A 45,943-nucleotide genomic window follows, 5' to 3' on the forward strand; every position below is an offset into this window, starting at 1 on the left:
GTACGCACGGTTCTGTGAGAGGGATAAATATGGGATAGACGTAGACTTATTCCATATTTACCCTACTTGATTATACCCTCTTCTTAAGAAGCTTTTCCATTATTTTGAATCGGATTATTTAAGAGCAAACAAATGTAAAATATAGACTATTCTCAAAAGCACTTTTCCTTCAAAATAAAAAATAAGATACCTTACTTTACAGCTATCATCATAGAATGAATTATTATCAAAAAGGGAACAATCCCTTAGAACTTTGCGATTACTTCTGCCAATTATCAAGTATGAATAAAATGAAATTGTAATGAAGAAATTATACTTATTATTATTGTCAATTTTTCGAATTGCTATACCTTTCTTTTCCAATCAAAAGGCTCAGAAAGTAAAGTCTTTAATGCTGACCAAGAAGGACAGTTATAGTAATAGAATTTATACTAACAGTCGCTTACTTATTGTATATTTTATCAGTAAAATGATACATAGCCTCTTGTTGAAATCATTAGTTGGTCACAGACAGAAAAGATGCGTTTTTTCTGACTTTATTTTGAATAAAAATAGTCACCTCACATTGTATACAAGGAGTAATGGTTTATTTTTTATATCTTGGAGATCAACAAATAATATACGCTTTTTTAAGCTAGAGTTATGATCTTATAAATAAGATATTTTTTAATCATAGTGAGAATGGCATCATAGCATTCTTACACCAATTTGATACTTAATACTGTGACAAAAGAAATGGAACAATAATTACGTGCACCATGACTGAAGTCATGGGCTAGTGATATTGACTCCAACAACACTAAAGTGTTGTCTTCGTTGCCAACCTTCAAGACTTTAGTCTTGATTAGGTAGCCCTATCACCTGCCCATAGTTTTAACTATGGTGCAAGAAACACTCGTTTACTTTTGTCCTAGTACTTACAAATTTTTTATAACTGTACCGTAAATCAATTTTCAACTACTTCTTGATTTACACGATTACAACATCACTTAATCATTTTTAGAAATCTGATGAAGCAATTTTACTACTTTAAAAACGTTCATGTTTTTATTACCCTTTTTACCCTTCTCATCAACATAACTACTGTAAAAGGGCAGGATATTTCTACGCAAACGCTCCCTGAAAACTTGGAAGAAGTAAGTCAGGCTATCGTTTTTAACTCCGGCAGATTCAATCTTCTGATAGATACTGAGGGAGACATAAAATCTATACAGTTGAAAGATGGAAAAGAGATACTTAGAACGGGTTTTACGAATCAATTTGTACTGAATCTTCCTGGTCAAGATCCTGTAAGCATGTCTAAGTTTTATACTTCAGAAGATTACTTTGTTTTTGCTACAGCAGATAATCGCTTTTATGCCACTTTTGATATAAAAGCACACCCTGCTTACACGGCCTTCAATCTTGTAGATTTTTATGGTGATTTACCCGTGGGAGGTACTATGGAAATTAAGCTGCCAAAATCAGATGCTAAAGCAAAAGCACTAGCCTATGATTATATGACTGCTGACCAAGGAGAAGACAGCTATATCAAAATAAAATTCGAACATTTATGGGAAAGATATAAAGGGAATACCTTGGGTGGATTTGCAATTTACACTTACTCTACTGAAGCAGAGGAGGATGAAAGTATTTTGCAAGCTTGGGGCAATGAACCTATGCCTCATCCGGTTGTGGCAGGAGAATGGAATTATGAACGTGCTCTACAATGGATAGAGGATTGGAAAGTGATGTTTGAAGATCAAAGTGTAATGTATATTGCTCCTGAAAATATAGAAGAATTGCCCGCATTTGAGAAGTACTTGGATATGGCAGATGTAACAACGGTGAATTTTTTTACAAATATGTGGCATGGTGGATTTTGGCCAAAGGATAAACTGAACTGGCAGGTAGATGGGATTTTTGGAAGTCAACAAGCTTTGAAAGAGTATTCTCAATTACAGAGAAGTAACGACAGAAGTATCAATATTCATTATGTAAGTGGTGGCATAGGAAAGGCAGACCCAATGTATGCAGGTGAACATTTGTCTGATGAATTTGCCTCATGGGTAGATGGAACACTAGTACAGGATATTACAGATACTGAGAAAGAGTTTTACTTTAAACCCGCTGAAGATTGGTATACAGTTCCGGAAGTGATGGATGGAGCGACCACTACTTTTGGTAAATTAAGTGAACCTCTTCCTGCATTTTTCAAATACTTTTATTTGCAAGTGGGGAAAGAACTGATGAAAATTAAGAATATTGAAAGTATAGAAGATGGTACATGGAAGTTTGAAATTGAAAGCAGAGGTATAATATCTACGACGATGAGTAGTCATCAAGCCGGAACAAATGTGAAAGGCATTCTTTTAGCCTACAATCAAGTGTATGTTCCAGATAATAACTCAGCATTGTTTATGACTGTGACTGACAACTTTGCAGCTCTATTAAATGACTGTCAGGTTTCAAATGCCCTTTTTGATGGAGCTGAAATTCATGTGTTTGATGGACATTGGGGTTTTAGAAAGTTTGCAGAGCAGGTGTATCGCAAAATAGATCACCCTGTAGTGGTAAGAACTTCAAACGGTAGAGAACCAGATACAGGATATATGGAATACAAAATTAATTCCACCAAAAAATATCTGACATCACCGGTAGGAGACCACAACAAAGGCAGGGCTTCTCTAAAGCTTGAAAGAAACAGCACTACGCACAAAACGGTACATACACCAGCCACAAACCTTTTGGCAGCCCATTTTATGTTGGGAGTTCAAGCGGCGGCCAATGGAAGAAACTATTCTATACTTCGTCCAGACCCAATGTTTGGTATTACAATGGATGAATTATTGACGTATGGTAAAACGGAGGAGCTACTTTCATTACTACCAAAATGGAAAGCAGTTGGCAAGCTGTTGTCCGAAGAACAAAGACAGCAATTAAAAGAGACTCAATTTTACTATCAGGGAAAACTAGATGCTTCTTACACCACTTTTGAATTGAGAGAACTCGAAAAGGATTTTTTACTAGCTCCAATTCAAATGATGACACAAGATCCTAGTGTTATTTCAGATGCATTAGAGGAAGATCCAAATTTGCAGTATTTCCATATGAAGCAGGAGGATGGTATGTATGCTCCAAAAGAAAAAGTGACATTTGGACAAACCATAGCATTAGAAAATAAATACCATAAACAATCTCCACAGTTTATTGTAAGGGTAATGCAAGGAGATGAAGATATCGTTCAGCCTCGTTTCAGAATAGGAGATTCTTTTTTAAGTGTCAATACCATGATCAGAGCTAATGCAGAACATACTCAATACATAGAATACCGAGGAGGAAAGCAGGCCAAAGTATATGATCAGAACTGGAATTTAAAAGAAGAAGTAGATGTGATTATTTCTGGAAAGTTTGAAGTAGAAGAAGGTTATAATACTGTGGTATTGGAAAGTAATAATAACGCCACAGCGGCCGTGGAATTAATGCTCTTTACGGAAGGAAATGCTATAGTAGTTCAAAAGAAAAATAGAGATGCGTCCCTTTCTGATCTTACAGTTGATGGTGTGACTATCCCCAATTTTGCAGATTCTGTTTATGAGTATACCGTTGAGCTAGCTGTGGGCACAACGCAGGTGCCTGAAATCAACGGACAAGCCAAAGATGAAAAAGCGTCATTAGAAATTACAACAGCTCCATCAGTTCCAGGTACATCCATAATCACAGTTACTGCAGAGGACACAGATAGTAAGGCAGAATACAAAGTACATTTTGAGATTGAAGGAGGAGGCATTAATAACGCTAATTTATCCGAACTGTATTTAAATGGCTTGGTTTACAAAGACTTTGATCCTTCTACAATTTCTTATGTAATTGTTTACAATGAAGAGGATTTCCCGAAAATCACAGCCTATACACAAGACCAAAGGTCTACCTATATTGTGGAAGGTGAGATGCAATTCGGTAGTACCATTACCATTACAGTGACGTCAGAAAGTGGCTTGGAAAAAGTCTATACGCTTGTCATCAAAAGGGAAGGGGCTTTGAGTTTAGAAGATTCAAAATCCACCATAAAAGTATTCAAAAATACAAATCGGACCTTGAGCATTCAGTCTGAAAGCAAATTGGATGGAAAGGAAATGGCGGTTTACAGTATTAGTGGTCAAAAGGTTTTTGATAAAGAGTTAAGGGGATTGCAGGATACAATTGATGTGAAATTAAAAGGGCTTTATTTGGTACATATCTATGATAGAAATAGTAGGAGTGTGCATAAGGTGATTTTTTAAGGGAACATTGCGAAATGCACAATTTCTAAAAATGGGGTATTGTAGAATGAAATAAAAAATGAAGGTGGTTTGTGTGGAATTATGATCGCGGAAGTACTAGAACAGTAGCAAAAAAATGTTTCATAGACCCATAATTGAAATTATGGGCTTTTGGGAAGACATCTCATTTGTCAAATTTTAATTATATTATTATAACTTTTAGAGTTTGATATTCAGTGAGATATATTTAATTTTTGATGAAATTCAAGAATAGCAGTAGCTTCCCATAAGCCCATGACTTCTAGTCGTGGGGCATGGTATTTTGACCAATTTTCTTCACCCTAGCACAATGCCACCTTCATTTTTAATGATAAGCCTGCTCAAATTGCAACACCAATTCCTCAATTTCACTCTCACTGTATTTTCTAGAAAAATGAACAGGAATTGCCTTCTTTACCTTACACTCCTTCATGATTTTTCCAGACATAGAGGCATAGCTATGAAAATTTTTTATCGCAAACTCTTTGTCTTCATCTTTGTAAAAGGATTCAATATAAATCTCATCACAACCGGAAAACTTGTTGATGATTTTTTCATGGTTTTCAGGAGTTGCTGCATGATCCAAAATGATGCCCGTACGTTTTCCTTTCTCTATTTTTACCATGTAGAAAAGTTCTTCCGCTTTATAGTTTTCCCCCTCTATTTCTATGTTTGCTGAACTGTTATTTTCCTCAAAAGCCCTCTTCAAATCTGCCACCCATTTTCCACCTTTAAAACCTTTTTCCAATTCTATTTTGGTCTTATCATTGGCTTTAAATAGATAAGAGATAGAGTCTGTTTTATGATCCAAAATTTCAAATTCTACGCCAAAATCTTTCTTATTGAAAATTTGGTCTTTAGTATAGTTTCCTTCTATCTCTTGATCCCATAATGGAGGGTTAAGATGGGTAACTTTGAAACTTTGATGATCTATAATTTCACGAATTTCATAAGAGATTGCCCCCTCTTCAATGAGGTTCCAGCAGTAACTTTTTATGCGGTTTTGTACCTGATCAGTGATACCTTTCGGCCCGCAGATCATTACTTTACGGCCTGTACCTATCTGATGTCTTAATAGCGTATCGAAATTCACAAAATGATCAATATGCGTATGGCTAATAAACATTGCCTCAGTATTCTGACACTCTTTTACTCCTAACGATTTTGCTTCTCCGCAGTCACAGAGGTAATGATGAGAATGATTCTCCACTTTGATCAATAAGCAGATATCCTCATCCCTTTTGCTTTTCACTTCTACTTTGAACATTTGTTTGTTTTTTTGCTTGAGAAAATAAAAAAGCCTCCTGACTTTACTTCAAAAACAGTGGTGTTTAGGTGTAAAATCGGGAGACTGTTCTAGTAAGTACAAAGTCAAAAATAGATCATAGTTAATTTTGAATTTGTACTTACTATCTTTTATTTAAATTGATGTTACATGCTGGTTTTTAACTTTCATAAGAAGTTCACTTACTTTTTGAGCATCATCAATAAACTCTAACTGAAAAAATGGTGAACTATTATAAGGCATCACATTCATCCAACTTCCAAATGCAAAATTTTGCTCAGTTCCTGGAGATTTATGACCCTCTATAACTGAGATAGTACCTGATCCATCTTTGTGTTCTTTAAGCTTTACATTTTTAATTTTGTCGGCATAAAGTGAACTTAGACCTTGGTTAAGTATGTCGGTTTTTATCATCAATCTTTTGTTGGTGATAGCATAAACTGACTTGGCTCTGTATTTAGCATCAAATATCATTCTACCAAAAGACAAAAGAAATCCTAAAAGGACAAATGGCGTGGCAACAAGTCCTAAGGCGTAGATTTCTGTCATCATAGCGGCGAATATTCCCACTCCAATGGTACCACAGGTGTATATTATACTGAAAGGGATTAAACCATAATCAACTTTTCTGAAGACAATACCTTGTTTTGGTTTACCTGTCCAGATTAGTTCTTCATTTGCTTCAAGATACTGTTGAAATTCAGCTGCGTTTTCTTTAACCATTTTTTTATTTATTAATAACACATAGGATATACATCATTATACAATAGTTCGTTTTGTTTTTAGTAAGTATTGATAATGTATACCCTAAAATAGTTTACGGTATTAAAGATGATAAAAAAATATAAGAATGCAATAATTCAAGAGGTATTCTGTATTACTCTTTATTTAGAGATGTTTCAAACACCCTCTTAGAATGAGGTATGATAAAAAAGTGCTCCTTATTGTGATCTGTGGGAGGTTCGCATTGAAACGTTCCCATGAACTACAACAAGAGCCACTTTTTTCAATTAAATAGTTACTCTTATTCAAGAATATTATACCCTTTCAACCCATTGTCTTGTTCCATAAAATCTTCCTCTAACCCTTTTTCATTGATTCTATCATTTTCAAGTTCTTCCCATATTTTATACTCAAACTCGTTTAATATCTTCTTGATTTGTAGTTTGAATTTTTCGTAGTTCTTGTCTCTAATTTTTTTATAAACTTCAGGTTGATCACCATACTGTAATATGGCTTTTCTGTTTGCAATAAAATAGACTTGAGCCATTGTTTTCCATTGCGCTTTGCCTTCATCTGAAAGAAGAAAACGAACACCCATACTTGAAAGCTCTGAATTTAGAATAATGTCGCTCAGTTCTAATGACTTTTTATCATCAATAGAAGAGGTGATATAGACCAGAGGATCGAACTTATATTTATGTCCCGTAAAGGTTTTAGGCGAAGTAAAATCAATCACTTTTTTACCCTCTCTTTTTACTTTGACATTGATTTTCATCTCCCCTTCTTTTTTGATATAGAAAGCATCAATCCCTCCTTTGGCATCTCCCAAATATTTGTTATTTACATATACCTTGGCAGGGTAATTTAATAGTGTTACGATCTCTATCAGCCCTTCTTCATCATATGAATTGACCTTATTACGAACAGTAAATTTTTTCTCATTATTTACCTCTTCACGGTTTAGATTTCTAAAGGCTACATAGGTCATTTCCTCGTCTACTTTATCAAACTTTCCTTCCCATAGCTTTGTATAATAACCTAAAAGAGCTGAAAGTGCATACCCATTGTGGATTTCAGGGTTTAGGTTATTGGATTGATTATATAAATTCCACGAAGATAAATTCAATAATTCTATTTCTGATGTAAAAGAAATATCTAATAACTCTCTGAATTTTTGAGTTCCCGAAGGGGTATAAGCAAGTAGATAGGTATCATCAATAGAATACTTTTTATGCACATATACCTTTCTTCCGCTTTCCTTATGGATAAATGAATTTGGCATATAATTCAAATAGATGTGAGGGAAGAATTTTACATTATTACTGGTGAACTTCTCCTTTAGTTTTTTAAAATCATTGAGGTTCTTTAGGAAGCTAAAAGAATGAGTCACGGCATCAAAATGAAAAATAATTTCGTCTTGTATATCCTCCTTATAAGTTTGAACATGATAAACCGGGACGATATTAAGCTTGCTCTTGTCGTTTAAATCATCAAAGAAAGTTTTTATTGTTTTGATATCTTTCTTATTTAACTTTTGAGCCCCATCAGGTCTAGTGTAATTGATAATGTTTTTTGTATTGCCTGTAAATAATACAATTCGGCCCTGAGTATCTCTAAGCCATTTTTCTGACATTTTTGTAGTGCCGTAAATTTGGCCTAGCTCATTAGATACAATAGAGAAGAGTTGCTCATGTGTATACTTATATTTTTTGTTTTTAGGGAAAAATACATCCACACAGAAACTGAAATCTATGTTTTTCTCTTCCGCAATTTGTATAGTTAAAGCCAAAAGCTTTTTAAAACTATGTTTGTATTTATCACTGCCAAAAATATTGTATTTAACTTTAAAGACGTCAATACCGTACATCTTAGCGGTTCTAAGTTCTACTTCAATAGCATCTTTAAGTTCCAATAGATTTACCTGTAATGAAGCTTCTGACACTGAAGTTTTATATTTATTTTTCAGTGACTTCTCGTCCATTCCCAAAGTGTAATCATACTTAAAAGCCTGCAAGTTGGAGTATTCGTCCCCTAAAATATTATTTAAGTTATAGGTGGCCATCACTCTTTTTTTGTTCAGAAAAGTAGATGTGTCATTTGTGTCTTGTGCAGTAATTTGTGTTACAAAAGATGAAAGTATTAAGAGTAATACAAATAGTTTTTTATTTAAAATCATTTTAAGAAGGATAAGTATAGATAATCCGTTAGATCTAATATTGTGATAAGTTAAAAAGTTTACAATTCTATGTTTTTTTAACAAGATAACCAAACGCATGTAGATGAACTTTGAGTTACGAATTTCTTGAACATACATGTTGTATATTATGTTAATTGTAAGTAGAAAATTGCTATGTATTTACAATCAAAAAGTTAAATAGATTTTCTGTGAAGTAGGGGGAAGTAATGTAAGGGGATAAATTTTTTACTAGAAAACACCTTATTATAATTGGTGTTAGGAGTAGGCAAACACTTTCTATTACGCCTAGGTATTTTGATGAAGAGTTAAGAATGAAGAAAACGAGCTACTTGTTTTGACTCAAGAACCATCATAAAAACACTTTATGGGCCACAATACGATCCATTTCTCTCAATTCTTAACTCTTAACTCTTTACTAAAACAGTCTTTTTATCTTCTGTTTTAGTACTTACAATTATTGGCCGACAACGGCTGTAACACTTACTTCAATCAAAACATTGCCTTCTAAGTCAACACCCAAACAGGCCCTTTGTGGCCAATGATCAGGGTTGTCTCCAATCCAGCTTTTCCATATCTCATCCATTACAGGTTTATCTGTAATATTGGCAAGGTAAACTTGTGCAGAAACAATTTGATGTTTGTTGGATTGAAGCTCCTGTAAATTGTCATCAATAATTTGAAGAGTTTCTTTAATTTGTGCTTCTAATGGGAGTGAAGTGTCTTTTGTAGTGGCAACAGTCCACACCAAGTCTTAGTAAGCCGATGATTTATTACGCCCTACATAAGCACCTCTTTTTCTTGCTATCATTCTTTTAGTGTTAAGTTTGTCGTGTTTAATTTAGTACTTATTGAATTCCACCCATTGCAAAGGTTTTGCCAATTGATGTTGATTAAATTCTAGATGAATAACTCGTCTTCTTTTACCATTGAACGTTCTATTGGAGGCATGCAAAGTTAAAGGTTTCATAAGCATTACACCTCCTTTTTTGATGGAGCAAATAATTTCCTCTTCAACATCCCATTCTTTTAAACCAATTTGAATTATACCTTTCAAATGAGAACCGGGAATGACTTTCAAAGCTCCATTTCCTTCATCTGTATCATCTAAATGAATACGTACAGTAATTGTATCTTCCAAAATCTGAAGAGGAGGTTGCACACCATATTGCCCTTTTTTAAAAGTCCAGTTACTATAACCCTCCAAATCTAATTTCTGATCAACGGTGATACTTAAGTCTTGATGATAGGCTACAAACCAATTGGAATCGCTTGGTTTATCAAAATAAATGCCTTTTGAAAGAAAGTATTCAGCATCAGAAAATGTTTCAATTAATTTCCGAAGGTTTTCAGTAAACAATAACTCCTTTAATTCAGGAATTTGATAGATCAACTGTCTGATAGCAAATACATCTTTTGTTTTAACGCCTCCAACATTGTCCGAGGCCTCCAAACACTGTATGATCTGCTCAATTTCTTGTTCAGAATAAAGGTTAGAAATTAAAGAAAATCCTTTATTTTCAAGTTCGGTCTTGTGGTTACAATAGTTCATCATTTAGTAGAGTTGTAAGCTAAATTTAAATCAATAATCAATGGACTTTCCTTTTATTGAAAGTGAAATTTTGTGGTCTCGTACATACTTAAAATTTGATAGAAGTATAGATAACCATGATTATTAAGTTTGCGATGATAAAGGTCGAAAAAAGTATTTACTTTTCTGCCATACTTTTCAAGTTTTCATTCATCATCTCAAAACCTCTTTGTGTATCTGCTACGTTTAGAAGGCCAATCAGCAGACCGCTGAACATTTCATTTTGTTTGAATGTAGTTGTTCCATCACCATTATCAATCAATTCAAAAGAATGTTCTCCATCAAAAAGGCCTTTGAAAAATAAATGTCCTACCCATCTCAATTCTTTATTAATGTCATAGTTCAGTACTTTAGGTTTAAAGGTCATTGTCTTTCCATTTGGTGGAGCAATTTTTACTTTAATAGTGTTTCCAACTTTTACCTCTCCATCCAGTGATTCAATAAAGGGATTCCATTGAGGATAATTTTTAAAGTTGGTCAACACTGTCCATACTTTTTCAGCTGTTGCATTGATTAAAATTTCCGTTTGAATTTCCATAACAATACCATTTAAGTGAAATATTTGTCTTAGTACTTGCAAAGTTCTAATACTAAGTCGGTATTACTCTTGACATATATCAAGAACTTAGGAAAGTTGTTTTTTTCTGATTCTACTGAAAGTTTCTGCTGACATTCCTAACATGGAAGCAATGTATTGTAATGGTACTTGATTAAAGAGGTCTTTATTGTTCTCAAAAAAACGTTGATACCGTTCTTCAGCAGACATGGATAAATGACTAAATACTCTATCTTCCAACATCGTAAAGCATTTCACGATAAAAAGCTTTTCGAGCTCATTCCACTTAGGAACAATTTCACCGATCTTTTCATACTCTCTTTTTGTCAAAACATAAACTTCGCTATCTACCAAAGCATGGATATTCCATCGGGAAGGCGTTTCAAAAATAAAGCTTGATAAATCCGTTGAAAAATACCCTTTTGTAGAAATCCACTGTGTCACTTCTTTATCTTTGGTTTGTACGAACATTCTTAAAAGACCAGATTGTACAAAACATAGTTGATCACTCTTCTTTCCTGTCTGTAATAGGAAATCACCTTTCTTTAAAGTGGTTAATTTAAAGAGTGAACTGATTTGAAGGAGTTCTTCACTTTGTACAATCCCAAAATAGGAATTAATGTATTGTTCAAGTTCTGTCATTTTTTGTGTCGATTTCATTTATCATTAGTGCAATAGATATTTATATAGTTTAGAATATTGGGGAACAACAATTTACATCTACTTTTTAAAGATAACCTAATATGAAAAGCATTAAAATGATAGGAGGTGAATTGTCTTTATAATAAAAACGCTCTCATTACCATTAGCAGATAACGAAAGCGTTCCTTTTTTTAACTCTTAACTTTAAAATATGTTCTTAGATTAAAGCGTCTTGACAAAATCTTCAATAGAAAGCTGAGGCTTGCCCAATACCTCCCAAGTAGATTCAGAGACTTGTTCCTCTTTCAGTTGTTCCACATAAGTGAGAAGATGTTCCATAAAATCTTCATCCTCTTTACTCGGCAAACCAAGATGCTGAATAACATCCATTGGATATTCTGTCACTTTAATATTGGGGTTATAAGCATTTAAGAAACGTTCAGCTGCTTCTGGGAAGGAAATGCCTTCAGTACCTTGGATAGTGAACGATTGATTATAGGCTTTTTCATTGTCAATTGCATGAAAGATATTTTCAGACAAGTCTATTGTATTAGTGAAGAACACTGGATATTGATGATGTCCGATGATGGCAAATTCTTCTCCTTGAATAAAAGTTGGGAAGGAATCTAAGAAAACAGAACAATGAAAATAAGTATAATTCAATCCTGATTTCTTCAAATGATCCATGGCTGGTTTTCGAATCAGATTGGTTTTATAAATCATACCAGTAGTAGCAAACTCTGGATTAGAAGAGTCAATGCCAACAATTTGCATGATATGCTTTACACCCAATTCTTTACTCACATCCACAACATTGATGATACCTTCTCTCTCTGGGTAGAAAGTGGCATTTTCATTCCAAGAAGTGGTGTTTAAATTGAGATAGATGGTTTCTGTATCCGCTAAAGCCTCTCTAAGACTATCTTTATTAGCAACATCACCATATACAATTTCAACTTTTTCAGATAATAGTGATTGTGCCTTTTCAATATCTCTAGCAACAACTTTAACCTGAACTCCTTTTTTAATTAATTCTTTAGTGATGGATGAACCAAGTGCCCCTGTAGCTCCAATGATTGTGATATTTTTCATAGTAATAATTTTAGTGACTGAGTTTAATACCTATTATTCCGATAACGATAAGTGAGAGAAAGAGAAGTTTACTCCAATTGAAGGGATTATCGAAGAAAAGAAAACCCATTAATATGGTTCCGCTAGCTCCAATTCCAGCCCACACCGCGTAAGCCGTTCCCATCTCAATGCTCTGCATCGATTTCAATAACAAGCCAAAACTTAGTGCTCCAAAAATGAAGAAACCTACAATGCCTTTCCAGTTGGAAAAACCCTCTGACATTTTCATGGAAGTTGTAAATGCAACTTCAAACAAACCGGATAATAATAAATAGATCCAACCCATAGTGTTTTGTATTTTTTGATTACAGAACAAAAGTAGGGGAGGTCGATGAGGATTCTTTTTACATATGTTAAATTGTAGGGGTATTCTTATTTTGTTCAATCAAATTATCGTGCACCATGACTGAAGTCATGGGCAGGTGATACTGTAACCTATCCAAGACTAAAGTCTTGAAGGTTGGCAACGGAGGCAACACTTTAGTGTTGTTGGAGTCGGTATCACTTGCCCATAGTTTTAACTATGGTGCACGAAAGACTTGATTATATCTATGCAAGAACTTATTATTTCTGTGCACGAATACGACTCAATGTCACCTGCGTAATACCCAAATAAGAAGCAATTTGCCCCAGTTTCACCCTCTGAAGAATTTGAGGATGCTTTTCAATCAAAGAAAGGTATCTTGTTTTAGCGTCTGTCACTTGATTCAAGAGTATCTGCTGTTCCATTTCTAGTAAACCGATTTCTGCTAATTGTCTTCCAAAATTGGCTAATTCAACATTGGTATTATAAAGTTCAATTAATTTTGTCCTATCAATTTTCAATAGAACAACATCTTCCAATAACTCTATGGTTTCAAGAGAGGGTTTGGATTCGACAAAGTTGCCTAATGAGGCGATAACGTCCCCTTCAAAACCAAACCAATACGTAATTTCTTTTCCATCAGAACTTATATAGTAACTTCTTACGGCTCCTTTTTTAATAAAATAGACCGAATGATGAATTTCACCTTTACTAATAATCGCCTCACCTTTTGATCTATTTACTTCAGTGATATTCGAATAAAAAAGGTCAAAGTTTTCAGGTGATAAACCGTATTTATTTATAAAGAGTTCTTTAATGTAATTCATCTAAATCTAATTTTCGCTCATAAAAAAGAAGCAGTAAAGTTAGAGAATATCTTACTTTTACTGATTCTATTGGCATAAGATTTTTCAACCTTTGAAGGATTGCTTTTTTAAAATCCTTTTTCAAGAATAATGGAATAGGAATCACTGACATCCACCCTTCGGGAGCAAACATAAAAATATGCTCTTTTCCTTTATGGTCAATGGTATAACTACGTAGCAAGCCAGAACGAACCTCATACACTTTTCCATTCAAGGCTCCTTATTTCTGTAGAATTTGTCCTTTTTGTATTTCGATAGTTTTCATATTAAAGGGAGAGTAATAAAAAATGATATCAATAATTCTACTTATAAAGAAGGTAAGTATATATTAATGATATCATCTATGTTTTCGAAATGTACGGAATGCTAAAGAAGGAACAAATTTCTTTATTTATACTGGATAAGAATGTTTGCAACTTTCTGTAAGTCGGGTTCAACTATTTCAGTTTTTGGCCCAAGTGGAAAAATTTGTTGCCCTTTTCTACTGATAAAGGCAGCACGCCAACCTGCCCACATCGCTCCTGCAACATCCCATCCATGAGCGGCAATTAACATTGCTTCATTTGGTTTGATACCCATTTTTTTAGCACCCCAATCATAGGTTTGAGTAAAAGGCTTAAATTTTTGTATTTCCTCCATGCTAAATTTCTCATCAAAATACTCTGTGAGACCTGAGTTATTTAGTTGATTATGAATACCATCAATAGAGGAATTAGTAAATGCTACTAATTTGTAGTCCTTCTCTTTTAATTGAGTGAGTGCACCTTTAACTTCAGGGTGAGCAGGTAAATTTTGTAAAGAATTTACGATGACTTCTCGAGCTTCTTTTTCTGATATTTCAATACCATTGTTAGCACCAACCATTTGTAATGTAGCCGCACCAATATTATCAAAGTTTTCATACTGTCCACTTGCTGAAGTAACTAAAGTATGGTGCAATAATGTTGTAAACCATAATGATAATAAGTCTGATCTCCCATTTAAAACATCTCCCACTTGTTTTTTCATTCGGGTTAAATCTAAAATTGTTTCATTGATATCAAAAAACAATACTTTAGGTCTTTCCTTAATTTCCATCTCTATTTAAACTATTATAAAGGGTTAATATTGATTGTTTATAATTTACAATGTATTATATGTTTTTGGAAGTATAAAACTAAAACCTTTTAGGTCAGATAAAGGTTCTTTTGAAAATTTATAAACCAACTATAATCAATAGAATAGAAAAAGGGTGGCCTGATCTATTATTAGAATCAGGTCACCCTCATTTATGATTTTATTGTGCTACTTTTTCCCAGCTAAACTTTTTGAAAGCATTGTCGACCGGGGTCTCTGCCACATGATTGGTATAATTACTTAGTATCTTTTGAGAATACCCTAAAATAATCTCTAAAAGTTGCTGTTGAGTATACCCTGCATTATAAAACTCAAGAAGTTCATTTTCATTTAAAATACCTCTATTGCGGACAATTCTCAAAGTGGTTGTTCTTAAAACTTCCAATTTTTGATCCTCAAGTGGAGCTTCATCTCTAAGAGCTTGTATAATATTATTGTCTACTTTCATAGAGTAAGCTATACCGGTATGGGCAGGAACACAATAATGACACTCATTCTCTACATTAATGCTTTGCCATATCACTGTTAACTCTTCAGCATTAAAACTAGTCTCCTGAGAAAATAACCTGTGTAATGTGGTATAAGCTTCTAAAATTGCTGGAGATTCCGCCATTACAGCATGTAAGTTAGGAATCATACCAAATGCTTTTAAAGAATTTTCTAATTGCCCTTTACTTTTTTCAGGAGCTGTTTCGATTGTATGGATTTTAAAATTATTCATTGTTTTAATATTTATAATTTTAGTTATTAAATGCTTCTAATTCGTCTTCATGATTCACATAAAATTCGAAAATGGGTAAGACCGTCGAAAAGGTTAGAATATCATTTGTTTGATACTTTTCAATAGTGTTATGTATGGACGGTATTATATTTCTGAATCGTGATAATAATGTATCAGTTAAATTATCAATGCTGTTAGGATTGCCGAATTCAGATAATTCAATACTGCTTAATCTTTCAATAGATGATAATGAGGACGGTAAATTTCCACCCAATACACCAATTCGTTTTGCTATTTTTTGAGAATGCCCTTCACTAACTTTAATTAAACCTTCAAAACGATCTCCAATTAAAAGTTCAGTTTTACCACCCATATTGTGTAATACATTTTTATAGGCATGTATATTTAATTGTTCTATTGAGTATAACTGAATAAGGTCTTTCACTATTTGTTGAGGTGTCACACCTTGAATAAAAGAATTTCCGACTTGTGCCATGATTATTTGTTTTTAATGAATTATTGATGACACAAATGTCGGCTATATTTTTTTGAAGAATATGGACTTAAAGTTCAAGAATATGGACAGTATTTATTTTTGGTTAAACAGGTGTTAACTAATTGAATTTGTGTGGTTAATTTATTATTGTGGATCATTACTCACCCATCCATTTTACCAATTCAGGCGTCAATTTATTACAATAAGCAATGGCCTCATTATAAATGGCCTCCGTTTTATGCACTTTACGCTCCACTCTATCGACCTTCAATTCTTCCTCTGGATAAATTATATAGGCTTTACCTTGTTGTTCGAGCTCTTTTAGTTTTTTGATGGATTCATTGTATTGTTGTGCTCGGTTGACCAAGCAGGTATGTACTTTAGGGTATTTTCTATAAAACCATTTTGAAAAGGAGGTGAATTTCATGTCAGATTTTACATAGCCTTCAGGTCTTGTGAGTACAACTACAATTTTTTCAGCACCTTCCTCTAATGCAATATCAAAAGGGATAGAATTGGTCAATCCGCCATCCAAATATTCTTCTCCTTTGTATTTTACAATGGGTGAGATAAAGGGCAGGGAACCACTGGCGGTGAGTACAGTGACAATGTCAGGTTTATCTAATTGATTGATGACGAAAAACTCAGCTTTTCCGGTGTTGCAATTACTGACACCAACATGAAAATTAGGGGATGTGAGAAGTGTATCATAGTCATAAGGAAGGAGGCGGTGAGCAATATCCCCCATGATAAAATCCCATGCAATATAGGAGCCATTCAATAGTAAATGTTTGAATCCCCCATAACGTTTGTCCTCCACATATGTATTCAGATGCTTATTTCGCTCAAATTGTTTGGAGGCAAAAGAAGCACCATATAATGCACCCGCAGAGATACCAAATATGGAATCAAAATTTATATTATTGATCAGAAATGATTCGAGAATTCCTGCGGTAAACATTCCTCTCGAACCACCTCCTTCAAGCACTAAAGCGACTTTGTTTTTCATGCTTCGTTTTTAGAGCCCAAAATGATTAATCGGACCATTTCCTTTTCCTAGTACCTTGTCTTTTCCCTCAGCAATGGCATTATTGACATAACTACAGCCTTTTTTCACTGCATTTTCCAGATCATTACCTTTACCTAAAAATGTAGCAATACTAGACGATAAACTACAGCCTGTGCCATGCGTATTCGTTGTATCTACTCTAGGGTTTTTAATAATGGTAGTTCTGCCTGTCGGAAATTCATAAAGCATATCATGCATTTCAGCAGTACCAAAGTGACCACCTTTCAGTAACACTGAAGTTTTGAATTGTGATCCGATTTCTTTAGCAGTCGCTTCAACATTTTCCTGATCAATAGCATGGCCAATTAACAGTTCCGCTTCTTTATGATTTGGAGTAATGATAGCAACCTGAGGAAATAATTTCTTCAAACACTCAATAGCATCTTCTGTTATCAAAACATCGCCTGAAGTGGCTACCATCACAGGATCGAGTACAATGTTTTTGGCATTATATTCCGAAAGCTTTGAGGCAATTGTTTCAATCACCTCACAAGAATGAAGCATACCGATTTTGACGGCACTGAAATCAATATCACTGAATACCGCTTCTAGTTGCTTTTCAAGATGGGCAACCGGAAGAGCGTGAATATCTGTTACTCCTTGTGTATTTTGAGCCGTAGTTGCCGTAATTACGCTTGCAGCATAAGCACCACAAGCCGAAATACTTTTGATATCGGCTTGAATACCTGCACAACCGCCAGAATCACTTCCAGCAATAGTCAATACACTTTTATAAGTTGTTTTTATACTTTCCATGCTTCTTTGTTGTATGCACTATCCCAAAACATCCATTCCAATTTCGATGCTTTTTCGAAGGCTTCATTCATCTTTTCAATTCTTTCAGGAGAAGCGTCACTCGCCAATTTATTGGTAATATCCACTGCTTTTTTTACAGAGTTGGCAAACGCTTCACCACCATACGTATTGATCCAATCTTGATAAGGGTTGTCGCCTTTGTTGCTTTGGTTAGCAAGAATATAATCCCCCACTTCTTTATAAATTGTAAAACAAGGTAATACTGCAGCAAGACCTTCTTCCAATGATTTTGTATGTACAATTCGAGAAAGGTAGCTAATGTACAATTCGCAAGTAGGAGAGGCTTGAGTTGTTCTTTCTTCACCAGTTAAGAAATTCTCATGCAAAGCATCTTCAACATGAATAATACCCGTGGCTGAGCCTAAGAAAAACTGAGTACCTTGATCGTCTTCACATCTTATCCCCACTTCCGCCAAGATCTTTTTGTATTCCGCTAAATAGATAGAATCTTGATTGATATAAAAGTTGAATACTTCCTTCGAAAGCGTACCTTCCATTAAATCTTTGATGAAAGGATGTTTATATATTTCTTGTAAAATGTAATCAGTTTTCTCACTGATTGCTTCATACCAGTTTGTCATAAGATGTTTTAAGTTTTGGTTGCTTGTTAAGCTCTTTTCTGTTTAAGAGCAAAGTAAATCATTTAATACAATATTTCCTTACCTACTGAGAAGTAAGTGAAGTGTTTTAAATGGGGTAAAGATTTTAGAATTTTTAAAGAATTAGTGAAAATAAAAAAACTCTACCCATTTTGAATTCATGAGTAGAGTTGTCCTTGATTAAAATTTTTGCTCAATATAACTTTTGAGCTTTCCCTTTTTATCCTGCTTTACAAGCTTTTCCATATCAGGGTTTTTTCCAAGCTGTGCTTTATTTTTTTTATAAAACTCAATGCTATTCTGAGCACCAGCTACTGCACATTCTACATTGTTTTTGGAGTAGTTGTTTTGCAGACTGTATTTGACCCAACCACTCATAAATGACATCAGACAATCCGGAGAATCAAATGGAACAATCCCCGGAACTAAATTGATAGAAACCGACGGACTTCCACCCATCCATTTCATTAAGAAATCATTGACCTCATTTCGCTTTTTACCTTCTTCTGAAATTGGAGTATTTAAGAGCCAGTTTGTGGCTTCTAGTACCAGTTGTTCCGTTTTTTTGTAATCATCAGCACTTTCGAATTTGACATTGGATGGAATCTCAACATTTTGTGCCCACAAGTTTGTACTTATGAATAGTAAAATAAAGAAAGCTTTAGTAATCTTCATGTTTGTTTGATTTGTAATCAATAGTTGCCAATAGCCCTCACTAACATTAATGAGGCTAATTTCTGCATTGATTTATTTAAAATAGTTTACTGTGCTAAAGATCTGAATTATTCTTTTAAGAAAGAAACTTTAATGGGTATTGCGGAATAAAGAATGCAGTTATAAACTGTTGATATATTGTATAATTTCTTCACTTTTCTTGTATTCAGATTTTGCTAGCAGATCAAGAAACGTATTGAAATAGGCAGATGCTCTTGAATCAGGATGCTTTTGGGTTACTTTTGTCATTTGATGAATAAGTTTTGGGTTGAAACTATGCGTAGCAAAACTAAAAGAAGGACTGTTATCTTGTCCTTCAAAAATAAGGTGTAGATAATGCTTAAATGTATCTTCACTAATTTCTGCATATTTTAATTCTTCCGATTTTTTAGACATTTCACCCCATCGATAGGCCCTTTCTACAAGCTCTTTCTCATCAATAATTATTGATGCATCTTCACAGCAAACCTTATCCAATTCATCACAATAGAGATTGATAAATTCAACTGAGGTAGAGTCAATCTTATCGAGTAACTTCTTTTTTATGAAAGAAGTATTTTTGGAGAGGAAAATCATCCCTTCAGACATTGCCACTGTAAACCCATTGTCTTCTGCTTGTATTTCAAAGTTTATAGCCACTTCATAAATAGTATCATCAGGTGCATAGGCTAAAGTATTCAGAGAATCATAGTTTGACAAAGCAAATAATTGTTCATTGACCTTATTTTCTATGACAGAATATTCTTCAAAAAAATGATAGATATAGGTATCGCATTTTGTCGGATTAGCATAAATCTGTTCTAAGAGTAATGCTTTTACTTTTTTGACACCACCCCAGTCAATAATTACTTCTTTAGTTTCAAAAGGTAATTTTTCATCATTCTTCCCTAAAAGGTTAACCTCGAAGCCAATGAATGATAAATAAAGAAACGTCAAATTCATTAGAATGCTCATAGTATAGATATTAATTATAAACTAGCTTTTCACTTTAAAATTATTCCTTTGGTGATCAACCAAAATTCCCACCGATTCTACCAAAGTAACCATCAGCTTTCCATGCCACTTCATTTTCTATTAGTATCAGTAGTTCTTTTGAAGGTGAGAGTTGAAAACCATTATATTAGTTATGCAATCTTACAAAAAAACACGGCCTTTTTCTTATAACTTGAAGTAGTTTTATTAGAATAGTTTGATGAGGTAAATTTTGTGAAATGCGAAATGCCTTTCAATATCTATAAACATTGAAAGGCATTTTATTCTTGTGGCGAGAAACAGAAATACTAATTCATATTAGCAGATTCGATATACTCTTTAGGACTTAAACCTGTTTTTTTCTTAAATAATCGAGAGAAATACTGCGGATATTCAAACCCTAATTTATAAGCTGTTTCTGAAATGGAAGCATTCGTTGCGAGAAGTAAATTTTTCGCTTCTTCCACTAAATACAAATTTATTTGATCTACAGCTGTTTTTCCCGTTTCAGTTTTAATGGTATCACGCATATAGCGGTGACTGACCCCCAACTGTCCTGCAATCCACTCAGCAGTCGGAATACCATTTTCTTCTAATTGATTGGATTCAAAATAATCATCCAAAATATCTTTGAAACGAGTAAACAACGCTTTATTTATCTCCTTACGGTTCAAGAACTGACGTTTGTAAAAACGATCTGCATACCGAAGTAAAGCTTCCATATGCGTGAGGATAATATCTTTACTAAATTCATCCTGATTGTTTTGGTATTCCGTCTCAATCGTTTTGAAAATGGTCTTGATCGTATTTTCCTCTTTTGGAGAAAGGTGCAAGGCTTCATTCACATTATAATTAAAGAAATTATAATTTTTAATGCGTTTTCGGATTTCGGTACCCGCAATAAAATCCTCATGAAAAGCGATAAACCATGACTCAGAACTCACGATGATATCTTTTAAAATATAATTTTGATCAGGAGAAGAAAAGAACATCGTACCTGTTTCACAATCATATTTTGTTCTACCGTAAATCATTTCACCTGAAACAATATTTTTCAGACTGATAATATAAAACCGGTTAGTATAACTCACTTCTGTTTGAGAAGAAACACAATTTTGAATTTCTTCATCACTCAAAATTTTACAGCCTACCGTAAAAAGCGGATTTTCAGGAGCAGGCAGATTTTGAACCTTATTGAATTCTGTGATATTATTAAAAACGATATTTTTCATTTTACTTTTGATTTGAAGCAAATGCATCCAATTCTACTTTGTAATCTTCCAGTCTAGCCTTGGCATTACTATCAATCACCATAAAGACCATCATTGTAACAACTACTGCCACCCCGGTTGCTTGCCATACTGGCTTTTGCATAAACATGATTAATAATGCACCAATGATTGCAATAGCAGGGAAAACTTTAAAAGCAGCCGTTTGATAAGTGGCAATAGTTTTGTCTACTCTCTCGATTTCTGAGGCCACAAAAGCAGTGGAGTCTTGTTGATAGGCAGACTCAAAACCACCCACTCGGGCTTTATTAGAGAAGAATAAACCAAGTCCTGAGACTAAGAGAAAAATTCCTGCAATAGAGACCGGATAGATAAATGCTCTAGCAAATTCAGTTTTCCCTAATTGCCAAAAGCCTAATCCTGTAACAATAAAAACGATTCCGAAAAGGATGAAAAATGATATTGAAAAAGCTTCAGCTCTTCCCCAATCTGTTGCTGCTTTTAAAATGTCCATATCTTATATATAATTAAAAATTCCATTTGCAATTTGTCTCTTTTTCAGACAAAGTCCATAATTTACTCATCACCTCTTTATCTACTGCATGAGGCTCTAATTTACATTCTCCAACCGGACCAGTCCAGTAGTTCATGCCTGTTGGGCCGTAAAAAGCGTTTTGTTTTAAGCCCTCTTCAGTAGCGCACATCAGCTCAGGGTACGCCCCTTTTTCTGCAGATTGCACCAAAGGAGATGCTGCTAATATTGCCCATGAGATTCTTGTGATCAGTGGAGCATCTTTTTTAATCAAAGATGTTTTTGATGCACCAGGATGGCAAACATACACACTAACATTTTTGTTTGCATTTTTAATATGATCTTGCAATTCATAGGCAAACATCATTTGTGCAAGCTTACTTTGGGAGTAAACCGCATTTGCTTCATAGTTTTTATCCCAGTTCATGTCATCAAATTGAATGGTTTTGATTCCCATTTTGTATCCTTCACTTGCCACTACTACAATTCTACCATTTGATTGCTCAATTTTATCGAACAACAAATTATTTAATAGAAAGTGACCGTAGTGATTGGTGCCCAATTGACTTTCGAACCCATCTACTGTAAATTCTTGCTTGGCTACTTGAGCTACTGCCGCATTGCAGATCAATACATCAATTTTTGGAACCGTTTTATTTACTTCTTCCGCTGCTTTACGAACAGAAGCTAAATTGGCCAAATCCATCTCTATATATGAGATTTTAGCATCAGCACCAAACATCACTTTTAGATCTTCAACTGCTTTCTCAGATTTAGTAGCACTACGGTTTAGCATCACAACTTCAGCTCCCTTACTCAGAAGGATTCTTGTTGCTTCAAAACCTGCCCCTCCATTTCCTCCGGTGATCAAATACGTTTTATCTTCCAAGTTATTGATTCTTTCTGGAGTCCATCCTTTTTTACCAAATTGATTAGCCATGATGATTACTATTTAGGTGATTAGAATTATTACCTTACAAAGGTCGTGGGTATTGGGTCTTTTCGGCTTAAACATTTTGGCATCTGATGTGCACATTTTGGTAAACCGTTAGTTTTTAAGGTATAAGTACTAAGACAAAATTATATAACACTAATTTATATTATTTTTTTCGATTACTTCCTTCAAAAAACGCTAAATAGAACCACTATTGATACGTTTTTTAGCGTCGTACTCACAAAAAAAAATTAAGAATTAGTTATCATTTATTTTTGGCTTAGTACTTTGCAATATAAAAAATGTGGCTAAATACTGAATAATCTGAGGTGTTTTTGTACTGATTTACAGAGAGAAAGTACCCACAAGTACAGTTTAGTCACAAATGAACCTGTAAAGTTGATTTACAAAGGACCTCCCAATACGTAAATGTTACCCATAGCTACAACTAAGAACAGTATATCTAATAATTTGCGATATCAATTAGAATCATCAATCAATTTTTTAAGATTACTTATATAAATAAACCTTGTTATTGAAATGATTTGATGATTAATTTAAGAATGTTCCATTCGTTATGGACAAGAAAATAGAAGTATGAAAAAAGTTATTTTATTACTGTTCGCATTTTTATCTGTATATAGTGTTCATGCACAATATACCGAAACGATGAAGCCTAAAGGTTTAACCAAAAACCTAGTGAAAGATTTTGGTGTAAAGTCAAATAAATCCGATTTAAATCAGAGTCAGTCTGTGCAAGATGCCGTTGATGCATTAGCAAACTTGGGTGGTGGTAATTTGGTTATTCCCAAAGGAGAATACCTTTTCGGAGATGTATACCTTAAGTCCAATATCCATATTTTAGTTGAGGAAGGGACAATATTAAGACCCTATTGGCCTGAAGGAACAAAGGCAAGTTTATTTAATTTTACATCAAAATTCAGTGCTAAAAATCCTTCCGCTTATATAGAAAATGTAAGTATAAGAGGTTTAAAGGGACGATTTGTAGTCGATTATAGCAACCGTATACGTAAAAAAGGAGAAGGCTGTAGAGCGATTATTATTAGTATGGTCAAAAACTTTTTGGTACAGGATATGGATGTGAAAGACAATTTTTCTACTTATTGTGGAATGGTTATCAGTCCAATAAAAGCACATAAAAAGTTTACTGTTGAGGATACGAAGTCGTGGGAGGTTTCACGAGCTACTAGAGGGACGGTGCGTGACTGTAGACACTTTAATGCAAGCCCTGGCTATGGATTAGTACAGATACATGGTGCTGATGGAGTTCATTTCGAAAACCTCTATTCACTAGGTGGTGTTACGTTGCGATTGGAAACTGGGGCGAATAATCCTCATGTAGGCGTTTTTAATATTACAGGAAAAAATATTTACAATGAAAACGGTAGAAGTGCTTTAATGATGGGACCTCACTCAGCTAAAAATGGAAAAGTAGTGGTGGATGGAATAGTGAGTAAAAGTAGTACCTACGCTGTGAATATTGGACAAGCAGGAGTAAAACATGATGCACCAGATCAAACACCGGGTCATTTCTCAAACGATTCTAAGGTGACGAACATTCATGCTATTTTTGGCAAAAATGCTCAGGTAAAAAATCAGTCTATTCATTTTGTGCCAGAGGAATATTATAATGATTTAAAGTTATGGCCTGATAACAAATTCTTGACAGGGCCATCCATTAGTGCTGTAAACAATCATGCAGAGACCTATAGTGTTACTGTCGAAAATGTGACAATGGAAGGGTTTACTTACAATAATGACAAAAAGATATTGACTGCGGAAAACTCACCAGCAGGTGATAGATGGAAAGTATGGGCAAAGTGGAAATCTGATTTTCTTGATGATGCACATCGTACACAAAATGCTGCAGTGGTAGTGGAATATGAGATTCCAACTTCTACTGATCTTCAATTGAAGTAAGAGTGTGATCATGTATATATAAGGCCTGCTATGTTTATTTAGAATATGCTTAGTAGGCCTTACTTTTTATTTATAAAACGAAAGAAAAAATCAAGGTTATTTAGGGGGGGAATTGTACCATGGCATGATTTCCATCAATTGATTCTTTAAAGGAAATGTAGAAGAAGTATTTTCAATAAAAATCAATCTTCAACAACCTTTGATAAACACTTTAGCTTTGGAATTCAATCAAGAACTATTCGAATTTGTATTAGCACCAATCATATCAGCACAGCTCTTTTTTACAATACTTTTATATTTCACTATTGTCCGAAAAAGAATAGCGGCAGATTACAGATTGTACAACCTTTTTCTCATCTCCTTTGTAGTGTTTTTATTGGGGCGGATGTCATGGGTGTATTGTTCCGAAGAAGACGCAATTATCATCTTGTATACCCGTATGTTGCTTCTGTTGGGGATAGGACTTCCTTCATTACTTGTTGCTGCCACAAAACAGTATGGTATACAGCCCTCAAAAGCTTTATATTTTATCCCTTATTCCATTGGCCTCTTTTTGGGAGTGACGTATATGCTTCTTTATGATTACGGGACATTAAAATGGTTCTTTGATTCCAGTAGTTTTTCTTTCCAAATCAATGGTGTGAAATGGGCACATAGGATTCAAATTTTAGGAGCTATTTTACAATTAGTATTGCCTTGTGCTTTTCTGATTATTAGAGAAATGTTGGAGAAACGCCGATTAAAATTATTACTTTTTCTATCCGGGGGCTTTTTATTTGGGTTGACATTGGTGATAGGCGTTGGAGCCGAACCTCAATTTATTGGATTGTATTACCTAGCATCGATTCCCGTAGGATTGATGTGGATTTGGGCTGTAGTACTCGACATAAAAGACATGAAAGGAAAAGTGGGGTTATTGAAAGAAGAGCTTTTTTTTATGATTCAATCTGACCCTGATAAGACCACCCAAAAAATGAGATTCTTACTAGAAGACTTGGAGGAAGTTTCTGATGGAAATCTTGAAGTATATAAAATGCGAATCAGAGAAATCTTGAATAGTATCACGGACAAAACTATTGAAGCAGGTGGAGATACAGAAGCTTTAGTACAAAGGAATTTAGAACGTACTAATGCAATTCAGAAAAGTAAAGATACTGGTCAGGTCAATGCCATCATTTTTAATGAAGCTTTAGAATTGTCTGAGATTATTTCAGAGAACCCCTCTCAAAAAAATGCATTAGCAGTGAAAAGCGTAATGGATTACCTTCAAGATAATTTTATGGAAGATGTGAGCATGGATGAAATTGCAAAGATGGCAGGGGTAAGCAAGGCACATCTGATGAGAGAGTTTAAAAAGGAAATGGGAGTTACTATTTTACAATATCAAACCAAGTTGAGAATTGAAGCTTCCCAACAGCTATTAAAAAATAATACGGTCAGTGAAACAGCTTATCATGTAGGGTATAATAACCCGAATTATTTTAGTACTGTCTTCCGAAAAGTGACAGGTTTAAGCCCTTTGGAATACCAATCAAATTATAAAGAGGTCAATAATTAATAGCATGTTTTGTGATTTAATATGCTGATAATGAGTAAGAGCATTTATTTATAGATACAAAAGCACGTTTTTGAAGCATAAAGAAAAGTGGTGTAGCGATTTTTAGAATATCATTTTAAAAAAAATATAATGAAGCTAAGAAACACACTATTAATCTTAATTGCAATTTACAGTGGCACTACTGTTTTTGCTCAGCATGATACCCAAAAAGGGTTTGATTTTATTATTGCCAATGACGGAGCATGGACTTGGTACAATGATGAACGTGCCACTTACAAAGACGGTAAATTATATACTTCCTACGTGAAAAGTAATGGTAAAACAGCTTTGTCTGTAAATGCTATTTCAACAGGAAAAACTATTGGAAGTGAAGTTGAACTGAGTACATGGCATCAAAAAGATGACCACAATAATGCATCTATTCTGATGCGAGCTGATGGTAAGGTCATGGTTTTTTATAGTAAACACATTGGTCCAAAAGAAAACTATTTTAGAACTTCACTTGTCAATGAACCAAGCGAAGCAACTGACTGGGGAGAGGAAATAACGCAAATTACAACCAACAATTCTGATCATAAAGGAGCTACCTACAACAATGCTTACCAATTAAGTGAAGAGGATGGTAGGATTTATAACTTTATGCGTACGAATAATTTTAATCCCAACGTAAAGACTTATGATAAAGAGGGCGTTCCACTGCGAGAAGGCAAAGATTTTATACTTTTTAAAAATGGAGATGGAAGTGTACGTCCTTATGTAAAATACACTTCTAACAATAAAGACAGAATTGATTTTTTCTTTACTGATGGGCATCCAAGAAAAGCCAACAATAGTTTATATCACTGTTATTATAAAACGAATGCTGATGGCTCTCAAGGTAGCATTTTCCAAACGGATGGAACATTCATTTGCAGTCTTAAGGATGTATTTGAGGGGAAACCTATTGATGTTGCAACAGTCCATAAAATCTATCAATATGGAGCTGACGGAACCACTGCAAGAGCATGGACGCACAATATCAATTATGATGGGAAAGGGCATCCGGTAGTAAGTTACTCTAAGCAATTGGATATCAATACTATTACTTATCACTACGCAAAATGGAATGGTAAGCAATGGACGAATCATCTTGTTGCTGATGCTGGAAAAGGATTGTATAAAGGTGAAGATGACTACACTGGTATTATCACAATTAACCCTTATAATACAAATCAAATCTTTATGGCTTCCAATAAGAATCCCATTACAGGTGAGGAAGGTGTTCGTTATGAGATATATACGGCAACAACCAAAGATCATGGAGCTTCATGGAAATGGAGAGCAATTACAGAAAATTCAAAGCAGGATAATCTCAGACCATATGTTCCTAAGGGTATAAAGAAGAAAAAAGATAGGGTGGTACTGTGGTTTTATGGGAGATATACAACCTACATGAATTATAAAGCTCGAGTTGTTGGTGAATTTTATAATAAGGAGTTTAAAGGAGACACTCCTGTATATAATGAAAATGTGAACTAAACTGTCTATGACATGTTGCAAACATGCTCTATAAGAAATTAATAAATAATAAGATGAAGCACTCTATTTTTCAATGTGTATTAGGAATTGTAATGCTTGTAGGTTTTGTACAATGTTCGACAAAACAAAAAATTGCAGAGCCAAGTGAGGTGAAAAACATTATCCTCAAAGTAAATGATTATTGGCAAGAAAATCATAAACCACAGAAGAGATCCTTTTGGGATCATGCCGCCTATCATACAGGAAATATGGCGGCTTATGCAGTCACCCAAAAAGAAGCTTACCGTGATTACTCATTGGCTTGGGCTGAGTATAATAAATGGCAGGGAGCCCAATCTAATAATCCATCTGAGTGGAAATACAAATATGGAGAAACGGATGATTTCGTACTTTTTGGAGACTGGCAAATTTGCTTTCAAACTTATATTGATTTATACAATTTATCTGAACAGAAATCACCCGAAATGGTAGCGAGAGCCAAAGAGGTAATGCAGTATGAAATGTCTACCAATAGAAATGATTATTGGTGGTGGGCAGATGGTTTGTATATGGTAATGCCTGTGATGACAAAGCTATACCAATTGACAGGAGATCGACTCTATCTCGATAAGCTTTTTGTATATTTTTCTTATTCTAAAAACATAATGTATGATAATGAAACAGGACTTTTCTTTAGAGATGCTAGGTATGTTTTCCCAAAACATAAATCTGTCAATGGGGAAAAAGACTTTTGGGCTAGAGGTGACGGTTGGGTTTTTGCCGGTTTAGCAAAAGTGCTTCAAGATGTACCTGCAGATTGGGAACACAAGGCTTATTTTGAAATGATTTATCAGAAAATGGCCGTTACTTTAAAGATGGCACAACAAGAGGACGGTTACTGGACACGAAGTATTTTAGACCCTAATCATGCCCCAGGCCCTGAAACAAGTGGCACCGCATTTTTTACTTACGGTTTTTTATGGGGAATTAATAATGGTCTGCTCGATGAGAAAGAATATACACCCGTAATCTCTAAGTCATGGCAATATTTGACAACTGTTGCACTCAACGAAAACGGGAAAGTGGGATATATCCAACCCATCGGAGAGCGTGCTATACCAGGACAGCAAGTGGATGAAAATTCAACAGCTGATTTTGGTGTTGGGGCTTATTTATTGGCGGCAAGTGAAATGTATACACTGGTGAAGGAGTAGGTTAGTTGATGATGTTTATCCTATTGCTTCTTGAAAAGAATAGGATAAACATAATTTGGAGGAATGGCCTTTCCTCTTTGATAGATCACATCCCACTCAGGAATCGATTTAAGTACTCTTATGGCTTCAAGGTTGATGAGTGAATCAGCCCCTCGAAGAATTTCCACTTCTTTGACCTTTCCCTCCTCTGAAACATCAGTGACCCTTACATAAATCTTTATTTTGGAAACTGAATCAAATACAGCCAAATTAATATTGTTGTAATCTATATTTTCATCAAAGAATTGATACAATAATTTAAGCTGAGTAGTGTATTTACTTCTTTTTGATTTCGAATTATCATAGTCTTTTACCTCCAACACTACCCCTTCTTTAAAGAAAAATTCCTTTTCGTACTCACAGACCGTTGAATAACTGTTGTAATCATAATTCAATTTTTTACCATAAGGAGCCAATATGGAATAGCTTACCCAATCTGCATGAATTATATCATTATAACTCCAATCAGGAAAAAAAGATAAGTCTAATTGATCACCAAGTTCATTTTCCAGTTTGATAAGATACAATTTGTCATCAATTATCTCCCAAAAAGCAATATAACCTCTCCAGCATGCTGTGGATAAAAACTCAAATTCAGGTCTTTCTTTTCCTTCAAAATAACTTTCTAATGGATTGCAATGTATAGCAAATGTATCTTCTTGATAGATTAAATAATCTGGAAATTGAGGGGTTCCATAGCTTGTGCTTTGAAGAAATGATAGAAGGATGAGTGAGTATAGGAAGATAAGTTTATTCATGATTTAAATAGTTTCCTTCTGTTCTAATAGTTACTGCATTGACTAAAGTACCGTCAACTTTCAATCTATATTTCTACAAGCTTTTGAGGATCTACTTTCAAGCATCTTTCTTCTTCATTTTTCCATTGATGAAAAACGAAGCAAAAAATCTAGGCTTAGAAGTCAAAAGCTAAATTCCATTCCTCTCACCTAAATGATTTTAAACTCGCTCTGCTCAAACAAGAAAATCATTTTTAACGGCTCAATACATGAAATTCTTAACGTTTTTCCCTTCAAGGCCGGGGAAGCACTACCAAACGAATTGAGTAGAAAGTCCACTGGCGCGAATGTTAAGCGTAAGTGTCATTTGTATCTTATAGATCATCAGAAATCTCCTGATTTCTAAACAATATAATTATCCGTAAATTTAGTTTACAATGTCTTACAATAAATATCACAAAAAAACAGCTAAGTAAACGCTTATACAGTATTAAAAAATCTCAAAACAGAAAACAAGATATCAATTTATCAAAACACCTGAAACAATTGTAATCGAACGCTATAAAGCTATAAGAGAAGATAAGAACAACACTTTGAAAGCTAAAGAACATCTTCTCTTTTTTAAGATAGGCATCTTAGTGTGACTAAAATGATAATTGCCTTCTACGATAAAGGAAAATTATCAATCAATTTTTTAAAGAGAGAATAGTAGTATGAAATGTATTAAACGAGAAATTATATTTCTGTTATTGATCTGTATTGTGTCTAGTGTGCAGGCGCAGACTTGGGAGCAGATGAACAGCACCAAGAAAGAAGCAATAAAGCATTTTAATGAAGATAAGTTTGGACTATTTATACATTGGGGGATTTACTCCTTATGGGGAGGAATGTATAAAGGACAAAAGATAGACGATATCGTTAGCCCTGAACCCAATGATGCTTGCTGGGTTCAGGCAAGAGCGAGAATACCTAGAGTAGAATACCAACAATTAATGAAGCAGTTTGATCCCGTAAAGTTTAACGCAAATGAATACGTTGCTTTAATTAAAGAGGCAGGGATGAAATATGTGGTAATTACCTCTAAACATCATGATGGCTTTGCACTTTGGGACTCAAAAGTCAGTGATTTTGATATGGGATCTACACCAAGTAAAAGGAACTTAGTAAAGGAATTGTATGAGGCTTGCCAGCGTCAAGGTGTTGATTTTGGGGTGTACTATTCTCATAATATTGATTGGAATGATGCACATGATTGTAATATCAAAACCTACTGTGATGTGACCGGTGAAGTTTGGCCTGAACCTGCTGATTTTAAAGGAAAGAAAAGAAGACCAATGGGAGCCAACCTTTGGGATCCTAGCCCCAATACTTTTGATGAATATCTAGTCAATAAGGCTTATCCTCAAGTGAAAGAGCTGTTGGAGATGTTCCCAAATATGAAATTTATGTGGTACGATTTTGCTCACTTTTTGTCAAAAGACCAGAGTTTCAAGTTTTATCAATTGGTGTATAAGTTAAATCCAAATGTGATTGTGACGGATAGAGTAGGGCATGATTTAGGCGACTTCAATATACCCGGAGATAATAAGATTCCAAACCCTGAAGACATGGGTGGAAAGCACTGGGAAACAGTAGGGACTTTCAATAACTCATGGGGTTATAAAGAATACGACAAAGATTTTAAATCTCCTTATGAATTGATTTACTGGATCACAGCAATTGCAAGCAGAGGAGGAAATTATATGTTGAACATTGGTCCAAAAGGAGATGGTTCTATTCCTGAGGAAAGTGTCAAAAACCTAAAAGAAATTGGAAAGTGGATGAGTGTAAATGGCAAAGCGATTTATGGTACAAAACAATGGAAAGTGAGTAGAGAAGGAGAAGATACTCAGAAAATGTTGGGGACAGGACATAGAGCCACTCACGGTTTTACTTCTAATTTCACGACATCTGACTTCTGGTTCACAACCAAAGGAAATAAAGTCTATGCAATTGCCCTCGAAAGAGGAAAAGAGGCTTTGATTAAAAGTTTTGCAGGAGAAGAAATCAAAGAGGTGAAATTATTAGGGCATTCCAAAAAGCTAAAATGGAAACAAACAGCAGAAGGTTTATCCATTGTATTGCCTAAAAATAAAGACAGTCAAATCGGTTACGCAATAGAAGTAACATTGGTATCATCCCTGTAGGGGCAGTCCTATGTGACTGCCCGCTGATCATAAAATCATTGCAGTCCAAAATTTCTGCTACTGATTGTAGAATCACGGTTAATAGCAGTCCTATGTGACTGCCCACCGAACCACTATAAAAACCATTTTCAAAATATTGATACATAATGAAAAAGAAATTATTTACACTACTAGCATTTTTAGCAGTATTCCAAACGCAAGCCCAAACCTGGGAGCAGATGAATCAATCTAAAAAGGAGGCTATAGCACATTTCAATGAAGACAAATTTGGAATGTTTATCCATTGGGGATTGTATTCTATCCTTGGCGGAATGTACAAGGGACAGAAAATTGATGATATCAAAAGTCCTGATCCAGGAGTGGCAGAATGGATTCAAGCGAGAGCAAGAATCTCAAGAGAAGAATATTCTCAATTAGTCGATCAATTTAATCCCGTAAAATTTGATGCAGATGAGTATGTATTATTGTTGAAAAATGCTGGAATGAAATACTTGGTGATTACTTCAAAACACCATGATGGTTTCGCACTTTTCGATTCAAAGCACAGTACTTTTGATATCGCTTCCACACCTTTCAAAAGAGATATTATCCAAGAGTTATACGACGCTTGCCAAAGACATGAAATCGACTTTGGGGTATACTACTCTCATAATATTGATTGGAATGATGCCAACGACTGTAACATCAAAAATTATTTGGATTATACAGGTGAAGTTTGGCCAGAACCGGCAGATTTCAAAGGAGAAAAAAGAAGAACAATGGGTGCCAACCTTTGGGATCCATCACCAAATACTTTTGATGATTACTTGTATAACAAAGCTTTCCCACAAGTAAGAGAATTGCTGACAAGGTTCCCGAATATCAAGTTTATGTGGTATGATTTCGCACATTTCCTTACAAAATATCAAAGTTTCCAATTCTATAAAGCGGTGTATGATATCAATCCAAATGTGATTGTGACGGATAGAGTAGGGCATGGATTAGGAGATTATAAAATCCCTGGTGATAACAAGATCCCTTCAGTAGAAGAAATGGAAGGGAAACCATGGGAAACAGTAGGTACTTTTAATCACTCATGGGGTTATAAGGAATACGATAACGATTGGAAGTCCCCTTACGAATTGATTTACTGGCTGACAGCAATTGCTTCAAGGGGAGGAAATTATATGTTGAACATTGGCCCGAAAGGAGATGGTTCTATCCCTGCACAAAATGTAGAAAACTTGAAGGCTTTAGGGAAGTGGACTTCTGTAAATGGCAAAGCGATATACGGCACTCATAAATGGAAAATCAATCAGGAAAGTGAAGATGCTCCAACTGAAAAAGGGTATGGCTTTAAGGAGCAATTTGCGACTACTGATTTCTGGTTTACTGCTAAAGAAAATAAGGTATATGCAATTGCTATGGAGAGAGGAAAGACAGCCTTAATCAAAAGCTTTAAAGGAGAGAAAATCGAAGAAGTTAGTCTTTTAGGTTATGCTAAAAAGCTAAAGTGGAAACAAACAGCAGAAGGACTTTTGATCACTTTACCAAAAAATAAAGACAATCAAATCGGATTTGCAGTTGAAGTGACGTTAGCAGAAGAAGCAAGTACCTCATTGAAATAGTTTGAGTTAAGAGTTAAGAGTTAAGAGTTAAGAGGGAAGAATTAAGAACCTGTACCATGTGGCTAAAAAACCATCATAAAAACCACTTAATTGACCACAACAAGAACCATTTCTCTTAACTCTTCCCTCTTAACTCATACCTCATTTTCCTTCTTTGATAGAATTGAACAAAGAAAAGAAACCTAAATAGCATCTCATTAAAGAAAATAATAAGATACTTGTGTACACTTAAAAGGTAAGTACCAGGACAAAAGTAAACGGACATTTTATCTTATCTTTTTTATCCTACTCTTCGTTAGATTTTTATCGCGTAACTAAGGCTATGCTCTGCAAATCTGCCTCGATTAGGATGAAAAATATTAACCTAAAATCATCCCTTTTCTTCTGTCCTAGTACTTAATAGTTATAATTGGAATAGGATTTTTTTAGATATGAAAAGGTTAATCACATTTTTTATACTCATACCATTTGTTGCATTTAGTCAAAATGATGCTTCAATTTGGGATTTGGATTTTTTAGAACAAGCACCGAAAGTTGAAGAGACCAATTTGAAGCAAGAGGCAGGATTGAAAAGTATTTTCTATAGTAGTGTTGACTATAATGGAAAACCTACTAAAGTATATGCTTATTATGGTTATCCAAAATCAGAGAAGCCTAAGGATGGATATCCTGCCGTAGTATTAGTACACGGTGGTGGTGGTACGGCTATTGCAAAATGGGTGAGAATTTGGAACGAAAAAGGATACGTGGCACTTTCTATGGATTTAGAAGGACATTTACCGTCAGAGCATCATAAAGATAGAAAAGGTTTTGAAGGATCAGGGCCTTCAAGGTATGGCGTTTTTCATGACAATGATAAACCACTAAAAGAACAGTGGTATTATCATGCGGTAGCTCAGGTGATTCTTGCCAACTCATTTGTCAGAAGTCTGGAAGATGTTAATAAAGATCAGGTAGGCGTGACAGGCGTAAGTTGGGGTGGTATGCTCACAAGTACTGTGGCAGGTGTAGACCAAAGATTTTGCTTCGCAATTCCAATTTACGGATGTGGCTTTTTGAACGGTACGGATGGTGCAATGGGACAACATTTTAAGAATGGAAACCAAGCCTATAGAGATAACTTATTGAATAATTTTGAAGGTCAGAAGTATTTACCCTTGGCCAATATGCCAATGCTTTTTATTAATGGATCGAATGATCATCACTTCCCAATTCCTGGGAGTGTAGCATCATACAAAGCTCCTAAGTCTGATTCTTACTTATATATTGAAGATCAATTAGGGCATGGTCACCCTCCAGCATGGAAAGTGAAAGAATCGTATTTTTTTGCGGATGCCGTGATCAATAATAAGCCGATTATGAGCGTTCAGAAAACAGTTATGAATCTGGGTAAAGGTACTATTTCAGCAATTGTGAAGAGTACGAAACCTGTAAAAGCAACAGTTTTCTATACAGAAGACAGTGGAAAATGGGAGGAAAGAAAATGGAAATCGGCGACTGCTAATGTAAATGGGAAAAAAGTAAGTGGTGAAATTTCAAAAAATGCGACAGCCGCTTATTTATTCATTACTGACGAAAATGGAATGACACTTTCATCGGAAGTGAAATTTCAAGATATTGTAAATTAATAATACCATCGAAATGAAATATTTTTTAAATATAATGACTGTATTGCTCCTGATGATAGGGAGTAACGGTTATGCACAGTTGACGCCCGTGGAGCTGTGGAAGGATTTCGATCCTGATAAAGGAGATTTCAAAGAGGAAATCATAAAGGAAGAAGTAATAGAAGGCATTTATTACAAAGATTCTTATATCTCTGCTTATGTAAACGGGGAGGAGGTGAGAGTGTATTGTAAATATGCCGTAAAGGAAGGAGTAAAAAATGCACCTGCACTTTTGGATGTTCATGGATGGATGTCCAAACCCAATATTGATATGAAGTATGTAAAGGACGGTTGGGCAGTTCTGGCACATGATTACTGTGGTAAAACAGGAGAAAGACCTCATTATACAAAATATCCTGAGTCCTTGAAGTATGGAAATATTGATAAGAAGGAAGGCTATAGAATCAAAAATAAACTACCTGATGGTTCATATGTCACAGACCCTAAGCAAACGGATGATTACTTATGGTATGTGTTGCAACGCAGAGCATTGAGTTATTTGATGAAGCAAAAAGAGGTTGATACTAAAAAAGTGGGAGCAAAAGGTTACTCTTACGGCGGTACACTGATGTGGAACTTGGGTATGGACAAGAGGATCAAAGCTTTCGTAGCGTATTTTGGTATTGGTTATCTGGAATACTGGAGAAGTAAGCAAGTTTGGTTATACAATAAGCCTTATAAAGAGTCTGCTCAGGATCCAGGTGAAAAATTATATTTATCATGTATTGCACCTCAGTCTTACGCTCCTTATATAAAAGTGCCAGCATTATGGTTGAGCGGTACAAATGATCATCATGGCGGACATGAAAGAAGTGAGCATATCTTTAAATCTTTCTCTAAAAATGTACCTTGGGATTTTGCTTTGCAAGCTCGAGGACATCATAATACGGAGAAGTTAGGTGATGATGCGAAAGTATGGTTGGAAAAACATGTCATTGGTACAAAACACTTTTGGCCACAACGTCCAGTTTCTGGAATCACATTGGATGCTAAAGGAATTCCAAGTTATAAAATCACACCTGCTAACATTGATAAAGTGAAAGAGGTGAAGGTGTATTATGCTTTGAAAAATCCGGTAAGCTACACAAGAGTTTGGAGAGATACGGAGGTCAAGAGAGAAGGAAATAGCTGGGTGGCTTCATTGCCTGTAATGAACGTTGATGATTATGTTTTTGCCTATGCCAATGTTTATTATGAAGGGAATATTGTTATCTCAGGTGATTTCGAAGCGAAAGTGCCTTCAGAGTTAGGGAATGCAATAGCGACGGATGAACCTTCTAACGATCTTGGAAGTGAGTTATGGTCAAATACAGCACCGGTGGAAGGTGCAGGTGGAATTATGGCCTTAAGGCCTTTCAACCGAAGAGGAATAACTAATGAAAGTTTCTCTGACCCAAGGTATGTTGCCCCTCAAGGTGCTAACTTCAATTTCTTATTCTATTGTACGCAACCTCAAAGTTTGCTTCTGAAAGTAAATGACCGTTTTGAATACAACTTAGAAATAACAGCTTCTAATGATTGGCAGCAGATGGAAATCAGTGCTGATCAGGTTTTGAATATACATAATAATCAACCTCTGGGACAATGGTCTAAAGCTACCAAAGTACAGATAGTTCCCAAAGCAGGCGCTGATATTACAAAGGTACTTTTCTCCAATACTTCATGGGAAAAGAAATCTATTGAGGACGTAAAAGCCGAAGGAGAAAAAGCATTGGAAGCCAAAGAAATTAAAGGAAAACGTATGTATTTAACCTCAAAAAATGCGTCAGAAGTGGATTCATATTGGAGAGTAAATGACAATTCAGATGTTACTGGAGAGCCTTTAACTTTACAAGGAAAAGCTTTTGACAGAGGTTTGGGAGTGCATGCTCCTTCAAGAATCACTTATAAAATTGAGGAAGGTTACAAACACTTTTATGCTACAGCCGCCGCATCAGAATCACATCATGGTTATCTTCAAATGAGGGTTTTGCTAGATGGCAAAGAAGTTTATAATTCTGGAGAAATAAAGTCTGATGCTCAAGAACCAAAACCTTTTGATATTGATTTGCAAGGAGCAAAAACGTTGACACTTTTGGTGAGTGATTTGGGTTCAAAAGGTGGTGATCATGCCAATTGGCTGGACCCTTTCTTTATAGTAGATGAAAGCGTGGAAGTGAAGGATGATTATGTAAAAAAAGAAGCAAAGGCAGAGGTGAATGTACCCACTGCAACACATCTTACTAAGAAGTCGCCTGCCTCTGTTTTATTGAAAGGAGAACGCATTTATATTACAAAAGACATGGCTTCATCCACAGATTCTTATTGGAGAGTAATGGAAAATCAATCTATTGTAGGAGAGAAAATCAGTATAAAAGGTACGCAATATGACAGGGGTTTGGGCGTACATTCAGATTCTAAAATCAAGTTTCCAATTGAGGATAACTACAAAGCCTTTGTGGTCACTCCAGGCGCCAATGATTCACACAATGGTATATTGAGTATGAGTATTTTAGTAGACGGTCTTGAGGTTTATAATAGTGGGCCTATCAAAAGTAAAATACAAGTACCTGAACAGTTATTGATTGATGTGGCAACAAAAAGTGAATTGACATTAATTGTGGAGCAAGAAGATGGTAATAATGGGGGAGATCATGCAAGCTGGGCTGAGGCATTCTTCTTGTTGTCAGGCGACTCAAAGTAGCATAAAAAATTAAAGTGAAGAATGAAGAGGTGCTACCTGCGTCTTTTATTCTTCACTCTAAAAAAACTAGCTTGGAATTGAATATTATGATGGTGACTACTTTTTATTTACAAACAATCATTTTCAAACAATACAAATTACAATTTTAAAGAGATGAAAAAATTATACTTTTTAGTAGTACTCTTCCTTCCCTTTTTGTCTTTGCAGGCACAAGTGAAGTTGAGTTCAATTTTTACAGATGATATGGTACTTCAGGCAGAAAAAGAAATTAAAGTCTGGGGTAAAGCAAAACCATCTGCTACATTATTTATTTCATTAGGAAAATCTACTACTACAGTCAAAGTAGATGAAAATGGAAAATGGATGGCTGTCTTACCAGCAATGAAATATGGTGGTCCTTACCAACTTAAAGTGGAAGGAGATGGTGTTGTAATCTTGAACAATGTGATGCTGGGTGAAGTGTGGTTTTGTGCAGGGCAATCGAACATGCGTTGGTTTGTAAGAGATTCCAATAACAAAGAAGAAGAAATTGCAAATGCTGATTACCCTAATATCCGTTTCTTTGTTTCTCCATTAAAAGGAACACATGAACCCCAAGATGAAATTAAAAATGTAAAGTGGGAAGTGTGTACTCCAAAGAGCATTCAAATGAAAACAGCCGTTGGTTATTTCTTTGGAAGGGAATTACATAAAGAATTAAAAGGGGTTGCTATTGGTTTGATTGATATCTCTTACGGTGGTGCAAGTATTACTGCTTTTATGGATAAAGAGACAGGTGAAAAATCGAAGCAAGCAGAATTCATAAAAACATATACTGGAAATTTCTTAAAGGCATATAATGAGAAAAAAGCCAAATGGGATGAAAATCCAGAAGGAAAGCCTCCTTTTTATCCAGAAAATGTAATGACAGCAATGAGCTATAATGCAATGGTTCATCCGTTAGTCCCTTTTCAAGTAAGAGGTGCAATTTGGTATCAAGGGGAAACAAATGCTTGGCATCCTGAAAGATATATTGATATGTTTGGGGAGTACATTACAATGATGAGAAGTGTATTCCAAAATCCAGAAATGCCTTATTATTTTGTACAACTAGCTGGTTTTAAAGGCAGGAAAGGAGCCAAAAGAAATTTAGGTAGATGGGGAAATTTCCGCTTGGCACAAGAAGAATGTTTGAAGTTTGAAAATACAGGTATGGCCACTGCTTTTGATGTAGGACAAGATTATGATATACATCCTCGTAACAAACAAGAAGTAGGTAGAAGGTTGTCGTTACTAGCTTTAAAAAACACTTATGGTAAGAAGAAAGTAATCGACAAAGGACCAACTTTGAAAAGTGTCGGTTTTAAGGGCGATAAAGTGATTTTAACTTTCGATAATGTAGCTAAAAAGTTAGTGTTGACTTCAGGTGAAAACGTAAAAGGTTTTCTGTATAAAATAGGAAATGATTATGAAGAAGTTGAAGCAAAACTGATAGGAAAAAATAAGATCGAAATTCCATATAAAGAAGGTGAGTTATATTACGCGTATGAAAACTACTTTGAGCCAAATTTATACAATAGTGTAAACCTTCCTGCTACACCTTTTAAGGCTGTGATTAGTAAACCGGTGAAGTAATGAGGTATTTTCTTTATGAAGAATGAAGAATGAAGGATTAAGAATGAAGAAAAAACGGATCCTGAACTGGTCCTGAAATTGTTTTTATGGTGGTTTAGTGGACGTTTTAATATAACGTCCCAACAGTCTACTCTCAATTTTTGGTAGCATATCTTTTATGTTGGATACCGTCATAGGGACGTTGCATTGCAACGTCCACTTTACCACAACAAGAACCATTTCCCCTCACCTTAAAAGTAAGAATAATATTTACTCTTAACATCTGCATCAGTAGTATTTCTACCCTTTTAGTTTAGTAGTATCCCCCCGGCTTTGAAGGGAAAAGCGTTAAGAATTTTATGGAATGAGCCGTTAAAAATGATTTTTTTGTTTGAGCTTTAGCGAGTTTAAAATCATTTAGGCGAGGGGAATGGAATTTAGCTTTTGACTTCACAGCCTAGATTTTTTGCTTCGTTTTTCATCAATGGAAAAATGAAGAAGAGGAAAGCTTGGAAGTAGAATATATAAAGCTGGCAGTAATTTAGTTTAGAGGATACAGCCATCCCATAAAAAAGCACAAGCCAGAAATTTCCATCTGACCTGTGCAAAGTTTAGTTTATCCGAATCCTGTGTTATAGGTGAAAAAATTGTTTAATGACCATTACTAAAAATATTTTTATCTACCCATTCTAATGAACATGTGTGTGATGTGAATGATGGTGGTGGTGATGATTATGATGCGGTAATTCCACCTCATAATCAAAAAGCATTTCACTCATTTGGTGATGGTCGGCCATAGCATAATGCTCATACAAGGTGCTAACACCTCCTTTATTAATAACCTGAGCAAAAACACCATAATCACCACCATTAGTGGTAGTAGGATTACTGGGAATCCTCGTAATCGTGTGGACGTGATTATAGTCAGCACCCCCTCCGCCAAGTGCATTTTCAGCATTATATTCAATCCAAACATAGGGATTGTAAATTCTATAATAAAAAGGCGAAGTTGTTGAGGGCTGATCCACTTCATCAATCCAAACAAAATAAGTATCGTCAATATTGTTCATGATATCGGTCCACCATGCATCCGCAAAAGTAGTTTCCATATTGTAAACATACTCTTTCATTACCAAAATAAGGTTGGCTTGAGTGGCGGTGGACATATCAGTATATTTTACGCCTGTACCCGCAAAACCAGAGTAATCATAATCTCCTCTATAGGGGTCAACGTCTCCAGGTGTACTAGCCGGACCTACTTCCATAGCATGACTTCCAGAAGATACAGCATCTTCAATTTCTGTACTTGTCAAACCACTATATAGTGTTAGAGCAAGGTCTCTTTCGTCTTTGAAAATATCAAAATCAGTTCCATTAAAAGAAGAAACTGCAGGCTCTCCACCTAAAAATGCTGGGACCATACTCACATTATCACCATGCACTAAAAAGTTGATGGCTAAGTGATGTCCATCCAATTGAAAACCCCAAGAACCACTGTTTTCAGGATCACCAAAAAGATCAATAGAATAATAATCTGGACTCCAAGCAGTAGGATTTTCAGTTTCCAGAAGTCCCTCTGCAAGCATTGTAATTTCATCTACTTTTTGGTAGCCTCCATCGCTTAAAAACAACTTTAATACCGTTTTAAACAGGTCCAATTGTTCTTCCGAAAGGTCTCCGTATATGATACCATCTCTTTGCGTACCATTAGAATTTGGAGTGTTATGCCATGTATAAAAACGTTCATTATCCAAGCAAGTAGAAGCTTCTGATAACAATGATGAAGAAAGCGAATTTCTAAAAGCAAGCATCGCCTGACGCATCGCTTCAATTTCTGAATTAGTGGATTGCGCCACTTCCGCAGGAGTATCACAGTTAGAACTGCCACTGCCTCCGGTGTCGTCTGTATCGTTGCTGTTGCTTACATACCCTTCCGGTTGTTCACAAGCAGATTGTGTAACATCGGGGTTACCGAGTCCATCATTGTCACTGTCTTGGTACCAAACCGAAGCTGTACAGTTATCTTCAGTACTGTTATTGTCACATGAACCGAACAGCAATATTCCAAAAGTTAAGAGTAGCGTAAAATTTGAGCGTTTCATTAAAATAAAAAATCTAATAAGAAATAAGCATTATTGTTCAGAGAAGAGTATGAAAAGTGTTTTGTACTCATACTCCTGCAATTTTTTTTGATAAAGAGAATAAAAATTTAGATGATCGGTTTCTCTTTCTCAAGGAACAATAAACGCAGTTGCTTTGATTACACTTCAAAACTATAAGAGAAAGGTAGTATTTGAAAATTAATAAGTTAAAGGAAAGGTTTTGTCACTCTTCTGTTTTGTTTTGTGGGTGTTGTAAGTGGCAGTAAGAGTTAATGTAGATGTTTTTAGGATGAAGAATTAAGAATGATGAAGGAAGAAGATGCATCGTGTTGTGGCTCTTAAAGTGGTTTAAGGTAGCCCCCTAAAGTGTTGCAATGTAACATCTCTATAATTTACTTTTAATTTTTGTATAATATCCAAAATGATGGATACCATTGTAGTGATGTTGCATTACAACGTCCACACGAACCACAATATGAAACACTTTTCCTTCACTCATTTTTTTCACAGTTAGTATTACTTATTATAATGAAATTTATAATTTTCTTTATTGTTACACGAATAAAATGTACATTTGGGCATTAAATAAAGCTTTTATAACTTTAGATAAACAAACTTAGATATCTAACTATTTATAAAACTAACGGGCAAAACTATTCTTACTAAAAAAATCAATTAAACTATGTATGAAAGATTGTACAGAGAGAAGGAGCAAACTAGTAGTGAAAAAAAGAAAAATTATGCTAGCTATAGTTCTAAAGAGCACACATTTGATCAAGAAGAAAAAGATCCTAACAACGCTTCTCCGTTAGAGATAAAAATTGAAATATATCCAACGGATGATGAATTGTTCTTTTCATTATACTATTTGGAATCGAATGCGATCTATTCTAATGTGCCAAGAAAATGTGTTATCGGCCCACTAAGAACAACTAATCCTTTTGTAGCTGAAGAAATAAGGTTGCCGAATAGTGGTATGATGGCGTTTTATAAGCAACTCAATGCCGAATTTGAGGGTGTTCAGTTCATAAAATATTATGGTGGAGCTACTGCCTGTTTTACAAAAAAAACGTTTTTCTCCCCTAATGGAAATGAAAAGGGAGGGTATACTACTTATGGTTTTAACAAACAATTCAAAATATCTGATTACTTAGGGATTGAGAAAGGACAGAAATTAGATCAGGACTATAAAACTTATAAAAGCAAACAACCTCTACCGATTAATTATCATGAAATTTGCAAAAATATTTATGAAGAAACGTTTAGGAATGAAGAGACTTTAGAATATATCAATGTAAAGATTAGAGAGCTATTGACAATGAATAACATTGTTTTGGAACAGCTACGTAAGGATAATAAGTTGATGTTTTTTGAGCCAATTGAAAAATCACTGCAAAGTGCATTTTATACTATTCTAGGACCCAGAGAAGGGGAAATCTTGGAGATGCTGAAAAAAGTAGATGGACATCCTCCTTCTATTGAGAAATTGAAAACTACATTTTCTTCCATTTATAAGGAGGAGTTAGACGATTTCATTATTGAACATATTCCTAATTATAGAAAGAGATGGTCCAAAGCACTGCCAAATTTGCAGGCAGACCCTCTTGAACTAGAGTATGAGAAAATGGCGTCAATTATTTATGAATACTATCAAAAGTATCTAGTATCAAAAAAAGTGCTTTTGAAAAAGCTGAATTTAGACGAGGAAGACGTTAAATCAAGTTCAATCTCAAGCACTATTTTATTTGATACCGGTGTTATAAATAACTATCAGGATGAGATAGAAACAGAATTAATAAAGCTGGATCAAAATAGAGCTTCTATCCAGCAATTGGATGCACACCTGCTTGTTTTGGGCACCCCGTTGTTAACTATTTTACATGACATGCGACTTTATGAAGAGTTGTTGCCTTATATTCCAAGAGTAGCCCCAATAGAATGGAAAGATCAAATCCGCGTGGAAAATGCCGAATATAGTAAAGAAGATATTATTAAAAGAGAAAAAGAAAGTAACAAAACTTTTAAACCACAACATAAACAAGCCCAGGGATACCTTATTCAATATGATAATGATGGGGCCTTTGGTTATATGGTTTTTGATGGGGATACAATAGATGGTATCGTAGATCGGTTTGGAATAAATCAATATGACCTAGAACTTGCCAACTTTTGGTATGAGGTACACGAAAATGGAGAATATGAAAACGGTATGGGTACCTTTGAGCTTCAGGAAGGAGATATTTTGTATTTGCCTGATTATTATATACCTAGAAACGGCACTTTGTTTTATAGTTACAACAGGAACACAAATACAGGTGTAAAAGTTAAGAAAGAACAAGGGAAGTTTGAAAAGAATTTTTTAGGGGAAAACCTAACTTATAAGGCTCTCAAAGATATACTGAGTAAATTTTCAGATGATTTTGATGACAACACAAGGACCTATAATTTTGAAGTGTCAGGCTCAATAGCAATCACCGCACAGCTTTCAGCCTTCTTTTATCTAGGTTTTGATGGTAAATTTGGTGCATCTGCAGTATCCGGCGATACCAGAGGTTTAAATATTGATTCCTATTGGAGTATTGGAGAAGAAATGGGTGTGGGAAATAAGAGCATTGCCCATGCAGGATACAGTGTAGGATTACAACGATCCCTTTCTTTGCTTGAAGCTATTAATGGTCGCTATACTTCTATCAAACATTTTATGGCTTTTCTAGAACTGAACATGTACAAGTATATGCATAAAAATGGATGGGATGATACTCTAGATGAAATGGGCATCAATAAGGAATACTGGAAACATGTAATGTCAGAAAAAGGAGAGGTATATGATGAGATTTCCAAGGGGTATGTAAGAAAAGTCAATACAAACTTTGTGGCACAGGTAGGGTTAGGTGTAGACGATTTAGCAGGTATTGATTTTGGTTATCAGTTAAATACCTCTGAAAATTATTTGGTGGATAAACTGGAAACTTGGGATAATATTGAAGACTATTTAAAAATCGATTCGAATGAGCAGTTGGAAAAGTATAAACAGCTGGACTTAAGTGATAAAAAGTTTGCTAAACTTACGACCGCCAATGGCTTTGAGGGTAATCTATATTTTGAAGACATCATGTCTAGTACTAATAACAATGATCTAGGTGAATACCTTCATTTACAAATAACTATGCCCAACTACAGTGTGAGTAATGATGGTGATAATTTCAAAACCTTAAACGACTTTGCAAAAGGTTTGAAAGATGCATTCAATAAAAATAAATCTCTATTTAAGTGGATTGGTCAAAATCCTAAAAGTGCTTCAGCTCTTGAAGCAAAAAACGCTGCTTTAGGTGAACAAATAGATGAGGTGACAACTAGTGAACTTAATAGACAAAAAAATAGTGATGCAACACGAAAAACAAATCAAGAAAAACTTGATAATCTACAGATAAAAAAGGAAAAGCGTCAAAGTCAATTTGACAATGCAAATTCAACGGGTAAACAAAAAAAGTATAAGAATCAGGTAGAGAAAGCAGATAACCAAATCAAAGCACAGCAAAAAGCCATTAAGGAAATTGATGCTCAATATGTGGCAGCTGGTAAAAAGGCAGATCAGAAAATTGATGATTTAAATAAACAACGGACTAAAGGAGAAGCGAAACTGAATAGAACCAAAGAAGTCACAAAACGATTTAATAGTGAGTTAAAAGATTTTAGTTCAAATACAGAGTTTAAACCAACAAAAACAGAAATGAGAGCCTACACTAAACTCTATTTATGTTTTCAGGCAACTCCTGCAGGTTATAGACAACACTATTTCAGAGTTGCAGAAGGTATAGTGATGGAGGCTAGTAAAGGAGTAGGGAAAGGACTCTTTTCTGCGGAGGGTGAAATTTTAATGAGCAGTGAAGTAGAAGTTTTTGAATCGTTGGGGGAGAATACTATTGCTTATACCTCACTTGTTTACAATAGTATTAATAAAGAAGGCATTGAAAGGTTAAATGGGGAGAAAGCAAAAGAGTATGATGACCTAGCCAAAGAAATTATGGAAGACGTTAAGGCTGGTAATGAAAATAGAATTCTATCGATGGTTCATATTGATAATATCGAATTGATAGGAATGCGTTCTTATCCTATGCCAGATTATTATTTTGATCAAGCTATGGGAAGAATCATGCACAGTTTCAGAATGGGTTCAATCTATAATAATTCTTTTGATATGAAAAGATGGTCCCCAAACAAACAGAAAAACTTTTCTAAAGCTGTCGAGTATATAAAAGCGAATATCTCCGCAGAAAAATACCCTTCTTTAGTCTTAGCCTATGCCCAACAAATGAAAAGTTATGGTAAATCAGAGGCCATGGACCGCT

35 protein-coding genes are annotated in these 45,943 nt (G+C 34.9%); 11 read left to right on the forward strand and 24 right to left on the reverse strand.

The features are described 5' to 3' along the window. Positions 1-1,010 precede the first annotated feature (1,010 nt). Complete coding sequence (locus HHU12_RS22245; RefSeq protein ID WP_169658944.1) at positions 1,011-4,262, forward strand: T9SS type A sorting domain-containing protein; 3,252 nt, start codon at positions 1,011-1,013, stop codon at positions 4,260-4,262. 343 nt (positions 4,263-4,605) lie between these two features. On the opposite strand, the gene HHU12_RS22250 is transcribed toward HHU12_RS22245, so the two are convergent. From HHU12_RS22250 to HHU12_RS22355, 22 genes are all read right to left on the reverse strand, one after another. Beyond that, on the reverse strand, positions 4,606-5,547 hold the full coding sequence (locus HHU12_RS22250; RefSeq protein WP_169658945.1) for an MBL fold metallo-hydrolase: 942 nt from the start codon (positions 5,545-5,547) through the stop codon (positions 4,606-4,608). Positions 5,548-5,700: 153 nt separating this feature from the next. After that, positions 5,701-6,288 carry a PH domain-containing protein gene (locus HHU12_RS22255; protein WP_169658946.1) on the reverse strand — a complete coding sequence of 196 codons (588 nt, stop codon included), beginning with the start codon at positions 6,286-6,288 and terminating at the stop codon, positions 5,701-5,703. Between the two features lie 301 nt (positions 6,289-6,589). Next, positions 6,590-8,464, reverse strand: a complete 1,875-nt coding sequence (locus HHU12_RS22260; RefSeq protein ID WP_169658947.1) for a glycoside hydrolase family 71/99 protein — start codon at positions 8,462-8,464, stop codon at positions 6,590-6,592. A gap of 475 nt (positions 8,465-8,939) precedes the next feature. After that, complete coding sequence (locus HHU12_RS22265; protein ID WP_317170521.1) at positions 8,940-9,230, reverse strand: Rid family hydrolase; 291 nt, start codon at positions 9,228-9,230, stop codon at positions 8,940-8,942. A 93-nt stretch (positions 9,231-9,323) separates the two neighbouring features. After that, the gene (locus HHU12_RS22270) at positions 9,324-10,037 is read right to left on the reverse strand and encodes a phytanoyl-CoA dioxygenase family protein (protein ID WP_205959964.1); all 714 of its coding nucleotides are present in this window, start codon (positions 10,035-10,037) and stop codon (positions 9,324-9,326) included. Positions 10,038-10,191: 154 nt separating this feature from the next. Next, positions 10,192-10,611, reverse strand: a complete 420-nt coding sequence (locus HHU12_RS22275) for an SRPBCC domain-containing protein (RefSeq protein WP_169658948.1) — start codon at positions 10,609-10,611, stop codon at positions 10,192-10,194. 87 nt (positions 10,612-10,698) lie between these two features. Then, positions 10,699-11,271, reverse strand: a complete 573-nt coding sequence (locus HHU12_RS22280) for a Crp/Fnr family transcriptional regulator (RefSeq protein WP_169658949.1) — start codon at positions 11,269-11,271, stop codon at positions 10,699-10,701. Between the two features lie 222 nt (positions 11,272-11,493). Next, positions 11,494-12,363, reverse strand: coding sequence for an SDR family oxidoreductase (locus tag HHU12_RS22285; RefSeq protein ID WP_169658950.1), 870 nt, complete (start codon positions 12,361-12,363; stop codon positions 11,494-11,496). Positions 12,364-12,373: 10 nt separating this feature from the next. Further along, positions 12,374-12,688 (reverse strand): DMT family transporter, encoded by a 315-nt coding sequence (locus HHU12_RS22290; protein WP_169658951.1) that lies wholly within the window; start codon positions 12,686-12,688, stop codon positions 12,374-12,376. Positions 12,689-12,966: 278 nt separating this feature from the next. Then, complete coding sequence (locus HHU12_RS22295) at positions 12,967-13,533, reverse strand: Crp/Fnr family transcriptional regulator (RefSeq protein WP_169658952.1); 567 nt, start codon at positions 13,531-13,533, stop codon at positions 12,967-12,969. Further along, a complete protein-coding gene (locus HHU12_RS35095) occupies positions 13,520-13,786 on the reverse strand; it encodes a hypothetical protein (protein WP_205959965.1) in 267 nt (88 codons plus the stop codon). Before HHU12_RS35095 ends, HHU12_RS22295 begins: the two co-directional genes overlap by 14 nt. Before the next feature lie 173 nt (positions 13,787-13,959). Then, on the reverse strand, positions 13,960-14,649 hold the full coding sequence (locus tag HHU12_RS22305; protein ID WP_169658953.1) for a haloacid dehalogenase type II: 690 nt from the start codon (positions 14,647-14,649) through the stop codon (positions 13,960-13,962). 199 nt (positions 14,650-14,848) lie between these two features. Next, positions 14,849-15,409, reverse strand: coding sequence for a carboxymuconolactone decarboxylase family protein (locus HHU12_RS22310; protein ID WP_169658954.1), 561 nt, complete (start codon positions 15,407-15,409; stop codon positions 14,849-14,851). Positions 15,410-15,428: 19 nt separating this feature from the next. Continuing rightward, positions 15,429-15,905 carry a ferritin family protein gene (locus HHU12_RS22315; RefSeq protein ID WP_169658955.1) on the reverse strand — a complete coding sequence of 159 codons (477 nt, stop codon included), beginning with the start codon at positions 15,903-15,905 and terminating at the stop codon, positions 15,429-15,431. 157 nt (positions 15,906-16,062) lie between these two features. Next, entirely contained in the window at positions 16,063-16,914 is an 852-nt protein-coding gene (locus HHU12_RS22320; protein WP_169658956.1) for a patatin-like phospholipase family protein, read from the reverse strand. Between the two features lie 9 nt (positions 16,915-16,923). Then, positions 16,924-17,730, reverse strand: coding sequence for a bifunctional hydroxymethylpyrimidine kinase/phosphomethylpyrimidine kinase (thiD, locus tag HHU12_RS22325; protein WP_169658957.1), 807 nt, complete (start codon positions 17,728-17,730; stop codon positions 16,924-16,926). Next, on the reverse strand, positions 17,718-18,371 hold the full coding sequence (tenA, locus tag HHU12_RS22330) for a thiaminase II (protein ID WP_169658958.1): 654 nt from the start codon (positions 18,369-18,371) through the stop codon (positions 17,718-17,720). Before tenA ends, thiD begins: the two co-directional genes overlap by 13 nt. Positions 18,372-18,569: 198 nt before the next feature. Beyond that, complete coding sequence (locus tag HHU12_RS22335; RefSeq protein WP_169658959.1) at positions 18,570-19,064, reverse strand: hypothetical protein; 495 nt, start codon at positions 19,062-19,064, stop codon at positions 18,570-18,572. A 159-nt stretch (positions 19,065-19,223) separates the two neighbouring features. Further along, complete coding sequence (locus HHU12_RS22340; protein ID WP_169658960.1) at positions 19,224-20,057, reverse strand: hypothetical protein; 834 nt, start codon at positions 20,055-20,057, stop codon at positions 19,224-19,226. 326 nt (positions 20,058-20,383) lie between these two features. Continuing rightward, on the reverse strand, positions 20,384-21,307 hold the full coding sequence (locus HHU12_RS22345; protein ID WP_169658961.1) for a helix-turn-helix domain-containing protein: 924 nt from the start codon (positions 21,305-21,307) through the stop codon (positions 20,384-20,386). Between the two features lies 1 nt (position 21,308). Further along, positions 21,309-21,818: a hypothetical protein gene (locus tag HHU12_RS22350; protein ID WP_169658962.1), complete on the reverse strand. Its 510-nt coding sequence runs from the start codon at positions 21,816-21,818 to the stop codon at positions 21,309-21,311. Between the two features lie 13 nt (positions 21,819-21,831). Next, complete coding sequence (locus HHU12_RS22355) at positions 21,832-22,776, reverse strand: SDR family oxidoreductase (RefSeq protein WP_205959966.1); 945 nt, start codon at positions 22,774-22,776, stop codon at positions 21,832-21,834. 591 nt (positions 22,777-23,367) lie between these two features. Here HHU12_RS22355 and HHU12_RS22360 point away from each other — a divergent pair. The 4 genes from HHU12_RS22360 to HHU12_RS22375 all read left to right on the forward strand — a co-directional run bounded on the left by HHU12_RS22360 (position 23,368) and on the right by HHU12_RS22375 (position 28,980). Next, positions 23,368-24,711, forward strand: a complete 1,344-nt coding sequence (locus HHU12_RS22360; protein ID WP_169658963.1) for a glycoside hydrolase family protein — start codon at positions 23,368-23,370, stop codon at positions 24,709-24,711. Between the two features lie 199 nt (positions 24,712-24,910). Continuing rightward, positions 24,911-26,269, forward strand: coding sequence for a helix-turn-helix transcriptional regulator (locus tag HHU12_RS22365; protein WP_169658964.1), 1,359 nt, complete (start codon positions 24,911-24,913; stop codon positions 26,267-26,269). A 129-nt stretch (positions 26,270-26,398) separates the two neighbouring features. Next, positions 26,399-27,787: a BNR-4 repeat-containing protein gene (locus HHU12_RS22370; protein ID WP_169658965.1), complete on the forward strand. Its 1,389-nt coding sequence runs from the start codon at positions 26,399-26,401 to the stop codon at positions 27,785-27,787. A 53-nt stretch (positions 27,788-27,840) separates the two neighbouring features. Then, complete coding sequence (locus HHU12_RS22375) at positions 27,841-28,980, forward strand: glycoside hydrolase family 88/105 protein (RefSeq protein ID WP_169658966.1); 1,140 nt, start codon at positions 27,841-27,843, stop codon at positions 28,978-28,980. A gap of 20 nt (positions 28,981-29,000) precedes the next feature. Here the strand turns inward: HHU12_RS22375 and HHU12_RS22380 are convergent, their stop codons facing one another. Next, positions 29,001-29,777 (reverse strand): hypothetical protein, encoded by a 777-nt coding sequence (locus HHU12_RS22380; RefSeq protein WP_169658967.1) that lies wholly within the window; start codon positions 29,775-29,777, stop codon positions 29,001-29,003. A 692-nt stretch (positions 29,778-30,469) separates the two neighbouring features. Between HHU12_RS22380 and HHU12_RS22385 the strand changes: the two genes are divergently transcribed. The 5 genes from HHU12_RS22385 to HHU12_RS22405 all read left to right on the forward strand — a co-directional run bounded on the left by HHU12_RS22385 (position 30,470) and on the right by HHU12_RS22405 (position 39,513). Beyond that, complete coding sequence (locus HHU12_RS22385; protein WP_169658968.1) at positions 30,470-31,942, forward strand: alpha-L-fucosidase; 1,473 nt, start codon at positions 30,470-30,472, stop codon at positions 31,940-31,942. A gap of 146 nt (positions 31,943-32,088) precedes the next feature. Beyond that, on the forward strand, positions 32,089-33,549 hold the full coding sequence (locus HHU12_RS22390; RefSeq protein WP_169658969.1) for an alpha-L-fucosidase: 1,461 nt from the start codon (positions 32,089-32,091) through the stop codon (positions 33,547-33,549). 431 nt (positions 33,550-33,980) lie between these two features. Next, complete coding sequence (locus HHU12_RS22395; protein WP_169658970.1) at positions 33,981-35,177, forward strand: acetylxylan esterase; 1,197 nt, start codon at positions 33,981-33,983, stop codon at positions 35,175-35,177. Between the two features lie 13 nt (positions 35,178-35,190). Continuing rightward, positions 35,191-37,899, forward strand: a complete 2,709-nt coding sequence (locus HHU12_RS22400; protein ID WP_169658971.1) for an NPCBM/NEW2 domain-containing protein — start codon at positions 35,191-35,193, stop codon at positions 37,897-37,899. A 153-nt stretch (positions 37,900-38,052) separates the two neighbouring features. Next, entirely contained in the window at positions 38,053-39,513 is a 1,461-nt protein-coding gene (locus tag HHU12_RS22405; RefSeq protein ID WP_169658972.1) for a sialate O-acetylesterase, read from the forward strand. Positions 39,514-40,181: 668 nt separating this feature from the next. Here the strand turns inward: HHU12_RS22405 and HHU12_RS22410 are convergent. Beyond that, positions 40,182-41,594 (reverse strand): DUF3500 domain-containing protein, encoded by a 1,413-nt coding sequence (locus HHU12_RS22410; RefSeq protein WP_169658973.1) that lies wholly within the window; start codon positions 41,592-41,594, stop codon positions 40,182-40,184. A gap of 682 nt (positions 41,595-42,276) precedes the next feature. On the opposite strand from HHU12_RS22410, the gene HHU12_RS22415 reads away from it, so the two are divergent. Beyond that, positions 42,277-45,943, forward strand: a 3,667-nt coding sequence (locus HHU12_RS22415; protein ID WP_169658974.1) for a hypothetical protein, incomplete at its 3' end; no start/stop codon positions are given.

The sequence above is a fragment of the Flammeovirga aprica JL-4 genome, from assembly GCF_012844305.1.
GTDB classification, from domain to species: Bacteria; Bacteroidota; Bacteroidia; order Cytophagales; family Flammeovirgaceae; genus Flammeovirga; species Flammeovirga aprica.

Bases quoted from the DNA above. Each gene is read 5' to 3' on its own strand.
- HHU12_RS22245 (WP_169658944.1), top strand. From the start codon at position 1,011: ATGAAGCAATTTTACTACTTTAAAAACGTTCATGTTTTTATTACCCTT.
- HHU12_RS22250 (WP_169658945.1), bottom strand. From the start codon at position 5,547: ATGTTCAAAGTAGAAGTGAAAAGCAAAAGGGATGAGGATATCTGCTTA.
- HHU12_RS22255 (WP_169658946.1), bottom strand. From the start codon at position 6,288: ATGGTTAAAGAAAACGCAGCTGAATTTCAACAGTATCTTGAAGCAAAT.
- HHU12_RS22260 (WP_169658947.1), bottom strand. From the start codon at position 8,464: ATGATTTTAAATAAAAAACTATTTGTATTACTCTTAATACTTTCATCT.
- HHU12_RS22270 (WP_205959964.1), bottom strand. From the start codon at position 10,037: ATGATGAACTATTGTAACCACAAGACCGAACTTGAAAATAAAGGATTT.
- HHU12_RS22275 (WP_169658948.1), bottom strand. From the start codon at position 10,611: ATGGAAATTCAAACGGAAATTTTAATCAATGCAACAGCTGAAAAAGTA.
- HHU12_RS22280 (WP_169658949.1), bottom strand. From the start codon at position 11,271: ATGACAGAACTTGAACAATACATTAATTCCTATTTTGGGATTGTACAA.
- HHU12_RS22285 (WP_169658950.1), bottom strand. From the start codon at position 12,363: ATGAAAAATATCACAATCATTGGAGCTACAGGGGCACTTGGTTCATCC.
- HHU12_RS22290 (WP_169658951.1), bottom strand. From the start codon at position 12,688: ATGGGTTGGATCTATTTATTATTATCCGGTTTGTTTGAAGTTGCATTT.
- HHU12_RS22295 (WP_169658952.1), bottom strand. From the start codon at position 13,533: ATGAATTACATTAAAGAACTCTTTATAAATAAATACGGTTTATCACCT.
- HHU12_RS22305 (WP_169658953.1), bottom strand. From the start codon at position 14,649: ATGGAAATTAAGGAAAGACCTAAAGTATTGTTTTTTGATATCAATGAA.
- HHU12_RS22310 (WP_169658954.1), bottom strand. From the start codon at position 15,409: ATGAATAATTTTAAAATCCATACAATCGAAACAGCTCCTGAAAAAAGT.
- HHU12_RS22315 (WP_169658955.1), bottom strand. From the start codon at position 15,905: ATGGCACAAGTCGGAAATTCTTTTATTCAAGGTGTGACACCTCAACAA.
- HHU12_RS22320 (WP_169658956.1), bottom strand. From the start codon at position 16,914: ATGAAAAACAAAGTCGCTTTAGTGCTTGAAGGAGGTGGTTCGAGAGGA.
- thiD (WP_169658957.1), bottom strand. From the start codon at position 17,730: ATGGAAAGTATAAAAACAACTTATAAAAGTGTATTGACTATTGCTGGA.
- tenA (WP_169658958.1), bottom strand. From the start codon at position 18,371: ATGACAAACTGGTATGAAGCAATCAGTGAGAAAACTGATTACATTTTA.
- HHU12_RS22335 (WP_169658959.1), bottom strand. From the start codon at position 19,064: ATGAAGATTACTAAAGCTTTCTTTATTTTACTATTCATAAGTACAAAC.
- HHU12_RS22340 (WP_169658960.1), bottom strand. From the start codon at position 20,057: ATGAGCATTCTAATGAATTTGACGTTTCTTTATTTATCATTCATTGGC.
- HHU12_RS22345 (WP_169658961.1), bottom strand. From the start codon at position 21,307: ATGAAAAATATCGTTTTTAATAATATCACAGAATTCAATAAGGTTCAA.
- HHU12_RS22350 (WP_169658962.1), bottom strand. From the start codon at position 21,818: ATGGACATTTTAAAAGCAGCAACAGATTGGGGAAGAGCTGAAGCTTTT.
- HHU12_RS22355 (WP_205959966.1), bottom strand. From the start codon at position 22,776: ATGGCTAATCAATTTGGTAAAAAAGGATGGACTCCAGAAAGAATCAAT.
- HHU12_RS22360 (WP_169658963.1), top strand. From the start codon at position 23,368: ATGAAAAAAGTTATTTTATTACTGTTCGCATTTTTATCTGTATATAGT.
- HHU12_RS22370 (WP_169658965.1), top strand. From the start codon at position 26,399: ATGAAGCTAAGAAACACACTATTAATCTTAATTGCAATTTACAGTGGC.
- HHU12_RS22375 (WP_169658966.1), top strand. From the start codon at position 27,841: ATGAAGCACTCTATTTTTCAATGTGTATTAGGAATTGTAATGCTTGTA.
- HHU12_RS22380 (WP_169658967.1), bottom strand. From the start codon at position 29,777: ATGAATAAACTTATCTTCCTATACTCACTCATCCTTCTATCATTTCTT.
- HHU12_RS22385 (WP_169658968.1), top strand. From the start codon at position 30,470: ATGAAATGTATTAAACGAGAAATTATATTTCTGTTATTGATCTGTATT.
- HHU12_RS22390 (WP_169658969.1), top strand. From the start codon at position 32,089: ATGAAAAAGAAATTATTTACACTACTAGCATTTTTAGCAGTATTCCAA.
- HHU12_RS22395 (WP_169658970.1), top strand. From the start codon at position 33,981: ATGAAAAGGTTAATCACATTTTTTATACTCATACCATTTGTTGCATTT.
- HHU12_RS22400 (WP_169658971.1), top strand. From the start codon at position 35,191: ATGAAATATTTTTTAAATATAATGACTGTATTGCTCCTGATGATAGGG.
- HHU12_RS22405 (WP_169658972.1), top strand. From the start codon at position 38,053: ATGAAAAAATTATACTTTTTAGTAGTACTCTTCCTTCCCTTTTTGTCT.
- HHU12_RS22410 (WP_169658973.1), bottom strand. From the start codon at position 41,594: ATGAAACGCTCAAATTTTACGCTACTCTTAACTTTTGGAATATTGCTG.